The 57671-nt window shown below is 49.9% G+C and carries 46 protein-coding genes and 8 tRNA genes (1 of these 54 running past the window's edge); 14 read left to right on the forward strand and 40 right to left on the reverse strand.

The window, feature by feature from the left end; translation table 11 throughout:
- Position 1: 1 nt before the first annotated feature.
- From ACESOH_RS00005 to wecA, 5 genes are all read right to left on the reverse strand, one after another.
- A tRNA-Pro gene (locus ACESOH_RS00005) sits at positions 2-75 on the reverse strand.
- A gap of 19 nt (positions 76-94) precedes the next feature.
- Positions 95-170, reverse strand: a tRNA-His gene (locus ACESOH_RS00010).
- 25 nt (positions 171-195) lie between these two features.
- Positions 196-272: transfer RNA gene (locus ACESOH_RS00015), tRNA-Arg, on the reverse strand.
- A gap of 157 nt (positions 273-429) precedes the next feature.
- Positions 430-1239: a Wzz/FepE/Etk N-terminal domain-containing protein gene (locus tag ACESOH_RS00020; protein WP_373098855.1), complete on the reverse strand. Its 810-nt coding sequence runs from the start codon at positions 1237-1239 to the stop codon at positions 430-432.
- 16 nt (positions 1240-1255) lie between these two features.
- On the reverse strand, positions 1256-2326 hold the full coding sequence (wecA, locus tag ACESOH_RS00025) for a UDP-N-acetylglucosamine--undecaprenyl-phosphate N-acetylglucosaminephosphotransferase (RefSeq protein ID WP_032091922.1): 1071 nt from the start codon (positions 2324-2326) through the stop codon (positions 1256-1258).
- A gap of 135 nt (positions 2327-2461) precedes the next feature.
- On the opposite strand from wecA, the gene hemL reads away from it, so the two are divergent.
- Both hemL and ACESOH_RS00035 read left to right on the forward strand, forming a co-directional pair.
- On the forward strand, positions 2462-3745 hold the full coding sequence (hemL, locus tag ACESOH_RS00030; RefSeq protein WP_373098857.1) for a glutamate-1-semialdehyde 2,1-aminomutase: 1284 nt from the start codon (positions 2462-2464) through the stop codon (positions 3743-3745).
- 40 nt (positions 3746-3785) lie between these two features.
- Positions 3786-4640: a DMT family transporter gene (locus tag ACESOH_RS00035; protein ID WP_373098859.1), complete on the forward strand. Its 855-nt coding sequence runs from the start codon at positions 3786-3788 to the stop codon at positions 4638-4640.
- Positions 4641-4718: 78 nt separating this feature from the next.
- Here the strand turns inward: ACESOH_RS00035 and glnD are convergent, their stop codons facing one another.
- Positions 4719-7304: a bifunctional uridylyltransferase/uridylyl-removing protein GlnD gene (glnD, locus tag ACESOH_RS00040; protein ID WP_373098860.1), complete on the reverse strand. Its 2586-nt coding sequence runs from the start codon at positions 7302-7304 to the stop codon at positions 4719-4721.
- Between the two features lie 77 nt (positions 7305-7381).
- Positions 7382-8185 carry a type I methionyl aminopeptidase gene (gene map, locus ACESOH_RS00045; protein WP_373098862.1) on the reverse strand — a complete coding sequence of 268 codons (804 nt, stop codon included), beginning with the start codon at positions 8183-8185 and terminating at the stop codon, positions 7382-7384.
- A 144-nt stretch (positions 8186-8329) separates the two neighbouring features.
- Between map and erpA the strand changes: the two genes are divergently transcribed.
- The 3 genes from erpA to mrcB are packed head-to-tail and all read left to right on the forward strand — an operon-like array spanning position 8330 to position 11423.
- Positions 8330-8671: an iron-sulfur cluster insertion protein ErpA gene (erpA, locus tag ACESOH_RS00050; protein WP_032091918.1), complete on the forward strand. Its 342-nt coding sequence runs from the start codon at positions 8330-8332 to the stop codon at positions 8669-8671.
- A gap of 4 nt (positions 8672-8675) precedes the next feature.
- Entirely contained in the window at positions 8676-9050 is a 375-nt protein-coding gene (locus ACESOH_RS00055; RefSeq protein WP_373098865.1) for a YacL family protein, read from the forward strand.
- 3 nt (positions 9051-9053) lie between these two features.
- The gene (mrcB, locus tag ACESOH_RS00060) at positions 9054-11423 is read left to right on the forward strand and encodes a penicillin-binding protein 1B (RefSeq protein ID WP_444335127.1); all 2370 of its coding nucleotides are present in this window, start codon (positions 9054-9056) and stop codon (positions 11421-11423) included.
- 6 nt (positions 11424-11429) lie between these two features.
- Here mrcB and ACESOH_RS00065 read toward each other — a convergent pair whose 3' ends face one another.
- Positions 11430-12992 carry a peptide ABC transporter substrate-binding protein gene (locus ACESOH_RS00065; RefSeq protein ID WP_373098866.1) on the reverse strand — a complete coding sequence of 521 codons (1563 nt, stop codon included), beginning with the start codon at positions 12990-12992 and terminating at the stop codon, positions 11430-11432.
- Positions 12993-13054: 62 nt separating this feature from the next.
- Positions 13055-13417, reverse strand: a complete 363-nt coding sequence (locus ACESOH_RS00070; protein WP_373098868.1) for a YbaN family protein — start codon at positions 13415-13417, stop codon at positions 13055-13057.
- 151 nt (positions 13418-13568) lie between these two features.
- Between ACESOH_RS00070 and prlC the strand changes: the two genes are divergently transcribed.
- Positions 13569-15608, forward strand: a complete 2040-nt coding sequence (prlC, locus tag ACESOH_RS00075) for an oligopeptidase A (protein ID WP_373098870.1) — start codon at positions 13569-13571, stop codon at positions 15606-15608.
- A gap of 83 nt (positions 15609-15691) precedes the next feature.
- Here the strand turns inward: prlC and ACESOH_RS00080 are convergent, their stop codons facing one another.
- The 9 genes from ACESOH_RS00080 to nagB form a co-directional block, all read right to left on the reverse strand.
- Positions 15692-16960 (reverse strand): NRAMP family divalent metal transporter, encoded by a 1269-nt coding sequence (locus tag ACESOH_RS00080; protein WP_373099831.1) that lies wholly within the window; start codon positions 16958-16960, stop codon positions 15692-15694.
- Positions 16961-17293: 333 nt separating this feature from the next.
- Positions 17294-17368, reverse strand: a tRNA-Gln gene (locus tag ACESOH_RS00085).
- A 47-nt stretch (positions 17369-17415) separates the two neighbouring features.
- Positions 17416-17490, reverse strand: a tRNA-Gln gene (locus tag ACESOH_RS00090).
- A 41-nt stretch (positions 17491-17531) separates the two neighbouring features.
- Positions 17532-17606, reverse strand: a tRNA-Gln gene (locus ACESOH_RS00095).
- Positions 17607-17633: 27 nt separating this feature from the next.
- A tRNA-Leu gene (locus ACESOH_RS00100) sits at positions 17634-17718 on the reverse strand.
- 5 nt (positions 17719-17723) lie between these two features.
- A tRNA-Met gene (locus ACESOH_RS00105) sits at positions 17724-17800 on the reverse strand.
- A 147-nt stretch (positions 17801-17947) separates the two neighbouring features.
- Entirely contained in the window at positions 17948-19171 is a 1224-nt protein-coding gene (locus ACESOH_RS00110; RefSeq protein WP_373098872.1) for an ROK family protein, read from the reverse strand.
- Positions 19172-19291: 120 nt separating this feature from the next.
- Entirely contained in the window at positions 19292-20431 is a 1140-nt protein-coding gene (gene nagA / locus ACESOH_RS00115; RefSeq protein ID WP_373098874.1) for an N-acetylglucosamine-6-phosphate deacetylase, read from the reverse strand.
- A gap of 27 nt (positions 20432-20458) precedes the next feature.
- Positions 20459-21262, reverse strand: coding sequence for a glucosamine-6-phosphate deaminase (gene nagB / locus ACESOH_RS00120; protein ID WP_373098876.1), 804 nt, complete (start codon positions 21260-21262; stop codon positions 20459-20461).
- A gap of 271 nt (positions 21263-21533) precedes the next feature.
- Between nagB and nagE the strand changes: the two genes are divergently transcribed.
- Positions 21534-22991 (forward strand): N-acetylglucosamine-specific PTS transporter subunit IIBC, encoded by a 1458-nt coding sequence (gene nagE, locus ACESOH_RS00125; RefSeq protein ID WP_373098877.1) that lies wholly within the window; start codon positions 21534-21536, stop codon positions 22989-22991.
- Between the two features lie 60 nt (positions 22992-23051).
- Positions 23052-24140, forward strand: coding sequence for an ElyC/SanA/YdcF family protein (locus ACESOH_RS00130; protein WP_373098879.1), 1089 nt, complete (start codon positions 23052-23054; stop codon positions 24138-24140).
- A gap of 55 nt (positions 24141-24195) precedes the next feature.
- Here ACESOH_RS00130 and cysI read toward each other — a convergent pair whose 3' ends face one another.
- The 7 genes from cysI to ACESOH_RS00165 form a co-directional block, all read right to left on the reverse strand.
- Positions 24196-25965, reverse strand: a complete 1770-nt coding sequence (gene cysI / locus ACESOH_RS00135) for an assimilatory sulfite reductase (NADPH) hemoprotein subunit (protein WP_373098881.1) — start codon at positions 25963-25965, stop codon at positions 24196-24198.
- A 68-nt stretch (positions 25966-26033) separates the two neighbouring features.
- On the reverse strand, positions 26034-27833 hold the full coding sequence (locus ACESOH_RS00140) for an assimilatory sulfite reductase (NADPH) flavoprotein subunit (protein ID WP_373099833.1): 1800 nt from the start codon (positions 27831-27833) through the stop codon (positions 26034-26036).
- 125 nt (positions 27834-27958) lie between these two features.
- A complete protein-coding gene (locus ACESOH_RS00145) occupies positions 27959-29251 on the reverse strand; it encodes a sulfate adenylyltransferase subunit 1 (protein ID WP_373098883.1) in 1293 nt (430 codons plus the stop codon).
- A 116-nt stretch (positions 29252-29367) separates the two neighbouring features.
- Complete coding sequence (cysD, locus tag ACESOH_RS00150) at positions 29368-30294, reverse strand: sulfate adenylyltransferase subunit CysD (RefSeq protein ID WP_032091903.1); 927 nt, start codon at positions 30292-30294, stop codon at positions 29368-29370.
- 110 nt (positions 30295-30404) lie between these two features.
- Entirely contained in the window at positions 30405-31139 is a 735-nt protein-coding gene (locus ACESOH_RS00155) for a phosphoadenylyl-sulfate reductase (protein ID WP_373098884.1), read from the reverse strand.
- 21 nt (positions 31140-31160) lie between these two features.
- On the reverse strand, positions 31161-32594 hold the full coding sequence (gene cysG / locus ACESOH_RS00160; protein ID WP_373098886.1) for a siroheme synthase CysG: 1434 nt from the start codon (positions 32592-32594) through the stop codon (positions 31161-31163).
- A gap of 458 nt (positions 32595-33052) precedes the next feature.
- Positions 33053-34201: a 5-methyltetrahydropteroyltriglutamate--homocysteine S-methyltransferase gene (locus ACESOH_RS00165; protein WP_032091900.1), complete on the reverse strand. Its 1149-nt coding sequence runs from the start codon at positions 34199-34201 to the stop codon at positions 33053-33055.
- Positions 34202-34432: 231 nt separating this feature from the next.
- On the opposite strand from ACESOH_RS00165, the gene panD reads away from it, so the two are divergent.
- The 3 genes from panD to ACESOH_RS00180 are packed head-to-tail and all read left to right on the forward strand — an operon-like array spanning position 34433 to position 36738.
- Positions 34433-34837 (forward strand): aspartate 1-decarboxylase, encoded by a 405-nt coding sequence (panD, locus tag ACESOH_RS00170; protein ID WP_032091899.1) that lies wholly within the window; start codon positions 34433-34435, stop codon positions 34835-34837.
- Positions 34838-34890: 53 nt separating this feature from the next.
- On the forward strand, positions 34891-35751 hold the full coding sequence (gene panC / locus ACESOH_RS00175; protein WP_373098888.1) for a pantoate--beta-alanine ligase: 861 nt from the start codon (positions 34891-34893) through the stop codon (positions 35749-35751).
- A 6-nt stretch (positions 35752-35757) separates the two neighbouring features.
- Positions 35758-36738: a bile acid:sodium symporter family protein gene (locus ACESOH_RS00180; protein ID WP_373098889.1), complete on the forward strand. Its 981-nt coding sequence runs from the start codon at positions 35758-35760 to the stop codon at positions 36736-36738.
- A 66-nt stretch (positions 36739-36804) separates the two neighbouring features.
- On the opposite strand, the gene ACESOH_RS00185 is transcribed toward ACESOH_RS00180, so the two are convergent.
- Both ACESOH_RS00185 and codB read right to left on the reverse strand, forming a co-directional pair.
- The gene (locus tag ACESOH_RS00185; RefSeq protein WP_373098891.1) at positions 36805-38067 is read right to left on the reverse strand and encodes a cytosine deaminase; all 1263 of its coding nucleotides are present in this window, start codon (positions 38065-38067) and stop codon (positions 36805-36807) included.
- Positions 38068-38076: 9 nt separating this feature from the next.
- Entirely contained in the window at positions 38077-39294 is a 1218-nt protein-coding gene (codB, locus tag ACESOH_RS00190) for a cytosine permease (protein WP_373098893.1), read from the reverse strand.
- 238 nt (positions 39295-39532) lie between these two features.
- Here codB and ACESOH_RS00195 point away from each other — a divergent pair, with 238 nt between their 5' ends.
- Complete coding sequence (locus ACESOH_RS00195; RefSeq protein ID WP_373098894.1) at positions 39533-40351, forward strand: DNA ligase; 819 nt, start codon at positions 39533-39535, stop codon at positions 40349-40351.
- Positions 40352-40407: 56 nt separating this feature from the next.
- On the opposite strand, the gene adk is transcribed toward ACESOH_RS00195, so the two are convergent.
- From adk to galE, 4 genes are all read right to left on the reverse strand, one after another.
- Complete coding sequence (gene adk / locus ACESOH_RS00200; protein WP_373098896.1) at positions 40408-41052, reverse strand: adenylate kinase; 645 nt, start codon at positions 41050-41052, stop codon at positions 40408-40410.
- 167 nt (positions 41053-41219) lie between these two features.
- On the reverse strand, positions 41220-42209 hold the full coding sequence (locus ACESOH_RS00205) for a bile acid:sodium symporter family protein (RefSeq protein ID WP_373098897.1): 990 nt from the start codon (positions 42207-42209) through the stop codon (positions 41220-41222).
- Positions 42210-42384: 175 nt separating this feature from the next.
- A complete protein-coding gene (locus ACESOH_RS00210) occupies positions 42385-43653 on the reverse strand; it encodes an AmpG family muropeptide MFS transporter (protein WP_373098898.1) in 1269 nt (422 codons plus the stop codon).
- Positions 43654-43795: 142 nt separating this feature from the next.
- Positions 43796-44812, reverse strand: coding sequence for a UDP-glucose 4-epimerase GalE (galE, locus tag ACESOH_RS00215; RefSeq protein ID WP_373098900.1), 1017 nt, complete (start codon positions 44810-44812; stop codon positions 43796-43798).
- A gap of 205 nt (positions 44813-45017) precedes the next feature.
- On the opposite strand from galE, the gene ACESOH_RS00220 reads away from it, so the two are divergent.
- Together ACESOH_RS00220 and ACESOH_RS00225 are read left to right on the forward strand one after the other, a co-directional pair.
- On the forward strand, positions 45018-45218 hold the full coding sequence (locus tag ACESOH_RS00220; RefSeq protein WP_032091890.1) for a YMGG-like glycine zipper-containing protein: 201 nt from the start codon (positions 45018-45020) through the stop codon (positions 45216-45218).
- A gap of 135 nt (positions 45219-45353) precedes the next feature.
- Complete coding sequence (locus ACESOH_RS00225; protein ID WP_032091889.1) at positions 45354-46667, forward strand: NCS2 family permease; 1314 nt, start codon at positions 45354-45356, stop codon at positions 46665-46667.
- Positions 46668-46738: 71 nt separating this feature from the next.
- On the opposite strand, the gene ACESOH_RS00230 is transcribed toward ACESOH_RS00225, so the two are convergent.
- From ACESOH_RS00230 to murG, 9 genes are all read right to left on the reverse strand, one after another.
- A complete protein-coding gene (locus ACESOH_RS00230; protein ID WP_373098902.1) occupies positions 46739-47899 on the reverse strand; it encodes a chorismate mutase in 1161 nt (386 codons plus the stop codon).
- Between the two features lie 28 nt (positions 47900-47927).
- Positions 47928-49574, reverse strand: coding sequence for a bifunctional UDP-sugar hydrolase/5'-nucleotidase UshA (gene ushA, locus ACESOH_RS00235; protein ID WP_373098904.1), 1647 nt, complete (start codon positions 49572-49574; stop codon positions 47928-47930).
- Between the two features lie 218 nt (positions 49575-49792).
- Positions 49793-50710: a UDP-3-O-acyl-N-acetylglucosamine deacetylase gene (gene lpxC, locus ACESOH_RS00240; RefSeq protein ID WP_032091886.1), complete on the reverse strand. Its 918-nt coding sequence runs from the start codon at positions 50708-50710 to the stop codon at positions 49793-49795.
- Positions 50711-50755: 45 nt separating this feature from the next.
- Entirely contained in the window at positions 50756-52063 is a 1308-nt protein-coding gene (ftsZ, locus tag ACESOH_RS00245; RefSeq protein ID WP_032091885.1) for a cell division protein FtsZ, read from the reverse strand.
- Positions 52064-52148: 85 nt separating this feature from the next.
- Entirely contained in the window at positions 52149-53426 is a 1278-nt protein-coding gene (gene ftsA / locus ACESOH_RS00250) for a cell division protein FtsA (RefSeq protein ID WP_032091884.1), read from the reverse strand.
- A gap of 34 nt (positions 53427-53460) precedes the next feature.
- Positions 53461-54228, reverse strand: a complete 768-nt coding sequence (locus ACESOH_RS00255; RefSeq protein ID WP_373098906.1) for a cell division protein FtsQ/DivIB — start codon at positions 54226-54228, stop codon at positions 53461-53463.
- Entirely contained in the window at positions 54225-55154 is a 930-nt protein-coding gene (locus tag ACESOH_RS00260) for a D-alanine--D-alanine ligase (protein ID WP_373098908.1), read from the reverse strand. Before ACESOH_RS00260 ends, ACESOH_RS00255 begins: the two co-directional genes overlap by 4 nt.
- A 15-nt stretch (positions 55155-55169) precedes the next feature.
- Positions 55170-56606 (reverse strand): UDP-N-acetylmuramate--L-alanine ligase, encoded by a 1437-nt coding sequence (murC, locus tag ACESOH_RS00265; protein WP_373098909.1) that lies wholly within the window; start codon positions 56604-56606, stop codon positions 55170-55172.
- 21 nt (positions 56607-56627) lie between these two features.
- A protein-coding gene (murG, locus tag ACESOH_RS00270; RefSeq protein ID WP_373098911.1) for an undecaprenyldiphospho-muramoylpentapeptide beta-N-acetylglucosaminyltransferase crosses the window boundary here: on the reverse strand, positions 56628-57671 show its 3' portion. The gene runs 36 nt beyond the window's last position; only the last 1044 of its 1080 coding nucleotides appear in the window; its start codon lies beyond the right edge, outside the window; its stop codon occupies positions 56628-56630.

Below are 57671 nucleotides of genomic sequence, written 5' to 3' on the forward strand. Positions count from 1 at the left end.
GTCGGCGAGATAGGATTTGAACCTACGACCCACTGGTCCCAAACCAGTTGCGCTACCAAGCTGCGCTACTCGCCGACATGCTATACAGATAAATTGGGGTGGCTAATGGGACTTGAACCCACGACAACCGGAATCACAATCCGGGGCTCTACCAACTGAGCTATAGCCACCGTCGTCTGTTAGACTCGCATTGACTGGCGCGCTCGACAGGATTCGAACCTGCGACCTTTGGCTCCGGAGGCCAACGCTCTATCCAACTGAGCTACGAGCGCTCATCGCGTCGTTGCGGGGCGTATATTAAGAGTTTACAAATCACTTGTCTAGTCTTTTTTTCTATTTTTTTATTGCAAGATAGTTTTTTGCGCAATTTGTTTATTATTTAAGATAAAGCTGTGTGTTTTTTATAATTTTTCCGAAATTTGACCGCACTTAATCCTGTCGTTTAACCGGCGTCAACACCCAAATAATCAATAATCCGAACAGCAAACCAATGCCACCGCCGGCAGCCGCCCATAAGAGACGGTTCGGATAATCATAATCCAGCGGCTGAGACGGTTTTTTCAGATAGCGATATGCCACTAAGGTATCATCCAGAGCAGTTACCGATTTCATCATATTCAGTTTGCCCTGCCAATCCTGCGCGTCGCTGCGCTGTCCGGCCTGCCCCAAATTCAATTGGGTTGCCGTATTAATTTGGTTGAACAGGATTTTCCATTGTAAAATCAATTCATTATAAACGACACTGCGCGTAACATCATTCGTGTGTTGAATAAATGCGGCTAACAGTTCGGCCGCCTGTTTGGGATTTTCCAGCGCAATACTGACGCCAACGGGGGTTTGTGCCGTTTGCGGCGTAATATGAACCTGATGGATCAATTGCTGCAACAATTTATTATCCGCCTGACTATTGCCCGTCATCTGCTGCTTGTAATATTCGCTGCGCTGCCAGAAAGCGCTGATATTGTCATATGCGGATAATTGTTGCGTGAATTCCCGGTAAACGGTATCCGTCGCCTTAGACGCACTCTGGCGCTCTCCGCTAATCAGCTGATACATGGAAAATAAAGAAGAATAATTTCCCAGCTCATTGGTCGTCGGCGGAGCAATGATTGCCGATGCCGTCCATAACGGTTTCACGAAATAACTACCGGCATAACCGCAAAACGCCAAAAGTGCGGTCAAAAATAACACAATAATGCTATTTTTTCGTTTACGTCCACATCCCTGCTTATCTGTCATATTTCCCCCGATAGCGTTAAGACGATTTTAAACGCCGCGCACGGCGTTTCATACGACGCAGCCAGCGTGTGATCCGCCATGCTCTTGCGATTGAAAAAGAATACACGAAAAACAACAGGATAAATGCCAGAAACATCACCCATTCGTTAATATAAAAAATCTCGCCCAAAATACCGAAACCGGCGCAAAGTGCGGCGACAAAGGTAATCAATAAAAATGCTTGTCGGGAGCTGAGCCCTGCCCGTACCATTAAATGATGCACATGCAGCCGATCAGGACGAAACGGGCTTTTGCCCTTGCGCAAACGGCGATAAATAATCGCGATCATATCCACCACAGGAATGGCGATAATCCATAACGCGGTAATCGGATTCATCGGATGTCCCTTGCCCTGCGTACTCAGCAGTAAAATCCAGATAATCGTAAATCCGATTAACGTACTGCCCGCATCACCCATAAACACTTTATATTTCGCCCCGAACGGAATGCCCAGGTTCAGCATAAAATAAGGCAGAATGGCGATAATCAGGGCAAAACTCCAGTACGCCAAATCCATTTGGTTATCCAGCACCAGCAAAATACCGATAGCCGCAAACGCCACGCTGGACAGCCCGCCGAGCAAACCGTCTATTCCGTCGATCATATTAAACGCGTTGATCACCGCAATGGTGGCAAATACCGTAATCATCAAGCCGATCGAGCCTAACGTCAGCTGAAACGGCCCGATAATCTGACCTAAATGATCGAGATAAATATTGCCCATATCAATCATTAAAATCGCCAGAAACGCCTGAATGCCTGCCCGGATAAACGGGCTGATATCAAAACGGTCGTCCCAGATACCGATAACCAGCAACACGAAAATACTGAACAGATACAGCCCCGGCAGGCGCATTTGATCCCATTCCAGTAAATAAAAACACAGATTGCCGGCAAACAGAGAAATGCCGCCGATCAACGGTATCGCGCCCTGATGGCGCTTGCGGTAATTAGGTTTATCCACTAAACCGACTTTCTGCGCAAGCGGGCGCATCACAAATAATGTGGCTAACGCGCCTAAAAAGGTAAGTAACAAACTAACTAACATTGCGATATGTAAAGATGACGAAATTCAATGCGGCAAGCATATCATAAAGCAAAATCCGAACATAAATATTTTTATAAATTTATCACGTTTTCAAGTACAATAACCGGCATTCTGCAACAAAAAAGGACAATCATCATGACGACTTCAGAAACCTTATTTTCCCGCGCCCAGCAAGTGATTCCGGGCGGAGTAAACTCACCGGTGCGGGCGTTCAAAGGGGTGGGCGGCACACCGGTTTTCATTGAAAAAGCACAGGGCGCTTATATTTTCGATACCGACGGCAAGCCTTATATCGATTATGTCGGCTCCTGGGGGCCGATGATTCTGGGGCATAATCATCCCGCGATTTTAAGTGCGGTGCTGAAAACCGCAGAAAAAGGGCTGAGTTTCGGCGCGCCGACGCCGTCGGAAATCGATTTGGCCGAGCTGGTGTGCGAATTGGTGCCTTCCATTGAAATGGTGCGCATGGTCAGCTCCGGTACCGAAGCCACCATGTCGGCCATTCGGCTGGCACGCGGCTATACCAAACGGGACAAAATCCTGAAATTCGAAGGCTGTTATCACGGGCATTCCGACAGCTTATTGGTTAAAGCAGGTTCCGGTGCACTGACGCTGGGACAGCCGAGTTCGCCCGGCGTGCCGGAAGATTTCGCCAAACACACGCTGACCTGCGAATACAATAATCTGCAATCGGTTAAAGACGCTTTCGCCCAATATCCCGATGAAATCGCCTGTTTAATTATTGAACCGGTCGCCGGTAACATGAACTGTATTCCGCCGAAGCCGGGTTTCTTACAGGGATTGCGTGAGCTGTGTGATCAATATGGCACGTTGTTTATTATCGATGAAGTGATGACCGGCTTTCGGGTCGCCCTCGGCGGCGCTCAACATTATTACGGCGTGACGCCCGATCTCACCACTTTAGGCAAAGTGATCGGCGGCGGTATGCCGGTGGGCGCGTTCGGCGGTAAAAAAGAAATTATGCAATATATCGCACCGACCGGCCCGGTTTATCAGGCTGGCACCTTATCCGGCAACCCGATTGCCATGGCGGCGGGGCTTGCCTGTTTAACCGAGCTGAAAAAAGCGGGCAACGAGCAGCATCTCGCCCGCCTGACGGAAAAACTGGCGCACGGTTTAAAAGCCGCGGCGGACAAACACGGCGTACCGTTTCTGGTCAATTATGTGGGCGGCATGTTCGGATTATTCTTTACCGCGCAGCCGGAAGTGTCCTCTTATCAGCATGCGGTGCAATGCGATGTGGAAAAATTCAGACGGTTTTTCCACCACATGCTGCAGCAAGGTGTCTACCTCGCGCCTTCCGCCTTTGAAGCGGGATTTATGTCCCTCGCCCATACGGAGCAGGACATTGAGCGTACAATCCAAGCCGCGGACATTGCCTTTGCCGCATTAAAATAACAACGCCCTGGGCATAACGGACAAGCATTTCGGAGCAGTGATGGATAAGGCAAAATATCATCTGGCTATACTGAAAGTGCATTTTACCGCACTGCTGTTCGGTGCGACCGGGCTGTTCGGCGTATTGATTAAAAGTGATGCCGGCGTGCTGGTGCTGGGACGCGTTCTGATTGCCCTGCTGGCGCTCTCGGTCTTTTTCCTGCTGAAAAAGATCCCGCTCGTCCGGCTCAGCGCAAAGGAGATACTGGCGCAGTGCCTGCTCAGCTTTTTGCTGACCATGCACTGGGTCACCTTTTATATCGCGGTCAAAGTCGGCGGCGTTGCGCTGGGCACGCTGGGATTCGCCAGTTTTCCCGCATTCGTCGGATTATTTGAAGTGCTGGCCTTCAAAGAGCGGTTAACCTGGCGCGAATTTCTGCTGCTACTCAGCATTTCCATCGGGTTGGTGCTGGTAACGCCGCAATTTGAATTCGGCAATCAGGCGACACAGGGATTATTGTGGGGAATTTTTTCCGGCGCCATCTATGCCTTGCTAGCTATTTTTAACCGTAAAAACGCCTCGAAAATATCGGGTTCTCAGGCAAGCTGGTGGCAGTATCTGGTCGGTATCGTCATTTTATTGCCGGTCAGCGGCGCCCAGCTGCCGGCGGTATCCGCCGCAGACTGGCTGTGGATCGCCTGTATCGGTTTGCTGTGCACCAGTCTGGCTTATACCCTGTTTATTTCCAGTCTGGATACGGTCAACGCCCGCACGGCGGCGATGATTATTTCTCTTGAGCCGGTATATGCCATCGTGATGGCGTGGGCATGGCTCGGTGAAGTGCCGACACCGAAAATGCTGCTCGGCGGGGCGATCATCATTTTGTCCGTCGCACTGGTGAATTGGCGCAAATAATGCGCTGAAATCCACCGCACTTTGCGCAACCGCCGCCATAGCACATATAAAAAGTGCGGTGATTTTTGGCGCCGTTTTTTACAGCGCCGCCACAATCCGTTGTTTCAGCGCTTCCCGCTCGTCCTCGCTTAATGCACGATTCCGTTTATTGGTCAGAATAAAAAAGTCCTCCGCTTTTTCACCAATCGTCGTAATTTTAGCGTTCAGCAAATTCAGTTCCAGCTCGGTGAAAATCTGACTGACCTCCGCCAGCAATCCCGCTTTGTCCAGCGCAAACAGCTCCATTTCCGTCTGCTCGGTTTTTTCCGTCGGCAAAAAACGGACTTCCGTATTGACGCGAAAATGCTGCAACCGGCGGTTTTTATTCCGATTCGGCGCCGCTACCCAATCGCAGCGCAGCGCGCGGGTCAGCGCCTGTTCCAGCTCACGGCGGCGGTCAAATTTCGCCAGCTCGCCGTTTAATTCGGTAACGATAAAGCTGTCGAAAACATAGCCGTCCGCGCTGGTGATAATCTGCGAGTCATGAATACTGAACCGCTTCGCGCCGATTGCCGAAACCAGTCGGTGAAACAGGTTCGGCCGATCCTGGCAATAAATAAAGATCTCGGTGCCGCCGGCGGAAAAACGGTTACTGATTTTCACCACAAAATCCTCCTGCGCCTCAAGCAGCAACTGCGTGTGCCAAGCGATTTGTTTCGGACTGTTGCGTAAAAAATAGTCGTCCGGACAGCGCCGCCAGACCGGCATGACGTCTTGTTCGCTTAACTGCGGATTTTCGCCTAACAGTAACGCCAGCGCCTCTTGACGATGAGCGGCGATTTTTTCCTGATTATCCGCCAAACGGCTCATTCCGCGCTGAAACTGCTGGTTAGTGTACTGATACAATGTTGCCAGCAATGAGCGTTTCCAGCTGTTCCACAGGGTTTCGTTAGTGGCGCAGATATCGGCGACGGTCAGGCAGATTAAATAATCCAGCCGCACCGGATTCTGCACCGCTGCGGCAAACGCCATCACCACTTCCGGATCATGAATATCCCGCCGCTGTGCGGTCACCGACATCAGCAGATGTTGTCTCACCAGCCATGCCATCGTCGCCGTTTCGCGCGCATCGAAACCATGCAGACGGGCAAATTCAATCATATCCTGCGCGCCCAGTTCGGCATGATCGCCGCCGCGGCCTTTGGCAATATCATGAAATAAGGCGGCCAGATAAATTAATGTGCGATCCGATAAAGCGGGAAACACCACACTGCAAACCGGATGTGCGGCGGCATTTTCCGGCGCCAGAAAACTTTCCAGTTTCAGCATAACGCGCAGCGTGTGTTCGTCCACGGTGTAATTGTGGAACAAATCGAACTGCATCAGCCCTTCAATATTTTTCCATTGCGGCAAATAAATGTTCAGCAGGCCGTAGCGGCGCATCGGCAGCAGCGCCCGTTCAATGGCTTTCGGCTGCACAAACAGGCGCAGGAATTTTTCCCGTGCCGCCGGCATAGCGCTTAAATAGCCGTCAAACCTGTCCAGCGCCAGATTCAGCTGACGCAGCGTCGCCGAGTGAATATCCGCCGCAGGTTGTTGAGTCAGATGATAGAACAGATCCAAAATACTGTCCGGGCGGGTTTGGAAACAAGCGGGATTACGCAGGCAGATTTCGTTGTTTTTCAGACAGAAATGTTCGTCTAACGGCACGGCGGGCGCATCCGTCACGGCGGTCAGAAAATGTTCGCGATAATGCTTGGTTAAAATATCGCTCAGCAGCGAGATGGACTGCAGCGCCTGAAAAAACGCCTTCATCATTTTCTCCACCGCCTGATTCCCTTCTCCCCGATAGCCCAGTAATTCGCTGACTTTCAGTTGGCGGTCAAACAGCAAACGGTTATCGTAACGTTTTAACATCAGATGCAACGCAAACCGCACTTTAAATAAAAATTGCTGGCTTTGCTGTAGCAGCGCATATTCCTGCGGATAAATAAACCCGGATTGCAGAATATCATCCAGCGTCTTCGCCCCGGTATGCCGCAGCGCCAGCCAGTACAGCAGATGCAGATCGCGCAGCCCGCCGGGGCTGTATTTAATATCCGGTTCAAGATTATAGCTGGTGTTGTTATAACGTTGATAACGCTCGCTTTTTTCCTGCATTTTAGCGGTGAAGAACGCGTCGATCGGCCAGAAATCCGCCTGTTGCAAAAGTGCGGTCAGTTTTACGAACAAATTTCGGTTACCGCACAAATAGCGGCTTTCCAGTAAATTGGTGGCGATACTGATGTCCTGCCGGCCTTCCTGCTCGCATTGCGCCAGAGTGCGAACCGCATGCCCCACCTCAAAGCCGCAATCCCATAAAAACTGAATCAATCCGCGGATGCCTTCTTCCGTTGCGGCGTCGATATGCCCTTCGGTCAGAATCAGCACATCCAGATCCGACAACGGAAACATTTCTTCCCGCCCGTAACCGCCGACGGCGATCAACGCCAGCGGCGGCAGCGATGCCGGCTGAAAATGTCGCCAAAGATGAGCCAGCAGCTGATCACAAAAGCGCGTGCGGTTGGCGATCAGCTCATTTACCGCCATGCGCTCAAACTGCGCCAGCTCAAAGGCTTTCAGCGCCTCTTTCTGTGCTTTGATCGCCTCCACGGTCAGCGCGGTGGGCGGAATATAGTTAAACATGAAAGATCCTTGCAAACATTTCAGAGCGGGATAATCCCGATATAAAACGGGGCGCTCAAAGCACCCCGCTACGTCGGTTAAACATTCACCATAATACGGCTAATCCGTCCCGCCTGTTCTTCTTCCGGACGAATCGTCATCACTTCACAGCCCGTCGCGGTAACCACCAGCTGATGTTCGTACTGCGCCGAATGACTGCGGTCTTTGGTTTTCACCGTCCAGCCGTCGCCCATCAGGCGCACTTCTTTCTTACCCGCATTGATCATCGGCTCAATGGTAAATACCATGCCTTCTTTCAAAATCACGCCGCCGTCGTCGGCATAATAATGCAGCACCTGCGGTTCGCAATGAAATTCGGTACCGATACCATGACCGCAATATTCGCGCACCACGCTAAATCCCTGACTTTCCGTATAATGCTGCACGGCTTTGCCGATTTCCCGTAAACGAATGCCCGGTTTTACCGTGCGCAGCCCGACATAAAGCGCTTCCTGCGCCGCTTCAACCAGCTTTTGGCTGCGGATATTGGTTTGCCCGACGATATACATTTTGGAGTTATCGCCGAAATAGCCGTCTTTAATGACCGTCACGTCGATATTTAAAATATCGCCGTTTTTTAACGTTTTTCCTTCGCTCGGAATGCCATGACAAACCACTTCATTAAGCGAAATGCAGGTCGCTTTCGGGAAACCGTGATAGCCCAGACAGGCCGGGATCACCTTTTGTTCGTTAACCATATAGTCATGACAGAGACGATCCAGCTCGCCGGTGGTCACGCCTGCCTTCACATAGGGTTCGATCATTATCAGCACATCGGCCGCCAGCTTGCAGGCCTCGCGCAGTTTTATAATTTCGTCTTCCGTTCTCAATGGAATAGCCATAATTATCTCTCTGTTAAATAAAAAATTTGCCGCATTGTAGCATTATTCAATAGAAAAATCCTTGATAAATTCTTGAACGGATTGGTGGGTTATTGGATAATACGCCCATTCAATGCAACAACGAAGTAACAGACGAGATAAATTATGACAGAGATGACAGTTCCGCTAACCTTTACCGATGCGGCGGCAAATAAAGTCAAAGCGCTGATTAGCGAAGAAGAAAACAGCGCGCTGAAACTGCGCGTGTATATTACCGGCGGCGGCTGTAGCGGTTTCCAGTACGGTTTTACCTTCGATGAAAAAGTCAACGAAGGCGATCTGACCGTGGAAAATGCCGGCGTTCAGCTGGTGATCGATCCCATGAGTCTGCAATATCTTATCGGCGGCACCGTCGATTATACCGAGGGGCTGGAAGGTTCGCGCTTTATCGTCAACAACCCGAACGCCACCACCACCTGCGGTTGCGGTTCCTCTTTCAGCATCTGACGGCATGGATTTCCAGTTCACCTATGATGCCGGCGAGATTATGGCAACCTGCTCTATGGGGCATGAAGCGCTGGCAAACTGGCTGAATATTGAAGTGCGGTCAAATCCGTCGTTAATTTCAACCGCACTTTTACAGCTGCAAAATGCTAAAATACGCTCCTTTCCCGATGATATTGTGCTGCTCGGGTGCGAATACAGCCTGTTTATCAATGCCGACGAAGTCATGATTAAGGCCAATAATCTGGAAATTGCCGGTCAGGACGAACCGGAAGACGGTTTTCATTATTACGATGAGGAAAGCATCGCCTTTTGCGGCACAGAAGATTTCGAGCGTTTTTTACGGTCTTATCTGGCCTTTAACGCCCAACCCAACGGATAACCTATGGCAGACGAACGGCACCACGACAACACGCAGACAGATTCCCGCGCCGCAAAGCGCAACGCACCGCTGCGCGCCTTACTGATCAAAATCGCCTTTGTGGCGCTCTGCTATATCGCCTTTTACGGCATTTATCTGGACGGTAAAATCCGTGCCAAAATGGACGGGCAGGTCTGGCAGCTGCCGGCCGAAGTGTACAGCCGCATCGACAGCATTCGTTTAAGCGATCGCCTGAGTCCGGAACAAATCAAACAACAGCTGCTCGAACACGGCTATCGCCAGACCACTATGGTCGCCGCACCGGGCGATTTCAAAATTGAAAACGACAGCATCGTTTTACTGCGCGGCGCCTTTCCGTTCCCCACGCAACCGGAAGCCCAACGGTTATTCCGTTTACGTTTCAGCGACAACAAACTCAGCGTCATTGAAGATCTGATCAACGTAAAAGCCATCGACGAATTCCGGCTGGCGCCGAAACTTATCGCCATGCTGCAATCGGATAAAGAAGAACGGCTGGCCATTTCGCTGCAAAATTATCCGCGTCTGCTGATCGATGCGTTATTGCTCACCGAAGACCGCCGTTTCTACGAACATGACGGCATCAGCCCCATCGGCATCATCCGCGCGCTGATCGCCAATATTCAGGCCGGACACCGCGTACAGGGCGGCAGTACGCTGACTCAGCAACTGGTAAAAAACCTGTTTCTCAGCAACGAACGTTCCTTCAGCCGTAAAATCAATGAAGCGCTGATGGCACTGATTCTGGACTCCCGCTATGATAAAAACCGCATTCTGGAAACCTATTTAAACGAAATCTATCTGGGACAAAACGGCGATACCCAAATTCACGGCTTTGAATTGGCCAGTCATTTCTACTTCGGGCGTTCCATTCGGGAAATCAGTCTCGACCAGATCGCCTTATTGGTGGGAATGGTCAAAGGCCCGTCGTTGTATAACCCTTGGCGCAATCCGAACAATGCGCTGGAGCGCCGTAATGTGGTGCTGCATCTGCTGCTGGAACATAAAGTCATCAGCGACGAACTGTATGATATGCTGAGCAAGCGCCCCTTAGGCGTGCAGGCACGCGGTAAAATCAACCGTAAATATCCGGCGTTTCTGCAAACGTTGCAGACGGAATTACGTCATCAGCTGGGCGAGAGCAAGGCCGCCGCCTTATCCGGTGCGCGCATTTTCTCCACGCTGGACGGCAAACAGCAGCAATATGCGGAAAACGCAGTGATCAATACCGTTTCCGAATTACAGCTGAAATATAAAAATCCGCATCTGGAATCCGCACTGGTGGTGGCCGATTACCGCAGCGGCGAGGTCAGAGCCATTGTCGGCGGGCTGCAAACCGACTATGCCGGCTTTAACCGCGCCGTCAGCGCGCGCCGCCAAATCGGCTCGCTGGTTAAACCGTCGGTTTATTTGACCGCCCTTTCCCATCCGCAGCAGTTCCGCCTGAATACGCCGATTCAAAATCAGCCGATTACCATTCATGTCAAAGGCAGCCCGCCATGGCAGCCGCGCAACTATGACCGCAAATACAGCGGTTCAGTCATGTTAATGGACGCCTTGGTTCGCTCGCTGAATATTCCGACAGTCAATATCGGCATGAAAGTGGGCTTGACTCAGGTTATCGAAACGCAAAAAGCCATGGGCTGGGATAACGTCAGCATTCCGAAACTGCCGTCCACTCTGCTGGGGGCCTATTCGATTTCGCCTTATGAAGTCACCAAACTGTACCAAACCATCGCCAACGAGGGCGCCAGTATCAGGCTTGCGACTATCGACAGCGTCACCGATCACCAAGGCAATCTTCTTTATCAACGGGCGATGGAACCGGAGCAGGTTGTGCCGCGCGAAGCCGCATTCCAAACCCTGTTTGCCATGCAGCAGGCAGTGGAACGCGGCACCGGACGCAGCCTGCAAAATCATTTCGCCCATTTGCATCTGGCGGGCAAAACCGGCACCACCAACGATGCGCGCGATACTTGGTTTGTCGGCATTGACGGCGAGCATGTGGTTACGGTATGGCTGGGACGCGATGATAACGGCGATACCAATCTGACCGGCGCCAGCGGCGCGCTTCAGGTCTATCGGGACTATTTACAGCGCTTCGAGGCAACGCCGTTGAAACGGCCTACGCCGCCGGATATCAAATGGGTCGGCATTAATGCTTATGGCAGCTGGGATTGCGACAGCGCGCGCAAAATTCCGGTCTGGAGCGATCGCAATCAATCGTTCTGTGCGCCGCAACGCGCCGTCTCGGCGGAGGACGGCGGCAAACAACGGGAAAGCCTGTGGGATGTGTTAAAACCGGCCGCGCCCGCCAACAGCGCGCCGGTGGAAGACGCCCTGCCGGCGAATTAACGCGCTTTATTGATGATGTTCAAGCCGGCGACGAAATAAATCTTTACTGTAAATCACCTGTGTCGGATTCAGCCGGTCAATTCCGCCCAGACTCGGATCCACATACAGGGCGGCCGTATATTGAAAAACCGGCAGCACCACATTGTCCTGCTGCAAAATATCGATAATCTGTCCGTACAGCGCGCTGCGTTCCTGCTCGGAAATCGGCTGCAAGGTTTTTTCCAACAGCTGATCCACTTTTTTATTATGATAACCGCTTTTATTATCCGGGTCTGCGGAATAAAAATTCATCAGAAATGCGGAAGGTTCATTATAATCCGCACACCAGCCGGAGCGGATAATCTGAAAATCGCCTGTCGCCCGTTTTTCCAACAATTGCTGCCAAGACACCGGCTCGGCGCTGATCCGAATCATATCCGACTGCGACAGCATTTGTACCAGTCTTTGCGCGATGCGCGGATGCACCCCGTCCTGATCAAAGGTCAGCCGCAGCTGCAACGGCGTTTTCTCATTAATTCCGTTTTGCTGCAACAATTGCTCCACCAGTACCGGTTCCCAGCGGCTTTCCTGCTCCGTGCGCATGGATTGCGGCAGGAAATGGCTGCTTGCCAGCATATCCGGCTGTTCGTGCTGCACCAGATTGCGTGCCGACATCATCGAAACTAACGCTTTTCTGACCGCACTTTTCGCCAGAACCGGATCGTTGAAATTAAATTCATAATAATAGCTGCATAATTTCGGCAAGTGGATAACCGCGCTATGGTGCTGCTGCGGATTTTGCACGACATCCAGCTCGGTCAGCAGTTGGTCCGGCGTCATCTTACGATAATCAACCTGCTTGAAAAAATGCTGATCCGCCGCCCGATAATAAGGATTTTCCGTCAGGTGAATCATATCGCCCTGCTGACCGGCGACAGTATAAGCGCCGTTCGTCACAAAACCGCTGTGCGCCTGTAAATACTGCGGCAATAACGCCGGATGTGCCAGCATGGCGGGCAGATAAGGTTTCGCCTTATCCAGACGGATTTGCAGCACCCGTTCGCTCACGGCGTTGACACCGAGACTGTCCGCCGGCAGTTGGCCGGCAATCACGGCCGCCGCATGTTGCAGGCCCAGAAAGGTTAAATAGGATTTTAGCGGATTCTCCGAACGCGCCAGCCGCTGCCAGCTGCGCACGAAATCCTCGGCGCGAACCGGCTCGCCGTTTGACCATTTGGCATTTTCGCGCAATACAAACGTCCAGTTTTTATTATCTTCCGTTTGCCAGCTTTCCGCCACTGCTGGCATAATCCGCCCCTGCGCATCATAAATCACCAGCCCTTCCAGAATATCGCGCAGAAAAATACTTTGCTCTTCGTTGCGCAGCTCGGAGGGGCTTATCACCAAATCACCGTAAACCCCGCGCGTCAGCACATCAAACTTCACTGCCGGCGATACGGCAGGCAAACTCGCGGCGGATTTCGGCGGCGGTAGGGGCTGATCACAGGCGCAGAGGCCGAAAACAGCACAAAAAAACACCGCACTTTTAACGGAAAATAAAGAACGGAAATCTGACTTGAAATTGAACATGACGCATAAATCGTTGCCGGAAAGATAGCGGCATTATACAAAAATGCGTGGTGAATACCAATTTATTCTTTGACGGTCTTAATCCAGAAGAAAAAGAACCAGTATTTGATCAACAGCACCGCGATAATAAGACTTTTCGCCAGCACGCCGGGCGAAAAATAAAAGCCGATGGCCAGCATCACCGTGGCGAACGCCAGAATCCAGCATTTCGATTTCTGACTTAACGCCCGCTGCTCTTTAAACGATTTAAGATGCTTCTGGTATAATTCCGTCTGCAAAAACCACTGATGCAGCCGATCGGAACCTTTGGCAAAGAAAAACAGGGTTAACAACAAAAACGGCGTTGCCGGCAACATCGGCAAAACCACGCCTAATACGCCCAACGCCAGAAAAAAACAGCCTAACAGAATATAAATCGCTTTCATTATCGCCCTTATCAAATAAAAATAATTCTCAATTATCCGCAATTTTTTAGATTTTTCAAGGTGGATATTATAAAATTTGCCCCTATTTATTAGATTATGCTTTTATCGACAGCCTGAAACCAGGCACTTCATTTTATTAAGGATCACAGTTATGTCTAATCCATTATTGAGCGCAACGGCATTACCGCAATTTTCACGCATCCGCCCCGAACACATCCGCCCGGCCATTGAGCAACTGATTCAGGACTGCCGGCAGGAAGTCGAACGTCTGTTAAAACAACCGCACTTCAGCTGGGAAAATCTGATTCAGCCGCTGACCGAAAGCGGTGAGCGGTTAAGCCGCGCCTGGTCGCCGGTCAGTCATTTAAATGCGGTAAAAAACAGCCCGGAATTGCGCGAGGCTTATCAGGCCTGTCTGCCGTTATTATCCGAATACAGCACCTGGCTCGGACAGCACGAAGGGTTATATCAGGCTTACCGGCAACTGAAAAACAGCCCTGAATTCGAACATTACAGCACGGCGCAGAAAAAATCCGTCGACAATGCCCTGCGCGATTTCAAACTGTCCGGGATTTCCTTAGCGCCGGAAAAACAAAAGCGCTACGGCGAAATCGTCTCGCGCCTGTCGGAATTAAGCTCACAGTTCAGCAATAATGTGCTGGACGCCACCATGGGCTGGGAAAAAGTCATTGACGATGAAGCCCTGCTGCGCGGTCTGCCGGAAAGCGCATTGCAGGCAGCAAAACAATCGGCGCAACACAAAGGTCTCAGCGGTTATCGCTTCACCCTTGAATTTCCGAGCTATTTACCGGTGATGACCTATTGCGAAAACCGTGAACTGCGCGAGGAAATGTACCGCGCGTTTGTTACCCGCGCATCGGAGCAAGGCCCGAATGCAGGCAAATGGGATAATTCGGCCATTATGGAAGAGATTCTGAACCTGCGTCTGGAGCTGGCAAAATTGCTGGATTTCCATACTTATACCGAGCTGTCGCTGGCCACCAAAATGGCGGAAAGCCCGCAGCAAGTGCTGGATTTTCTGACCAATCTTGCCGAACGAGCCAAACCGCAGGGCGAACGCGAACTGGCGGAATTGCAGGCGTTTTGTCAAACGCAGTTTAATCTGACCGCACTCGAACCTTGGGATATCGCCTTTTACAGTGAAAAACAGAAACAAAGTCTGTATGCCATTAACGATGAAGCGCTGCGCCCGTATTTCCCGGAAGATCGGGTTCTTGCCGGTTTGTTTGAAGTGATCAAGCGCATTTTCAATATCCGCGCGGTCGAACGCTTTAATGTGGACAGCTGGCATAAAGATGTGCGTTTCTTTGATTTGATCGACGCCAATGATCAGCTTCGCGGCAGTTTTTATCTCGATCTGTACGCGCGGGAAAATAAACGCGGCGGCGCCTGGATGGACGATTGTATCGGGCGCAGACGCAAAGCGGACGGCTCGATCCAAACGCCGGTCGCCTATCTGACCTGTAATTTCAATGCGCCGATCGGCGATAAACCGGCATTATTCACCCACGATGAAGTCACGACGCTGTTCCATGAATTCGGACACGGGATCCACCATATGCTGACGCAAATCGACATCGCCGATGTGGCCGGGATTAACGGCGTGCCTTGGGACGCGGTGGAATTGCCGAGCCAGTTTTTAGAAAACTGGTGCTGGGAAGAAGAGGCGCTGGCGTTTATTTCCGGTCATTATGAAAGCGGCGAACCGCTGCCGAAAGAAAAACTGCACCAGCTGCTGAAAGCCAAAAATTTCCAGGCCGCCATGTTCGTGCTGCGTCAGCTGGAATTCGGTTTGTTCGATTTCCGTCTGCATCATTATTTCCAGCCGGGCAAACCTGATCAGATCTTAAATACGCTGCGCCAGGTTAAAGCGCAGGTGGCGGTGATCAAAGGGGTGGATTGGGCAAGACCGGCACACAGTTTCAGCCATATTTTCGCCGGAGGCTATGCCGCCGGCTATTACAGCTATTTATGGGCGGAAGTGTTGTCTGCCGACGCCTTTTCCCGCTTTGAAGAAGAAGGCATTTTCAACCCGGTGACCGGTCAATCCTATCTGGACGAAATTCTGACCCGCGGCGGGTCGGAAGAACCGATGACGCTGTTCAAACGTTTCCGGGGCCGCGCACCGCAGTTAGACGCCTTACTCAGACATAAAGGCATTGCCGGTTAAGGCAAAACCGCCCAAAAAAACACCGCACTTTTTACGCCCGGAACAAGGCTGAAAAGTGCGGTTGTTTTTTCCGTATTTTCGGCTTAATTCAGCCAGCCTGCCTGTTGTACGATAAACAGCAGCGTAAAGGCGCTTAAGTAAATCAAGCCGATAAAAGACAGCCATAACAAGCCGCCTTTCACCCGATGAGCGCCTTTCAGCACCAAAGATAAATTCAACCAAGCGAACACCGGTGTCGAAACAAAGGAGGCAATCATGGCAAATTTCAGCATCGGCCCTACGGCGTTATTAAAATAGAAAATAATCGCCAGACCGGACAGGGCGGCAAACACAATGGCCGAATTTAAAATACTCGGGCGGCTTTCTTTTTTACCTAAAATCAGGCGCAGACTTTCCACATTAGTGCGGGAATAACCGTCGATCACCGTAATGGTGGTGCCGAACATGCACATAAAAGCGATAAAGGCGATCAGACCGCGCGCCCAGTCGCCGATCGTCGAAGCGTACATATTGATCAGCTGAACAATATATTTTCCGCCCACCATTTCCACCGTATTGCCGGAGCCGTATTGCACCAATGCGCCCAACGCCAGAAAAACAATCGCCAGAATCGCCGTGCCGATAAAGCCGACGTTAAAATCAAAAATCCCGTCTTTATAAGAAACCTTGGTCAGCCGCCGTTTTGCCACCACCCACATGGAATTGATGGCCGAAATTTCAATCGGTGCCGGCATCCAGCCCATCAGCGCTACAATGAAAGCCAGCGCGCCGAGATTCCACGGCGATGGGGCGATATAATCCGCCGGCGCCACACCCTGAACGCCTGTGCGCATTAAGGCAATCACCACCGCTGCAACCGTCGTCACCGTTAAGGCAATCATAATCAGCTTGGATAAGCCATCCAGAATACGGTATTTTCCCAACAGTAAAATCGCCGTACTAAGCGCAATAACAATCAGGCTTAAGGTCGGCACCGGCACAGGAACCGGCAGCACGAAAGTTAAAATCGCCGCGCACAACAAACCAACGGCGGCGGTATTAATGATCGTCGCGAAGATATTTAACAAAAAGAAAATCCACAGATACAGTTTGCCTTTCTGGCGATAGCCTTCAAGCAGCGTATTGCCACTGTCTAAGGTATATTGCACGCCGAAGCGGAAAAAGGGATATTTAAATACATTGGCCAGAATAATAATAATCGCCAATTGCCAGCCATAAATCGCGCCCGCCTGCGTTGAGGCGATAATATGCGAACCGCCCACTGCGGCGGAAGCCATTAAGATTCCGGGCCCTAACGCACTGAATTTCGATGCCCAAGTGGATTTTTCCGTTTGTTTTTGTTCTTCACTCATCATATTTGCTTTCTGTAAAATCGATAAAAGGGAGTTGATTGTAATATATTTGTGCCGGATTATGAACAGCAAAATAATGAGAAAATAATGCAAAATGCCGTTTTTGCAGCATATTAAGCTAAAAATGAAATTTGAAAACCCTGTAAACAGCGATTATTACAGCATTAAATATTGTTTTGAGATAAATATAAAGTGAAACGCTCTGCCTATCGCATTACGCGAAGCAGTTAATCGTTTTTTTACTATTTTTGTCCGTGCAGTAAACAAGAAACATATCTCGGAGAGAAGAAAAGTAAATGTAGGTGAAAGAAATTGTTGATAAATGAAGTGAAATGGCTGGGGTACTAGGATTCGAACCTAGGAATGCCGGAATCAGAATCCGGTGCCTTACCGCTTGGCGATACCCCAACTGAAGTTTCTTAAGTTCGAAACCGTTCAGGAAGTACCCGAGAATATGGCTGGGGTACTAGGATTCGAACCTAGGAATGCCGAGATCAAAACCCGGTGCCTTACCACTTGGCGATACCCCAATCGAAATATCTTAATCTCGGAACTCTTAAATAAGGTAGCGTGGCTGGGGTACTAGGATTCGAACCTAGGGATGCCGAGATCAAAACCCGGTGCCTTACCGCTTGGCGATACCCCACCTACTCAATGACTGCAAGCTAATGAATGGTGCGGGACGAGGGACTTGAACCCACACACCTCGCGGCGCCAGAACCTAAATCTGGTGCGTCTACCAATTTCGCCAGTCCCGCAAATATGGTGGCTATGACGGGATTCGAACCTGTGACCCCAACATTATGAGTGTTGTGCTCTAACCGACTGAGCTACATAGCCATAAATATCTGCGTTCACCTCATCGGCTTTGCGGGGCTAATTATGCGGATATCTGCTGCGGTCGTCAACTCTTTTTTTACAGAATTATTTCATTTCCCGCTTATTCGGATAGAGATTATACAAATCGATCTAAAAGTAACCGCACTTTTATTCCGCCAGTAAACGCTGTAATAAACTGCCGTCCAGCAGCGCCTGTTTAATCAACGCAAAGGCGCCGATAACATCTTCATTTTCCAGCTCGGAAGCCACCAGCGGCGTGGTTTCCACAAACGACGGCAGCGCATGGCTTTCCAGTGTTTTGCGAATGGCGGCGAACAACACGTTTTTAGCCTGCGTAATCTCACCTGAAATCACAATTTTTTCAGGATTAAACATATTGACCGTCATCGCCAATACCCGCCCGATTTGCACGCCGACATGTTCGATCAGCTCCGTCGCGACAACGTCTTGTTTATTACTTGCCTTGCAAATGGCGTCAATATCGTGGCTTTCCAGCGACAGCCATTTGCTGGTGTAACCGTCTTCCAGCAGTTTCTGCATTTTATCTTCAATGGCCGAGTTGCTGACCACGGTTTCCAGACAGCCCACGTTGCCGCAAAAACAGCGTTTGCCGAGCGGATCCACCTGAATATGCCCGAGTTCGCCGGCATTATTTTTATAGCCTAAAAAAACTTCATGGTTAATCACAATGCCCGCGCTGACGCCGCGATGAATGCGCAGCAGTAACGAATCATAGCAGTCTTTGGTCACGCCGAAATAATGTTCCGCCAGTGCCAGACTGCGCACTTCATGCTCGACAAAGGTCATCAGACCGAAACGCCGCTCAATATTCTGCGCCAGCGCCCAAGGTTCGTCGAGCGTCAGATGCGGGATATGCAAAATGGTATTGGTTTTCACCTCCACAAAGCCGGGCACGGTGATACCGATTGCGATAAATTCGCGCTGCCGTTTGCGGTTGGCCTGAATAAACGCTTCCAGCTCTCGGCACAAAAAGGCTTCAATATCCTGCACATTGCTATATTCGGGCAAGTCAACAATGTCTTTTTTCAGCAATTTGGTGGATAAATCCATAATCGCAAATGTAATGCGTTTGCACTCCAAACGAACCAAAATCGCCCGAAACGCTTTATATTCCGCCACAATGGATGTGGCGCGTCTGCCACCGGTGGATTCCTGCTGCTCGACCTCTTTAATTAATCCGCGCCCGAGCAGGCTGCGGGTGATTTTGGTGACGCTTGCCGGCGCAAGCTGGCTAAGCTCGGAGATTTGAATACGAGAAATCGGTCCCTGTTGATCAATCAGTTTATAGACGACCGCACTATTCATCTGTTTTACGAAGTCAACATTGGCTATCTGATGATTTTCCTGCATTTCAGTTTCTCCCACAGCTAAAAACAATAAACCCGATTATTTTAGAATGAATTTTACAGAATTCCTAGCACTAAAAAAGGCAACCGAAGCTGCCTTGTATCAATAAAAGTGCGGTGAATTTTAATTCAGTTTCCACTCGCCGTTTACCGCCGTACCTATCACTTTGAAATCATGGGTAAATACGGTCAGATTTGCAACCTTGCCCACTTCAATTGAACCCAAACGGTCATCCACACCGATGGCTTTTGCCGGATAATAATTACACATGCGTAATGTTTCGTCTAACGGAATGCCGACGTATTTCACCGCATTTTCCACCGATTCAATCATGGTCACCGCCGAACCGCCCAACGTGCCGTTTGCGTCATAACATTTGCCGTCCCGCACATAAACCGTTTTGCCGACGAACACAAAAGAGTCAATATTCGCGCCGGCAGCCGCGGTGGCATCGGTGACGATACACAATTTATCGCCTTTCAGTTTCTTAGCCAGCCGGATATTGGCAAAATTCACATGCAGACCGTCAACAATGATGCCGCTGTAAATATCGCTGTCCAGTACCGCACCGACAACTCCCATGGCACGCCCTGAGCTGATCGGCGACATCGCATTATGCAGGTGAGTGGCAAAACGCGCGCCGGCATGAATCGCATTGCGCGTTTCATCATAACCGGCATTGGAATGTCCCACCGAGACCACAATGCCGTGCTGTACAAAATCCTTGATATAGCGCGCCGTCGGGTTTTCCGGCGCTAAGGTCAGTTTGGTAATCACATCGGCATTGGCCAGCAAAAAGGCTTTCATTTCCGGGCTTATCGCGCGCACATATTCGGCCTGATGCACGCCTTTTTTCTCCACACTGATATACGGGCCTTCCAAGTGCAGACCTAAAGCCTGATTACGGTATTTCGCCAGATATTCGCGCATCACCTGCACCGCGGTTTTCATTCCTTCATCCGGTGAAGTGATAAAGGTCGGCAGATAACTCGTGGTGCCGGATTTCAGGTTGGTTGCCTGCATAATTTCCAGCGTGTTCACCGAAACCTGTTCGTTAAACATCACTCCGCCGCAGCCATTTAGCTGTAAATCGATAAACCCGGCCGTCAGATTGTGGCCGTGCAAATCGATCTTTTGCATCGCCTCCGGCAAATCCTGCTGCGCCACAATCGTCGCGATTTTATCATTTTCCACCACGACCGCATGTCCGTAGAGCACCTCTTTTGCAGTATAAATAACCGCATTGGTAAACGCATATTTCATCTTTTCTCTCCGTATAATTCAGACCGGTTACAATACGCTGTGAATCGCCTTCGCCTCCAGTTCACTAAAATATTTCACCGTTTTCACTTTTAATTCCTGCGTGGCCGGCTCGTCGCAGACAAAAATCGCATGACGATGCAGTTGCAGCGCACTGATTGTCCAGAAATGATTTACACTGCCTTCCACCCCCGCCTGCAGCGCCAACGCTTTATTATAACCGGTGACCAGCAGCATAACCTCTTCGGCATCAAGCAGCGTCGCTACCCCGATCGTCAGCGCGTATTTCGGCACTTTATTCACATCATTGTCAAAGAAACGGGAATTGGCAATCAGCGTATCCTGAGTTAAGGTTTTGATTCGGGTACGCGATGCCAGAGAAGATGCCGGTTCGTTAAAGGCGATATGCCCGTCAACCCCGACGCCGCCCATAAACAGATTAATTTTACCATAAGATTTGATCTTATCTTCATAACGGCGGCATTCCGCATCATGATCCTCGGTATTACCATCCAGAATATTGATATTTTTCTCCTGAATGTCCACATGATTAAAAAAGTTGTTATACATAAAGGAATGGTAGCTTTCGGGATGAGCTTTCGGCAGCCCCACATATTCATCCATATTAAAAGTCACCACATGCTTAAAACTGACCTCGCCCGCCTGATAAAGTTTGATCAGCTCTTTATAGGTCTGCAACGGTGTGCCGCCGGTTGGTAATCCCAATACGAAAGGACGGGTTTCTGTCGGCGCAAACGCATTAATCCGGTCAGCAATATGACGAGCCGCCCATTTACTGACATGTTCCGATGTTTTAAGAGGAATCAAGCGCATAACAAATCTCCTGTGTTAAACATAAATTACCCAATAATGAAGAAAAATTTCATAAAACAAATTATAAATTAATATTACCTCCAAAGCCAAGTTCAATTCCCTCCTTTCGATAAAATAGTGACGGCAATCACAAAACCGATGCGCCAAGTTGCAAACTCAGATGATCCTCTTATAATGGTTATTAATGAAGCAATTCTTCATTAATCCGATAAATTTACGAGAATTACCAACCTTTTCACTCCAACCTACTAACTCAGAATAAGGATCTGCGATGAGCGTATTAAATTATCTACAAAAAATAGGGCGCGCATTAATGGTACCCGTTGCCGCCCTGCCGGCAGCTGCCGTACTAATGGGGATCGGTTATTGGATCGATCCCGACGGCTGGGGCGCCAACAGCCAGTTAGCGGCATTATTAATTAAATCCGGCGCCGCCATCATCGATAATATGGCGATTCTGTTCGCAGTCGGAGTGGCTTTCGGCATGTCGAACGATAAACACGGCTCCGCCGCACTGTCCGGTTTAGTCGGTTATTTAGTGCTGACTACCTTATTGTCTCCGGGCAGTGTTGCGCAATTGGAAGGCATTGCGGCAGACGAAGTGCCCGCCGCATTCGGTAAAATCAATAATCAGTTTATCGGCATTTTAGTCGGCGTGATCTCGGCGGAACTGTACAACCGCTTCTATCAGGTCGAACTGCCGAAAGCGCTGGCCTTTTTCAGCGGAAAACGGTTAGTGCCGATTATCGTCTCGCTGGTTATGATTGTCGTCGCCTTTATTCTGCTTTATCTCTGGCCGGCCATTTTCAACGGATTGGTCAGTTTCGGCGAATATATCAAAGATCTGGGCGCAGTCGGCGCCGGCATTTACGGATTCTTGAACCGCCTGCTGATTCCGGTCGGCTTGCACCACGCCTTAAATTCCGTATTCTGGTTTGATGTGGCCGGTATTAATGATATTCCGAATTTCCTCGGCGGCGCACAATCGCTGGCGGAAGGCAAAGCGGTATTGGGCGTCACCGGCATGTATCAGGCCGGATTCTTCCCGGTTATGATGTTCGGTTTACCGGCTGCCGCCCTGGCGATTTACCACAGCGCAAAACCGGCGAAAAAGGTACAGGTCGCCTCAATTATGCTGGCCGCCGCACTGGCTTCATTTTTTACCGGCATCACCGAACCGCTGGAATTCTCGTTTATGTTTGTCGCACCGCTGCTTTATGTGGTGCATGCGTTGCTGACCGGGATTTCCGTGTTTATCGCCGCCACCATGCACTGGATTGCCGGTTTCGGTTTCAGCGCCGGACTGGTGGATATGGTACTTTCCTCGCGTAACCCGCTGGCAACCCAATGGTATATGCTGATTGTGCAAGGCTTGATCTTTGCCGTGGTTTACTATGTCCTCTTCCGCGCCATCATCAATGCCCTGAATTTAAAAACCCCGGGACGCGAAGAAGAACAGAGCGCACAACCGGCCGCCCGTACCGATGGCTCTTATAAAGAACGCGCCGCCGGTTTTATTCAGGCCTTAGGCGGCGCGGACAACCTCAGCCATATCGACGCCTGTATCACCCGCCTGCGCCTGACGCTGGTTGATCCGGGCAAAATTGATGACGCACAGTTGCGCGCCTTAGGCTCCAAAGGCAACGTCAAACTGGGCGAACACGGCTTGCAAGTGATTTTAGGCCCGGAAGCCGAACTGATCGCCGACGCCATGAAACAGCAACATTAAACCTCAAACCGGCGCAGGTTACTTGGCCTGCGCCTTTGTTATTTTAAGGAAACCTGTGTTATGCGTGATTTCAAATTACCTCTAATCGTTGCATTGTCTTGTTTAATATTAAATACGTCAGTAACCGCAACGGAAATTCAAACCCTACAGCCTCAACGCGATTATCAGACATTGCTGACCCAGCGCCAAGTTGTGGATGAGCTGTTGGAGCAAGCCGCAATCATTCAGAAATCGCCTGCTCGAGTATCCAATGCGGGATTTACCGCCAAATTGCCAAGCAATATGGAACGAATAGCCGAATTGTTGTTACAGGCCTATGAACTTGAGCCTTATCGCGTTGACTTTCTGTTCGGTGCGGCCAATGCCAATATTTATAACGGTAATGTAGATAAAGCGATTCCGCTGTATGAGAAAGTGCTTTCTATCGCGCCTGATGATATAAAAGCACATATCTATCTGACCACATGGCATCGTTTTAAACAAAACCGTGCTGAAAATGAAAAATATTTTAAGCGGCTGCAAACCTTATCACCGGAAAAAGCCTCAACACTAAGCAAAGTTTTTGAAACCATCGATCGCATTACCCATCAACCGATCACCGATAAACTGGAACAACCGCTCGGAGCAAATGCCGCCATCATTACCTTAGGTTATGCATTGAATCCGGACGGTTCGATGCATGAGATATTAATTCAGCGGTTAGAAAAAACGCTTGAACTGGCAAAACAAAATCCCGATAGCTTAATCATCGTTACAGGCGGCGTACCACAGAATAATAAAACGGAAGGAACATTAATGAAACAATGGTTAATCGATAAAGGCATTCCGACCGAACGCATTTATTCTGATGATTATGCCAGATCAACCGTAGAAAACGCTTTATTCGCCCGTTATGCTGTTGCGAAGCATAAAATTAAACATGCGGTGTTAATCAGTTCCGGTAGCCATGTTCGACGCGGTCAGGCCTTATTTGAAATCGCCACATGGGAAAGCGGCCCGCAAGATCTGAATATCCGAACCGTTGCGGCATTAGACAAACCGCTGGACGAACTACAAACCGTCAGTCAGAAAGATTTGTTGGGGATTTATCGTGACAGTCTAAAAGTACTTGGTCTGCCTACTTTTAACAGCGGTGTTTTACAAGATTAATATAAGAAACCGCACTTTTATCCACAAAAGTGCGGTTATTTTTTGCGCGGTTTTATTACGCGGTTTGAGTAGGGATTAATCCGGCATCCCAGAAATCCGTCGGGGCATTGACTACCGGTTTGATGATACCGCTGCGGATCACGAAATCGCCGAAGGCTTCGTTTTCTTCCCGCTCGGTTGCCCAGCGGCCGATTAAGCCGTCCAGTTCATCGATGATCTCCGGCAGGGTGATATTTTCGCGATACAGCCGCGGAATCCGCACGCCTTCACGGTCACCGCCGATATGCAGATTATAGCGGCCGATGGCTTTGCCGACCAATCCCACTTCGGACAACATCGCCCGACCGCAGCCGTTCGGACAGCCGGTGATACGGGTGATAATGTAATCGTCGGACAGGTTGTGTTTCGCCATTAATTTATCCAGCTCGGTGACGAAATCCGGCAGCACCCGCTCAGCTTCCGCCATCGCCAGCGGACAGGTCGGGAAGGATACGCAGGACATGGAATATTCGCGCTGTTTGGTGACATCCGGGCGAATCAGACCGTATTGTCGGGCGATGGCTTCAATTTGCGCTTTATCCTCTTCCGCCACATTGGCAATAATAATATTCTGATTGGCGGTAATGCGGAAATCGCCTTTATGCACTTTCGCCAGTTCCAGCATACCGGTCATCAGCGGTTTGCCCGGTTTATCGGTAATACGCCCGCTTTCGATAAAACAGGTCAGGTGCCATTTTTTATCGATACCGTGAACCCAGCCGATACGATCACCGCGCTCGGTAAATTTAAACGGCCGAATCGGTTCGAATTTTACTCCCATACGTTTTTCCACTTCGGCGCGGAAACCATCCAGCGTCATCGTCTGAATGGTGTAACGGGTACGCGCGTTTTTCCGATCGCTGCGGTTACCGAAATCACGCTGGGTGGTCACCACGGCTTCCGCGGCCGCCAAGGTTTTATCCAACGGCACATAACCCAGCTCAAGGGAAATGTTCGGATAAGTTTTGGTGTTACCGTGTTCAAAGGAAAGTCCGCCGCCGACCAGTACATTAAAGCCGCACAATTGCCCGTTTTCGTCCTGAATCGCGATAAAATTCATATCATTGCCGTACACGTCCACATCGTTTAACGGCGGAATCGCCACCGCGGTTTTAAACTTGCGCGGTAAAAAGGTTTTACCTAAAATCGGCTCTTCTTCCTGTTTGAACAAATCGTCGGAACTTTCAATTTTTTTGCCGTCGATCCACACATCCAGATAACCGCGCGAACGCGGCAGTAAGTGTTCGGAGATTTTCTTAGCAAATTCATAGGCCTGTTGGTGCAATTCCGATTCGATAGGGTTGGAAGTACACAATACGTTGCGGTTCATATCCGCCGCGGTGGCGATACTGTCCAGCCCGATACTGTGCAGCAAGCGGTGCATCGGCTGCAACTGCCCTTTCGGTACGCCGTGATACTGGAAAGTCTGGCGGTTGGTCAGACGAATGGATTGGTAATAAGTATGCTCGCGGGCAAACTTGTCGATTTCAATCCATTGATACGGCTGAATAATCCCGCCGGGCAAACGGCAGCGCAGCAACATAAATTTCAGCGGCTCCAGTTTTTCTTCCAGCCGTTCCGCCCGAATATCGCGATCATCCTGTTCATACATGCCGTGAAAACGGATCAACTGGAAATTATCGCCTCTAAATCCGCCGGTTAACGGATCCTGCAAATCGTCTAAAATCGTACCGCGCAGGAAATTACTCTGCGATTTGAGGCGTTCATTGTCGGACAGCGGCTTATTCTGCCAATCCGGTTTTGGGGTTTGGTTGTCTTTGCTCATGGGTTATTCACTCCGATTGTTATACTGGTAGAGGACGAAGTGCCGCCTTCGCCCGAAAAATAAGGGTTTTAATACACATCCCGCTGATAGCGCCGGTTTTCGCGCAGCTCGGTCAAATAGTCTTCCGCCTCATCGCGGCTGAATCCGCCCTGTTGTTCAATCACATCCAGCAAGGCGGTTTCCACATCTTTCGCCATGCGGGCGGCATCACCGCACACATAGAGATACGCGCCGTCCTGTAACCATTGCCAAAGTGCGGTGGATTTTTCGCGGATTTTATCCTGTACATAGATTTTTTCCGCCTGATCTCTCGACCAAGCAAAATCATAACGATGTAAGAAACCGTCTTTGGCAAACTGCTGCCATTCCGTTTGATACAGGAAATCCTGAGTAAAATGCTGATTGCCGAAAATCAGCCAGTTTTTCCCTTCGGCCTCCTGCGCCGCGCGCTGCTGCACAAAGGCACGGAACGGCGCAATGCCGGTGCCGGAACCGATCATAATAATCGGCTTACCACCGTCTTCCGGTAAACGGAAATTCTCGTTACGTTCAATAAAGATCCGCACTTGTCCGTCTTCCGGCACCCGTTCGGCAAGGTAGCTTGATGCTGCGCCCGCGCGGGGTTTACCGGCATGCTCAAAACGCACGACGCCCACGCTCAAATGCACTTCTTCGCCCACTTCCGCCGCGGCGGATGCAATGGAATACAAACGCGGCGCCAGCGGACGCAGCAATGAAATAAACTGTTCGGCGCTCAGTTTAGCCGGAAAATCATGCAACACATCCACCGGCGGCGTGCTTTGCACATACGCGGTTAATTTGTCCGTCTGCGTCACCAATTCGTTCAGCGCCTGATTGCCGGCCAGCCCGGCATAGGCTTTCATAAACACCGGCGTGTTCTGCGTCAGTTCGAAATGCGATAAAAGTGCGGTGCGAATCGGCAACGTTTTGCCTTCCGCCTGCACGCTTTCATCGCCGCTTAACTCCAGCGCGGTCAGTATTTCCTGTACCAGCGCCGGATCATTATCGAACCATACGCCCAGCGCATCACCGGGCTGATAAGTCAGTCCGGAGTCGGCCAGATCAAATTCAAGGTGACGCACGTCTTTTTCCGCCTGACGCGCGGTGATTTTCTGATTGGTCAATAATGTGGCGGGATAAGGATTGTCTTTATGATATTGGCTCTCCGTCGCCATTTCCGGCACCGAACCGACCGCACTTTTCACCGCTGCGGGCGCCGCGGCTTTTTGTTTGACCGCGCTCACCACTTGTTCAATCCATTGTGCCGCGGTGTCGGCAAAATCCAGATCCGCATCGACGCGATCCAATAAACGTGTCGCCCCTAATTCCGCCAAACGCCGGTCAAAATCTTTGCCCGCCTGACAGAAATTCGGATAGGAGGTATCGCCCAGACCCAACACCGCAAACTCAAGTTTGTCCAGCTTCGGCGCTTTTTTACCGTGCAAGAGTTTATATAACACCACGCCCTCTTCCGGCGGTTCGCCCTCGCCCTGCGTGGAGCTGATTAGCAATAACAGCTGCTCATCGGCAATTTTTTTCGCTTTATAGTCTTTGGCAGCCACCAGATTAACCGTAATATTTGCCTGCCGTAAGCGCTCCGCCAATTGTGCGGCAACGCCTTTGGCATTACCGGTTTGCGACACCGAAAGCACGGTTACGGCCAGCGGGGCGGCCGCGGTAGCAACAGTCGTCGCAAGCGCAGGCACGCCTTCCGCCGGCAAACCGACGCCTTTCGCTTTCGCCCAGCAATAGCCGGAAAGCCAGGCTAATTGCAGACTGTCCAGCCCGTCCAGTAATGCGCCGGTTTCGGCATTCAGAGGGAAATGATGTGTTGTGTTTGTCATGATTTGTCCCACAGTTAAGATTAATTGTAATTATCGGCAAGCGCATTTCACTTATCGAATAGGGTTTTGCGACCGTCTGTTATGCGGCCTGTTATACGCCGGAAAGTGCGGTGCATTTTTACGCCGTTTTATTCCAGCCCTAAAATCATCCCCGCCGCCACGGTGTGATAAGTCGCCTCGTCAATCAGAATAAAGGCGCCGCCGGCGGCATTGACGCTGTAAGTGGTCGCCACAATCGGTTTTTGCAGGCTTAAACGCACTTGCGCAATATCATTCATGTTAATCTGTTCCGCGCCGCTGGCATTGGACAGCGTTTGAATATCCAGCACCTGTTCCACTTCGCTGACCCGGGCGAACACGGTTTGCGTGCCGTGTTTCAGCAGATATTTACGCGCCGGATTCAGCGCCCGCTCATCAAACCAGCACAATGTGGCATGCAGCCGTTTGCTCGGTCTTAACGCCGAATGTTCCGCCACAAACACATCGCCGCGGGAAATATCAATATCCTTATCCAGCCGCAATGTAATCACCTCGCCGCGTTTGGCACTTTTTACCTCGCCCTTCGGCGCAATAATTTCCACCACGGTGGCTTTTAAGGCGGAGGGTTCAATACGGATGGTCTGCCCCACATGCACGTCACCGGCTTCAATCCGCCCCTGATAACCGCGGAAATCATCCTGTTTATCCGCATCCTGACGAACCACCAGTTGCACCGGAAAATAAAAATCGTCGCTTTGAATATCGCTATCGTCCGCCGCCGGCAGATTCTCCAAAATAGTCAGTAACGGCTCGCCCTGATACCAAGGCGTATGTTCGCTGTGATACACCAGATTATCCCCCAGCAGGGCGGAAACCGGCACAAAGTACACATGTTGCAGCCCCAGCTGCTGCGCCAGATGGGTGTAGCTCTGTTTAATCGCATTGAATTTCTGTTCGCTGTAATCCAGCAAATCCATTTTATTGACCGCCACAATAATGTGCGGACAATTTAAATGACGTAATACCGCGGAATGCCGTTTGGTCTGTGCCAGCAGTTCCACCGGCTGACGGGAAAAATCCAGCTGGGAGGCATCCACCAAAACAATCGCCGCCGACGCCGTTGATGCGCCGGTCACCATATTGCGGGTGTATTGTTCATGTCCCGGCGTGTCGGCAATAATAAATTTGCGTTTTGCGGTGGAAAAATAGCGGTACGCCACATCAATGGTAATGCCCTGTTCGCGCTCCGCTTCCAATCCGTCGGTCAATAAGGAAAAATCAATCGCTTCATTAGCGCCTTTGTTTTTCGCCTGATTCAGCACATTAAGCTGGTCGCTCAGCAAGGCTTTACTGTCATACAGCAGGCGGCCGATTAAGGTGCTTTTGCCGTCATCCACACTACCGGCAGTGATAAAGCGTAAGGGAGTAAGCTGTTGTGTCATTATTCTGTCCTTTTATTGTTTTCATCTCGTTTCAGTGCTGAAATCCTACCCTCGCGTTGAAAATCGCGGGGCGGAAAACGCCGGCCGCACAAAAGTGCGGTCATTTTCGGCGAAGTTTAGAAATAGCCTTCTTTTTTGCGTTTTTCCATCGCCGCTTCGCTGGCCTGATCATCCAGACGGGTGGCGCTGCGTTCGGAAATGTCGGCCACCGCCGTTTCCTGAATAATGTCCAGCGCCGTTTTTGCCGTACTGGCCACCGGGCAGGTACAACTGATATCGCCGACCGTGCGGAAGCGCACATCCAGAATCTCGCTGTGTTCATGCGCCCCTTTCGGCGTCAACGCGGTGACCGGCACCAATAAACCTTTGCGCCGCACCACTTCGCGCTTGTGGCTGTAATAAATCGGCGGTAACGCCAGATTTTCGCGGGCGATATACTGCCAGATATCCAGTTCCGTCCAGTTGGAAATCGGGAATACCCGCATATTTTCGCCTTTATGCAGTTTGGCGTTGTATAAAGACCACAGCTCCGGACGCTGGGCTTTCGGATCCCACTGACCGAATTCGTCGCGGAAGGAAAAAATCCGCTCTTTGGCGCGGGCTTTCTCTTCATCACGCCGCGCACCGCCCATTAAGGCATCAAAACCGTTTTCGGCAATGGTTTCCAGTAACGTGACCGCCTGCGCCGCATTACGGCTGTCGGTTGCTTTACGCAGCACCACCGTACCGCGCGCGATGGAATCCTCCACATGGCCGACCACCAAACGGGCGTTCAGTCGCGCCACCTGTTCATCACGAAAGCGAATCACTTCCGGATAGTTGTGTCCGGTGTCAATATGCACCAAAGGAAACGGTAATTGCACCGCCCGGTTGCCCAATTGAAAGGCTTTGCGCGCTAACGCCAGCAGCACGACGGAATCCTTGCCGCCGGAAAACAGCAGCGCCGGATTCTCACATTCCGCCACTACTTCGCGGATAATATGAATGGATTCGGCTTCAAGCCAGTCTAAATGACCGTTCTGAATTTGAGTTTGGGTTGTCATTGTGATTGCATCCTTTTCATTCTAAACATTGTTCTGATTCGGTTTGATAACATTGATATTTGCGGTCATGGCGCGGAATGCCGCATAACTATGCCGCTCAACTCGTGCGCTTATTTATGCAGCCCGCATTCCTTGCTGTCTTTATTTTCCCACCACCAGCGCCCGGCCCGGATATCTTCGTCTTGTTTTATCGGGCGGGTGCAAGGCTCACAGCCGATACTCGGATAGCCCTGCTCATACAGCGCGTTATACGGGATTCGGTGAGAGAGAATATAAGCCCAGACCTCCGCCTCGCTCCAATCGAAAATCGGATTATATTTATCGATGCCGCGCGCGCTGTCCTGTTCGTGAAACGGCAATTCGCTGCGCGTCACCGACTGCTCGCGGCGCTGACCAGTCAACCAAGCATCCGCGCCCTGTAATGCGCGGTTAAGCGGTTCAATTTTACGGATAAAGCAGCATTCGCGGCGCAGCGCTACGCTGTCATAAAAGGCATTACGACCTTTTTCCTGCTCATATTGGCGTACCTTTTCCGGATTCGGTCGGAACAGACTGAAATCCAGGCTCGGATAACGCGCGCTCACCGCCTCCGCCAGCGCCAGCGTTTCCGGATTCAAACGGCCGGTTTCCAGCGTAAACACGCTAAGCGGCACCGCCGCGTTGACAATGGCATCGGTAATCACCATATCTTCAACCGCCAGACTGCTGGCAAAACGGGCATCCCGGTGCCGTTCGGCAATCAATTGCAGGCGTTCGATCAAAATTCGGGCTTTTTCTTCGGTCTGAGCAAAAACCGCTGCGCTCGGCTGCGGAATCTGCCATAAATTCGGTTTAATAATCATCATTCACTCCGGACAACATTCATTTCAGGCGACACGTTCAACGGCTAAACTGTCTAAGGTAAAGTGCGGTGGTTTTTCAGCCGGTTTCGCCTCGCCGAACCAAGCCAGTTTATGTTGTAGCGCCACCACTTCACCGACCACAATTAACGCCGGTGTCGGCGCCTGTGCGGCCAGTTCGGCAAGCTGCGTCAGTTTGCCGGTGAACGTTTTCTGGCTTGGCTGCGTGCCCTGTGAAATCACCGCCACCGGGGTATCGGCACGCCGCCCGAAACGGATCAGATTGGCGGCAATCTCCGCCGCTTTCATGCCGCCCATATAAATCACTAAGGTCTGCCGACTGCGGGCGAGACTTTGCCACTCGGCGCTATCGTCCGCCTGTGCCTTACGATGGCCGGTAACGAAAACCGCACTTTGCGCGTAATCGCGATGGGTCAGCGGAATGCCCGCATAAGCTGTCGCGCCGATGGCTGATGTAATGCCCGGCACCACGGAAAACGGAATCTGTTTATCCGCCAGAATTTCCAGCTCTTCCCCGCCGCGGCCGAACACGAACGGATCGCCGCCTTTCAGGCGTACTACCCGTTTGCCCCGCTGGGCATATTCCACCAGCAGGCGATTGGTTTCATCCTGCGCAACCGAATGACCGCCGGCGCGTTTGCCGACAAAAATCCGTTGCGCATCGCGGCGCACTAAATCCAGAATCTCATCCGACACCAGCGCGTCATATAACACAATGTCCGCCTGTTGAATTTCCTGCAAGCCTTTTAAGGTCAGTAATCCCGCATCGCCGGGCCCGGCGCCGACCAGTGCGACCGAACCGCCGCGATAATCCTGTGTCAGCTGGCGTTGCAATTCCTGTTCTGCGGCAGCATGCTGATGATTTTTCAATAACCGGGCAAAACGTCCGTTAAACAAGCGCTCCCAGAAACGGCGGCGTTCGGTAACCGTCGCCAGCTTCTGTTTTACCGCGCCGCGCCAGCGGCCGGAAATGGCCGCCATTGCACCTAAATGCTGCGGCAGCAGACTTTCCAGCTTTTCCCGCAGCAACCGCGCCAGCACCGGCGCACAGCCACCGCTGGAAACCGCCACCTGAATCGGGCTGCGATCAATAATGGAGGGGAAAATAAAACTGCAATGCGCCTGATCGTCCACTACATTGACCAGTTTCTGTTGCTGCTCGGCGACTAAAAATACACGCCGGTTAAGCTGTTCGTCGTCGGTTGCGGCAATCACCAGAAAAACCGACCGCACTTGTTCGGCATGAAATTCCTGCGCCAGCCAGATAATCCGGTTGCGTGCATAAAGTTCGGCGATCTCCGGGTTTAACTGTTGCGCCACCACCCGCACTTGGGCGTTAGCTTTTAATAACAGTTTGATCTTACGCGCGGCAATTTCGCCGCCCCCGATCACCAGTACCGGCCGCTCAGTTAAATCCGCAAATACGGGAAAATAATGCATAATCACTCCTCTTAGCAGCCTGATGCGGCGATTAAAAAACGTTGCGGCAATGCGTTATGCCGAACGCAGATAATGATAAATCGATTGAAAAATGAGGCGTTTACGGATGGAGAGAGTCGAACAACCGGTTCAAGGTTATCACGCCGCCACACGGAAAAACGCTGAAATACGATGCAATGTTTTAACTTCTTCCCCGTGCAATCTCACTCCACCACAGGCGCAATGCGCTTGTCTCAAGTGGTGTAAGTTATAAATCAAATCCACAGGGAGGAAAAATAACAAAAAAGCATTTTATATAACAAAGTGAAATAACCGGCCGCGAAACGGACGGGCGACCATAACCAAAAAGAATAACCAATCCGTGCGGTCGGGTTGGAAAAGTGCGGTGCTTTTTGCAGGAGTTTTTATTCGGGCATAAAAAAGGCGGACACCCGTCCGCCCCATCAATCGGTTTCGGTTTATCCCCGTCCCCACACTTCTTCTGCGATTTCGCGAATGAAATTCAGTTTGTTCCACTGCTGTTCTTCGGTCAGAATATTGCCTTCTTCCGTCGAGGCGAAACCGCACTGCGGGCTTAAGCACAGCTGATTGATATCCACATATTGCGCGGCTTCGCGAATACGTTCAATGATGCTGTCTTTGTCTTCCAGTTCGCCGTCTTTTGAAGTCACCAATCCCAGCACCACTTGCTGATCGCGAATGAAACGCAGCGGTTTAAAATCGCCGGCGCGATCGCTGTCGTATTCGAGGAAAAAGCCGTCCACCTTGCAGTTGCCGAACAATTCCTGCGCCACCGGTTCATAACCGCCGGAGGAGAACCAAGTGGAGCGGAAATTACCGCGGCAGATGTGCATGGTGACGGTCATATCCGCCGGGCGATCGGCAATGGCGCGATTGACCATATACACATAATCTTTCGCCAATTGCGCCAAATCAAACCCGCGCGCCGCATAAGCCGCCCGTTTTTCTTGCGAACATAATTCTCCCCAGCTGGTATCGTCCAGTTGCAGATTGCGGCAGCCTAAGGCGTAAAATTTTTGCACCGCACTTTTATACGCATCGGCAATATCGTCCAGCAATAATTGATTATTGCCCGCATAACGGGCGATCGGCTGGTAATCGGTTTCGCGCACGGTACAGATTAAATGCAGCATTGACGGCGACGGCACGGTAAATTTCACCGGATAATCGCCGGCAATCGCCTGCAACGAACGGTAATGCTGTAAAAACGGATGATTATCCGAAAAGCCGATTTTATCCACGATTTTTAAGGTTTTCGGACGTACGCTGTGATGTTTGAACTGCACGGAAAATTTCTCCGCTTCCACTTCCTGCACACCGTCCAGCGCGGCTAAGAAATCCAGATGCCAGAAAGTGCGGCGAAACTCGCCGTCGGTCACCGCGTGCAGCCCGACCGCTTTTTGACGGGCAACCAGTTTTTCAATTTCCTGATCTTCCAGCGCGCTTAAATCCGCGCAGGAAATATCGCCGCAGCTGCATTGCTGACGCGCCTGTTTCAGCGCCTGCGGACGTAAAAAACTGCCCACGATATCGAAACGGTACGGGGCTTTGCTGCGTTGATGTGCGTTAGGGAATAATTTGCTCATTTTACTTTCCTGTTGTGTGTTTTGATAAAAAAGTGCGGTTCATTTTAGCAGAGTTTTCGCATAAAGACAGTGCGGCGACATGTCCTTTGCCGATTTTTAACGCACCGCTTCCCCCGTCCGCCCGGCGTCGCGACAGGGTGGCGAAGCGCATTTTATTTGTGCTACACTCCTTCGGCCGCAATGGCAAATACAACATATTACATTTAATTAACAGAAAAAAGGAATTTCGACATGATGATCACCATGTTAAAAGGAAAAATTCATCGCGCGACGGTCACCCAAGCCGAACTGAATTATGTCGGCAGCATTACCGTGGATGCGCAATTACTGGCGGCCGCCGGCATCTTGGAATACGAAAAAGTGTATATCGCCGATGTGGATAACGGCCAGCGTTTTGAAACCTATACCATCGCCGGAGAGCCGGGCAGCGGCGTAATTTGCCTGAACGGTGCGGCGGCGCGCTGTGTCAGTTGCGGCGATAAAATCATTATCATGAGTTATGCCCAGTACGACGCCGCAGAGCTGAACGCCCATCGGCCGCGGGTGGTATTTGTCGATGACAACAATCAAATCAGTCAGATCAGCAATTATGAAAAACACGGCTTACTTGCCGCACCCCATGAGCAAACCGCATAAAAGTGCGGTGATTTTACAGAGCAAATCATTAATCAGCCAATAAAGAGAGCAACATGAACATCGCACACACGATACAGGAAGTACGCGCCCAAGTGAAAGCCTGGCAACAGGCGGGGTTAAGCATCGGTTTTGTACCGACCATGGGCTTTTTGCATGAAGGACACGCCGCCTTGATTCGGCAGGCGCGTGACCATAACGACAAAGTGGTGGTATCCGTTTTTGTCAATCCGACCCAATTCGGGCCGACGGAAGATTTGGCCGCCTATCCGCGCGATCTGGAACGGGATACGGCATTATGCCGCGAACAAGGGGTTGACCTGATTTTTCATCCGAGCGCAGAGGAAATGTATTGCCAACCCAAAGCCTATGTGGATATCACGGAGTTATCACAAACCTTGTGCGGACAAACCAGACCGATTCATTTTAAAGGCGTTTGTACGGTGGTCACCAAACTGTTTAATATCGTCACGCCCGATCGCGCCTATTTCGGCGAAAAAGACGCGCAGCAACTGGCGATTATCCGCAAAATGGTCAACGATTTAAACATCCCCGTTGCAATTTGCGGCGTGCCGATTGTACGCGAAGCCGACGGATTGGCAAAATCTTCGCGCAATACCTATTTATCCGCCGCCGAGCGACAAGCGGCGACGGTATTATACCGCGCCATTGAAGGCGCCCGGCATGTGCTGGAGCAGGCGGCGGGAAAGGTTGACTGCGCCGAAGTGCTGGCGGTGATGAAACGGATACTGGACAGCGAAGTGCGGGCTAAAATCGACTATGTTTCCGCCGTGGACGCCGACACCATGCAGCCGGTGGACAGCTTTGACAAACCGGTGCTGATCGCAATGGCGGTTTATATCGGCAAGACTCGGTTAATTGATAATTTCACCTATCGCCCGGCACAAAAAGGATAAAACATAATGAAATATTTACAATTTATCAATGAGTTATTATCCAAATACATTACGCTGATCATTTTAGCCTTATCCGCCGTCGCCTTTATGCTGCCGGATTATTTTGCCTGGGGCGTGCAATACACAGCGATTTTTCTCGGCGTGGCGATGTTCGGTATGGGACTGAATATCCGTCCGCAGGATTTTGCCGTGGTGCTTGCCCGTCCCAAAGACATTCTGCTCGGCACGCTGGCACAATATACGATTATGCCGTTCGCCGCCTGGGCAATCTGTTCTCTGTTCCGGCTGCCGCCGGATATTGCCGTCGGGGTGATTCTGGTCGGCTGCTGCCCGGGCGGCACCGCCAGTAATGTGATTGCTTATATCGCGAAAGGCGATGTCGCCTTATCCGTCGGCATGACCACCGTATCCACCTTACTCGCTCCCTTTGTCACCCCGCTGCTGATTTATGGCTTAATGGGCACCTGGATCGAAGTGGATATTTCGGCAATGATGATATCCGTCACCAAAATCGTACTGCTGCCGGTTTTATTGGGGATCGCCGTGCAATATCTGTTCCGTCATCAAGTGGAACGGATTCGCCCGGTCAGCCCGTTAATTTCAATGATCGCCATCGTGATGATTATCGCCGCTATCATCGCCGTTAACCGCGATAAACTGATCAGCAGCGGATTACTGACCTTGGCAGTGGTCTGTCTGCATAATCTCGTCGGCCTCGGCCTAGGGCTTGTAGTCGGAAAATGGTTAGGTTTGAATTACGCCAAAACCACTTCGCTGGCAATAGAAGTCGGTATGCAAAACAGCGGATTAGCCGTGGCTTTAGCCGCCATTAACTTCGCCGCCAACCCGCTAGCCACCCTGCCCGGCGCCGTTTTCAGCGTCTGGCACAATATGTCCGGCGCGGTTTTCGCCGGCATCCGCCGTTATTATATGGCGGAAGCGCCGGAAAATATTACATCGCATTACAAACAAGCTGCTGCCGATTAAAACTTATGCCCTCCAAAACGGAGGGCATAAATGATATCCCGTCACTGCTTTCCAGTATAAAACAGTCTAACGATAACTGACCATTTCCATTTCATTCAGATAAATGTGAGTTGTCGCCGGTTCGGTTTGTGCAATGATTTTACCCTGACGGATGGAATAGCGTGTTGCCGCCTGGCGTCTTACTGCATCAAACCCGCTCTCCGCGGCCAAAATAATCAAATTGGCGCTGTTTCCTTCAACAATACCATAATCCGTTAGTCCTAAGGCTTTAGCACCGTTTTCAGTGACTAACTTTAAACCATCGTTAATCTGTCCATATCCCATTAACTGACAAACATGCAATCCCATATGCAGCACTTGTAGCATATTCGCAGTTCCCAATGGGTACCAGGGATCAAACACATCATCATGACCGAAACATACATTAATCTGATTATTCAGCATTTCTTTCACTCGTGTAATACCACGCCGTTTAGGATAGGTATCGAAACGCCCTTGTAAATGAATATTCACCAAAGGATTCGCTACAAAATGAATGCCGGACATTTTCAGCAACCGAAATAAACGAGAGGCATAAGCGCCGTTATAAGAATGCATTGCCGTCGTATGACTGGCAGTCACTTTATCTCCCATTTCATATTTCAATGCCAATGCAGCGACAGTTTCCACAAAACGGGACTGCTCATCATCAATTTCATCACAATGAATATCAAGTTTCTTATCATATTTACGGGCAATATCAAAAGCAATATGCAGAGATTGTACGCCATATTCCCGAGTAAATTCAAAATGCGGGATACCACCGACTACATCCGCACCCATCGCGATCGCTTGTTCTAATAACCGTTCGCCATTCGGATAAGATAAAATACCTTCTTGTGGAAAAGCAACGAGTTGTAATTCCACCCAAGGCGCGACTTCTTTTTTAACTTCCAACATCGCTTTCAGTGCGGTTAAATTCGGATCAGAAACGTCCACATGCGTGCGTACATATTGAATACCGTTGGCTATCTGCCATTTTAACGTCTTCCAGGCACGCGCTTTCACATCTTCATGACTCAACATTGATTTGCGTTCCGCCCAACGTTCAATACCTTCAAATAACGTCCCTGACTGATTCCAATTCGGCTGTCCTGCAGTTTGTGTCGCATCCAAATGAATATGCGGTTCAACAAAAGGCGGATAGGCCATTCCTCCCTGTCCGTCAATACATTCACCGGAAAATAACGATTGAGGCTGATACTTATCAATTGCAGCAAATTTGCCGTCTTTGATTAAAATTTGCCAGAGCCCTTCTCGGTTCGGCAAACGAATATTATTGATTAACATAAATGCACCTTACTTCAATTTACCAATTAACGGATTCAGTACGACATAAGATAATGCGCCGCCAAGCACAGCATTAAACGGAATAATGCCCGGCAAGAATTTACCACAAACGATACCAATCGCAACAGCAAGTAACGCCGCCCAATTAATCGTAACGAACTTCGCCTGCTCAAAATTCGCATAAGCGTTGCGGCGTAATAAATAATCCGCAATGATTACCCCGCCCACTGGTGGGATCGCAGAAGACAGAAAAGTCAACCAGTCAACAAAATGATTGTACAGCCATAGTGCACATAATGTTCCAATAATACCGTTCGCCACCGACCAAATTCGGCTGCTCAACCCGGTAATATTGGCAAAGCCTAAACCAGAGGCATATAAGGCGTTATCGTTGGTCGTCCAAATATTTAAACCTAATACCAAAATTGCCGGTAAAATTAACCCTTGCGCCATCATCACATCAGAAATATCCGATAAACCTTTTACCGCTGCACCGGCTGCACCGAACAAAAACATCAATGTATTCCCCAGAAAGAAAGCAATCATACTGATAGCTATCGCTTGCTTCGCCACACGTCCGAAACGCACAAAATCCGCAGTTAACGAACCGGCACTGATAAACGATCCAACAACTAATGTAATTGCCATAGACAAGGAAATCTGCTGTTCAGGAATCAGATTACGCAGTACGTCCAACCCACCGACCTCCGTCACGGCCAGATAGACAGAATAAGATCCTAACAGAGCAATGGACGGAACTGCCACAGCAGAAAGTGCTGCCAGAGCGGAAATACCAAAAAATACTGTAACGGTCATCAATGCGCCCGAACCTAAAATTAGCCAGTTGACATCAATGCCCGTTACTTTATTGACCGGAATGGCGAACATAGCCACACCGACGCCAAACCATCCCACCTGTGTACCGCCTAATAGTAATGATGGCAACCAAGAACCTTTCACTCCGAAAGAATAGCGTGCCAGAATATGCGTCGTAAGCCCAGTCTTAGCACCGATATATCCCAAACAGGAAGTATAAATCCCTAACATCAGATTACCGATAATTACCGCTGTCCAAAAATCATTATAGGTTAGGGACGATCCCAAAGTTCCTCCCGTCCACATGCTGGCGGAAAAAAACGTTAATCCCAGCATTACGAAAGTCAACGCGACAATGCCTTTACGCTGTTCCTGAGGAACCGGTTTCAGACTAAAATTATCTAAGCTCATTATTATTCCTTAAAAAAACAAAAAAATCGCTGCATTATAATAATCCAGAGGCAGAAAGCAAACGATTGCGCATAAAAATAAAAAAATGACCGCACTTTTCAGAACACTCATTGATGGCATAACGTCCTATCGTTTTTCCAAATTCTCGATCCGGATCGCAAAAACAAGGGAAATCACTTCACCTTATTTCGTACCGGTTATAGCTTATAACATAACATGTATGAAATAAGGAAAGATTATGCTGCGCATTATTGTCTCTGTGTTTTTCGCGTTGTTAACCGCTTATCCCTTAAAGGCCGAACCGCCTGATTTAATGTTATTGGGGACTTATACCAATCAGAACGTGCAAGGTTGGGTGATGAGCGAGAAGCTGGACGGCGTAAGGGGATATTGGGATGGGCGCAGGCTGTTTACCCGGCAGAATAAAATACTGACCCCGCCGAGTTATTTTATTAAAGATTTTCCGCCCTTCGCCATTGACGGCGAGCTGTTTACGCAACGGGATCAGTTTGAGCGGATTTCGTCTATCGTACGTTCGCAAAAAGACAAGGGCTGGGAGACGATGAAATTGTATGTCTTTGATGTACCCGACGCAGAAGGGGATTTATTTCAGCGTTTAGCGGTATTAGAAGACTATTTAGCCCGTCATCCCACGCCCTATATCCGGATTATCGAACAAATTCCGGTGCAAAATACGCAACAAGTACAGGATTTTCTGCGCCGAATTGAGGAACTAAAGGGCGAAGGCATTGTTCTACGTAATCCTCAGGCGCCCTATGAAAATAAGCGCAGTACCCAAATTCTGAAATTAAAGACCGCACTTGACGAGGAATGCGAAGTGACGGCGCATCACCAAGGCAAGGGGCAATTCGCCGGTATGCTGGGGGCGCTGAGCTGTAAAAATCAACGTGGCGAATTCCGCATCGGATCAGGCTTCAGCCTACAGGAACGGGCTGATCCGCCGCCTATCGGTGCGATCATTACTTACAAATATCGGGGCCTGACTAAAAACGGATTGCCGAAATTTGCCTCCTACTGGCGAAAAAAAGAGGGGTAAAAAAATAACACCGCAAAGTGAAGGCTCTGCGGTGTCAGTATAAAAAGTGCGGTGAATTATGCCAGAATTTTATTCAACTCGGCACTGACCTGTTCGACATTCTGCGTGCCGTCCAAACGGAAATACTGCGTATTGCCCGCTTTAGCTTCCGCCTGATAATAATCCACTAACGGCTGAGTGGTGTTGTGGTAAACCTGCAACCGATCCAACACGGTTTCCGGTTTATCATCGGCGCGAATAATTAAATCCTCACCGGTAATATCATCTTTGCCTGCCACTTTCGGCGGATTATACACAATATGATAAGAGCGGCCGGAAGCCTGGTGCACGCGGCGTCCGCTCATACGTTCTACAATCACTTCATCCGGCACATCGAATTCCAGTACATAATCAATGGCGATACCGGCGTTTTTCAGAGCATCGGCTTGTGGAATCGTGCGCGGAAAACCGTCTAATAAAAAGCCGTTGGCACAATCCGGCTGAGCCACGCGATCTTTAACCAATGCGATAATCAAATCGTCCGGCACCAATTTTCCCGCATCCATTAAGGTTTTTGCTTGTTTGCCCAATTCGGAACCGGCTTTAATCGCGGCGCGCAGCATATCGCCGGTGGAGATTTGCGGAATGCCGAATTTGTTCATAATAAACTGCGCCTGAGTGCCTTTTCCCGCTCCCGGCGCGCCTAACAGAATAATTTTCATTATAAAATTGACCTCGTTAAACAAAAAAACGGTTATACGATACCCTGCTTAAGTCACAAACTCAAGCCTGAAATACGATTTTACCGTTCTTTTAACCCGATCGCCGCGTTGCAGCGGCAAAATATGCTTCGTTACCGGTAAAAACCGATTATTTACCGTAGTTTAGGCTACTTAGCTAACTCAGTAGCGGCCGGGGACTCCGCCGTTTTCTTTCTGAATTTATCCAGCCATAATAAAAAGTTGGCATAAACCGTGCCGGCAACGGAATGCCAGACACAAGCCACCGCACACACCACCGCGGATTCGGGAACCGCCGGGAAAAATTTCATGCTTAAGCCAGTGGCCAGACCGGCATTCTGCACGCCGACTTCAATCGAAATGGTTTTCTTTTTCGCCAGACTCATGCCGAAAACTTTACCGGCTAAATAGCCCAATCCATAACCGATAAGATTGTGAAATGCGATACACAATAAAATGATTATCCCGGATTGCAGAAAATAATCGCCGTACAACGCTACCACGCCGCCGACAATAAAGGCGAAATTAATCACCGCAACGCCGGGCATCAGCTCGCGGATATTCCGGAACCATGTTTTCCGGTGCAGCGTCATATTCAAAACGGAACCCACCACCACCGGCAGCACCGTTACCTGCAGCATAAAGGTAAACATTGCCCAGCCGTTCATTTCCACATGCTGGCCCAGCAAATAATTCAGTAACAACGGCGTCATTACCGGCGCTAAGATGGTCGAAACCGTGGTCATCCCGACGGAAAACGCCACATCACCCTTGCATAAAAAAGTCATAATATTGGAGGCGACGCCGCCCGGACAGGAACCGACTAACACCAGCCCTAAGGTCAGTGCGGGAGAAAGATCAAAACTGTCGGCAATAAAAATCGCCAGAAAAGGCATCACCGTATATTGCGCGACGGTACCGATAAAAATATCGAACGGACGCTGCGCCAGAATTTTGTAATCCTGTTTGCCTAAGGTCATACCCATAGACAGCATAATAAGGCTTAACACCACAATTTGCGCATCGCCTTTTACCCAAGTGAATAATTCCGGCTGATAAAAGGTGATGGCCGCCAACAGAATAATAAACAGCGCGGTAAATCTTGCCAGTAAACGGCTTAATTGGATCATAAACGACATCATTGCTTCCCTGTGTAGTATAAAAATCAGTAAATAACACGCTCAATTACCGCCGACAAGCTGACAACTGACGGTGAATTTATCACTAATACTTACTGAAAGCAGGGGTAAAGTCAATATCAGTTTAACGATTGCGCCGCTTAAATTATGCGGCTTGCCCTAAAAACGCCAGGCTTTATTCGGCATGCCAGGGCGCGACCCAAATTAAGCACAACATGCCGGGCACCGCCAACCAGAAACAGAGCCAGAAATAGTCGTAATAGCCTAAATAATCGATCAACACGCCGGCCTGCGTATTCAGCGTGGCGCGCGGCAGAGCGGATAAGCTGGTAAACAGCGCCAATTGGGTGGCGGTATAGAGCGGGTTGGTTTCCCGCGCCATAAAGGCCACGAATGCCGAAGTTCCCAGACCGATACCGATATATTCCGCCGCCACCACCAGCGTCAATGCCAATAGCGCAAAACGATCCACATTGTCGAAAGGCCCCAGTTTCGCCAGCCAGGCAAAACCGAGAATGGTGATAATCTGCACCAGGCCGAACAGCCATAAAGCGCGGTTAATGCCGATTTTCAGCATAATGATTCCGCCTGCGATACCGGCGATAATCATGGGCCACAAAGACGCATTTTTCACCACCAGCCCGATTTGCGTCATACTGAATCCCATATCCAGATAAAACGGCGAAATCAGCGCGGTCGCCATACTGTCGCCCAGTTTATACAGAAAAATAAACGCCAGAATGCCCACGGCGGAGGCGATGCCTTTACGACCGAAAAATTCTCTAAACGGCTCAACCACATTGTCTTTTAAAGTGCGGTCGGTTTTGAGCGCAATTTTCGGTTCCCGGCTTAAGAACAGCGTCATAAAAATGCCGGGCAGCATAAACAGCGCGGTGATCATAAACACCGTTTGCCAGTTAAAATGATCGGCCAGAATCAGTGACAGCGATCCCGGCACTAAGCCTGCGACCCGATAAGCGTTGACGTGAATGGAATTGCCTAATCCCAGTTCATTATCGGGCAGAATTTCCCGCCGATACGCATCCAGTACGATATCCTGACTGGCGGAAAAAAACGCACACAGCACCGCGACCGCCGCAATCAGGGTCAGACCGAAGCGGCTGTGCGGATCAAGAAAGCCGAACAGCGCCAGAAAAAGAATTAACAATAACTGTGAAATCAGCATCCAGCCGCGGCGGCGACCTAAAAACGGCGGAATATAACGGTCGAGCAGCGGCGCCCAGAGAAATTTCCACGAAAACGGCAAGGTAACCAACGTAAAATAACCGAGCGTCGCCAGATCAATGCGCTCGGCACGCAGCCAAATCGGCAATAGGGAAATAATAATATATAACGGCAGGCCGGAACTGAAACCGGTAAAAATACAGATCAGCATGTTACGGCTGAAAATCTGGGAAAGTAAGCCCGGTGTTGTCGATGTCATATTAAAAAGTGCGGTGTTTTTTAAATTTTTTTCCGATATCGTTAAACGGTAAAAGCGAACTGAAAATACGCCTAAATAGTGCAACGGTGGCTTTTCAAATACCGTCAGCGCCAAGCAAGGCCGGCGCTAACGGCGATGATGTTTAATCACGATACCCTTGCGGATTGTTTTTCTGCCAGTTCCAGGTGTCTTTCATCATTTGCATTAAACCGCGTTCAGCGCGCCAGTTCAATGCTTTTGCCGCCCGTGTCGGATCGGAATAACAGGTGGCGATATCGCCCGGACGGCGGTCAGTCAGTTTATACGGAATCTGAATGTCATTTGCCTGTTCAAAGGCTTTCACCATATCCAGCACGGAATAACCGACGCCGGTGCCCAGATTATAAATATGCAGCCCGGCGTCATCTTCATGGCGATTCAGCGCTTTCAAATGGCCGACCGCTAAATCCACCACATGAATATAATCGCGCACGCCGGTACCGTCATGGGTGTCGTAATCACTGCCGAATACGGATAACTGCGGCAGTTTGCCGATAGCCACCTGACTGATATAAGGCAGCAGATTATTCGGAATGCCGTTCGGATCCTCACCGATTAAGCCGCTTTCGTGTGCGCCCACCGGATTAAAATAGCGCAGAATGGTAAAGCTGAATCGCGGCTCGGCTTTGGCGATGTCGGTCAGAATCTGCTCCACCATTAATTTAGAGGTGCCGTAAGGGTTGGTCGTTCCGCCCACTTTGCAGGTTTCCGTAATCGGAATAATTTCCGGATCACCGTAAACGGTGGCAGACGAACTGAACACGAAATTCCATACTCCGGCTTTTTTCATTTCCTGCACTAACACCAGCGAACCGGTCACATTATTCATATAGTATTCCGCCGGTTTCTGTACACTTTCACCCACCGCTTTCAGACCGGCGAAATGAATCACCGATTTGATGGCATTTTCGGCAAAGATTTTCTGCAAAAGCGCCGCATCCAGCACATCACCCTGATAAAATTTAACGTCTTTGCCGGTAATTTGGCTGACGCGTTCAAGGGATTTCGGCGATGAATTACATAAATTATCCAATACAACAACATCTTTCCCTGAATTTAATAATTCGACCACGGTGTGCGAACCGATATAACCTGCGCCGCCTGTCACTAAAATCGTCATTATATTCTCCTAATTTGTTTACTGATCTCCGAACGGACGTAGTATAGAACATTTTGCTGCAATGGGAAAATTATTCATTCGGTTCAAGCGATTTTATACATAGATATTATTTATTGAACTTTTCATCAAACCTGATAGTCTTATGCTGTAGTAAATGACATGCAGAGTTCATTTACATTTTCGGAAATCCTATGGAGTTTATTTTATGAAAACTATTGTAAAAATTGCATCGCTGGTATTAATCGTCACCGCTGTCGCCGCCTGTAACGGCATGTCCAGAACGCAGAAAAACACGGCTATCGGTGCTGCGGTAGGTGGTGTGGCCGGTAACGTTATCGGTAATTCGACCGGCGCAACCTTAGGCGGTGCGGCACTCGGCGGCTTAATCGGCAGCCAGGTTAAATAATTTAAATTTCCCGACTTTAATGAAAGATCTGTTAAGCAGATCTTTTTTATTGCCCGTTTTTCATCGCAAACGTTTACTCTTCAAGACTTTCAGGTAAAATACCCGCGATTTTAGATTATTTACACAGGGTATTTTATGTCTTTGGAAAAGCATTTTGAGCTTGCGCAACGCGGTTCAACCGTCCGTCAGGAAATCATTGCGGGTCTGACCACCTTTTTAGCCATGGTCTATTCCGTTATCGTGGTACCGAATATGCTGAGCGCCGCCGGTTTTCCGGCAGAAAGCGTATTTATCGCAACCTGTCTGGTGTCCGGTCTCGGTTCTGTTTTAATCGGCTTATGGGCCAACGCCCCGATGGCGATTGGCTGCGCCATTTCTCTCACGGCATTTACCGCCTTCAGTCTGGTGCTGGGACAGCATGTCAGCGTGCCTGTCGCCTTAGGTGCGGTCTTTTTTATGGGCGTAATCTTTACGCTGATTTCCGCCACCGGTATACGCGCCTGGATTTTACGCAATCTGCCGGCAAGCATTGCTCACGGCGCGGGAATCGGAATCGGGCTGTTTCTGTTATTAATTGCCGCCAACGGCGTCGGCATCGTTGTGGGCAATCAAGCCGGTTTACCGGTAAAACTCGGCGATTTTTCTTCATTTCCGGTATTAATGTCGTTAATCGGTCTTGCCGCCATTATCGGTTTGGAGAAAATGCAAATCAAAGGCGCGATTTTATGGGTGATTATTGCCATTACCCTGATCGGCTTAATTTTTGATCCTCAGGTCACATTCGGCGGTGAGATCTTCAGAATGCCAACCTTCGGCGAACAATCGCTGTTTTTAGAACTGGATTTAATGGGCGCCTTACAACCGGCTATTTTACCGGCCGTTTTCGCCTTGGTGATGACCGCAGTATTTGATGCCACCGGCACGATTCGCGCGGTAGCCGGTCAGGCGAACCTGCTGGATAAAGACGGGCAAATCATTAACGGCGGCAAAGCCCTGACCTCCGATTCGGTCAGCAGTCTGTTTTCCGGTATTTTCGGTACCGCTCCCGCCGCGGTGTATATCGAATCTGCCGCCGGTACTGCCGCAGGCGGTAAAACCGGGATCACCGCCATTGTCGTCGGGGTCTTGTTTTTACTTATGCTGTTTTTTCAGCCGTTAGCCGGTTTAGTCCCCGGTTATGCCACCGCACCGGCGTTAATGTATGTCGGTTTATTAATGTTAAGCAACGTGAGCAAACTGGATTTTTCTGATTTTGTGGGCGCAATGAGCGGTCTGGTTTGCGCCGTATTTATCGTATTAACCGCCAACATCGTGACCGGCATAATGTTAGGTTTTGCCATGCTGGTTATCGGTCGTTTGGTGAGCGGTGAAGTGAAAAAACTCAATCTGGGTACCGTTATTATTGCCGTTGCCTTAGTGCTGTTCTATGTCGGCGGCTGGGCAATTTAACCTTGCGAGAACATCAAAAAGGGCTGAACAACATATTCAGCCCTTTTTCGTCTCAATCTTCAATCTGTTAATCAGTCAACCTCTACCGGTTTGACAATCTCGCTCGGATAGCATCCCAATAATTTTAAATAACTGCTGTACTGCTTTAATTCTTCGAATGCGGTCTGGGTTGCGGGATCATTGATATTGGCTTCAATTTCCAGATAAAACATTTCTTCCCACGGTTTACCGTAAATCGGGCGGGATTCCAGTTTAGTCATACTGATATTATGGCGCTTAAACACCAATAACGCTTCCACCAACGACCCGGCCTGCTGCGGCGTACTCATCAGCAACAGCGTTTTAGCCCGAATCTGTGGCGACACGGCGACCGGCTCTTTAGCAAGTACGATAAAGCGGGTAATATTATTTTCCTGATTGGCGATATCGCTTTGCAATACCCGCAAACCGTATAATTTACCGCCGTCTTCGTTGCCTAACGCGGCAATATTCGGTTTATTCAGACTTGCCACCAATTCCATCGCATGCGAACTGCTTTCGCAATATTCGATATGAACCCGCTCAAGGCTGCGGATAAACCGGCTGCATTGCTGTATCACCTGCGGGTGGCTGTATAGCACATCAATTTTCGTTAAATCGTCCTGCTCGTTCACCAACACGCAATGTTTAATCGGATAAGCTAGTTCGCCGACCAGCGATAATTCCGTATGCTGCAACAGATCATACACTTCATTAATTGAGCCGGAGGTGGTGTTTTCCAGCGGCAGCACGCCATAATCCGCCTCGCCGTTTTGCACTTTGTCAAAAATCTGTTCGAATGAACTACAGCTGAGCTCAATGAATTCTTCCTGATAACGCGTAGCATAACTGCGTGCGGCAAGGTGCGAATAGGAACCGCGTTTACCCAGAAAGGCAATATGAATCCGCTGTTCGCGCTGGGCATTCAGCTTTTTCTGCAAGTAAACCTGCTGGGTTAATACCGAATCTTCAATAATTTTCTGAAAAACCTTCGTAATATACTGCGGTTCCAGCTGATAATTTTCGTTTTCCGCAAACTGCACCAATTCCTGTAACAGCTGCTGTTCGCGCTCGACATCGCGCAGCGCTTTTTGGGTCGCTTCTTTACTGCGAACCACATCAAACGCCAAACGATGCCGTTCGGATAACAATTTCAGCAAGCTGCGGTCGATCTGCGTAATCTGCCGGCGAATTTCACTTAACTCAAGAGCCATATTTTTGTCCTAATAACAATCTCGGAGATTAAGGATAAACAACATCATCTTTCGGATCAAATGTCGCGGCATCAATCGGCGAATTTTTAATAAAAAACGCTTTCAGCACGTCCGCATCCACAAAGCCGGTATTCACATAGCTCGGCTTATTTGTGACCACCGGATAACCGTCGCCGCCCGCCGCACAATAGCTCGGCAACGAAATACGATAGGTTTTGTGCAAATCAATCGGCTGCCCCTGAATTTTCACCTGTTCGACTTTTTTCTCGGCACGGTTCACTCGCATCGAAATGCCGGCAAATTGCGCATAAGCGCCGGAATCCACCTCTTTTAACGCCACCACGTTCAGATAATCCAGTAATTCGGCTCCGTTCAATTCCACATAGCTGATGATATTGCCGAAAGGCTGAACTTTCAAAATATCTTTATAAGTGACATCGCCTTCCTGAATCGAATCGCGAATTCCGCCGGAATTCATAATGCCGACATCAGCCTTAACGCGTTCACGCTGCGCTTCCGCCACTAATCGCCCCAAATTGGTCTGACGAAAACGCACCGCATCGCGATCGCCGAGCAACAGCCCTTTGCTCTCGCCGACTTTCACCCCCAGCAATTTATCGCCCTGATCCTGATAGGTTTTCAGCAACGCAAGCAACTGCGCATCTTGCGGGATTTCTTCAGCGTACAAAATATAATCGGTTTTACCGTCCGCGGTCTTCACTTTTTGTTTCAGGTTTACCGGAATCAGCTGATAATTCACCAGTTTCAAGTCACCGTTTTTAAACTCAAAATCCGCTCTGCCGACATATTTCCCCCATTCGCCGGCCTGCATAATCCAACTGCCGTTCTGGAAATCCGGCATGCAGGGCGCGGTCGGCTGATATTTTTCAATAAATACCCCGTTCGCATCCACACATACCGTATCATGGGTGTGACCGCCGATAATCATATCGAAAGATTTCGGCGGCAGGTTGCGAGCCAGACTGACATCGCCCGGCGCATTCGAACCGTGTTTGGCGTTGTAATAATAGCCCATATGAGTCAACGCGATTTTGACATCGGGTTGTATTTTTTCATCTAATTCCGCCAACACTTGCTCAGCGGTTTTAGTCGGGTCGGCAAATTTGACCGCCCCCATATATTCAGGATTACCCAGTTTGGCGGTGTCCTCCGTCGTGAGCCCCACTACCGCGATTTTTAATCCCTGTTTATTCAGCACGGTATAAGGTTTCACCCATCGCTGAGAACTGTCGGCATGATAAACATTGGCGGCCAGCAGCGGAAATTTCGCCCATTTTTCCTGCATATCCAACAGCTGCAACGGATTGTCGAACTCGTGGTTGCCTAAGGTCATGGCTTCATAACCGATGATATTCATCCCTTCAATATCCGGCTTGGCATTTTGCAGATCCGATTCGGGTACGCCGGTGTTGATGTCCCCTGCATTCAGCAACACCACCGCACCGCCTTTTTGCTCAACCTCGCGCTTAATCCAGTCAATTAAGGTTTTCTGTGCCGCCAAACCGTATTCGCCTTTATCATTCGCCCAGAAATGGCCGTGTAAATCGTTGGTGTGCAGCACAGTGAAACGATAGATCTGATCCGGTTGGTAAGCCATCACCGCGGAGGCATACAAACCAACAATCAATGCACTGAATTTCACTAACTTTTTCATATTAATCACCTTTCAAAAACAGCAGTATTATGGCATCACGCACAATGTTGTTATTCTGCCGCGACAGGTCGATGCCGGCCTTCCGGACATATAAATGAATTATGCAACGACGATATCATACCGAAAAACAGAGAAAAAACCGACCGCACTTTTTTAGCGGGCGGACAATAAAAAAGCTATATTCCGTCGAAATATAGCTTTTCCCGCATCACAATCAATCAGATTAACACTTGAATCGGCGCCACATAACCCTGAGGCACTTGCGCTTTGTCGTCAAAGGTGACGAACTCCCACGCAGTCTGATTGGCCAACAGCGCTCTCAGCAATTTATTATTTAAACCGTGCCCCGATTTATAGGCTTTGAAATCGCCGATAATATTGTAACCCGCCATATAAAGATCACCGATAGCATCCAGCATTTTATGCCGCACCAGCTCATCTTTAAAACGTAAACCGTCTTCATTTAAAATACGGTAGTCATCCAACACGATCGCATTATCCAAGCTACCGCCCAGCGCCAATCCCTGTGATTGCAGATACTCAATATCTTTCATAAAGCCAAATGTTCTGGCGCGGCTGATTTGCTGAACAAACGCCTGCGCGGAGAACTCCAGCACATAATTACGCACGTTTTTGCTGATCGCAGGATGTTCAAAGTCAATGGTAAAGTCCAGACGGAAACCGTTATAAGGTTTCAATTCCGCCCATTTATCACCGTCTTCAACCCGAACCGGCTGTTTTACGCGAATAAATTTCTTCGCCGCATTCTGTTCTTCAATACCGGCATCCAGCAGAAGATAAATAAACGGACTTGCACTGCCGTCCATCACCGGAATTTCCGGCGCATCGACTTCAATAATAATATTATCGATGCCCAATCCCGCCAATGCGGCATTCAGATGTTCAACCGTAGAAATCCGCACGCCTTCTTCATTAACCAGACAAGTACAAAGCATGGTATCACGCACCGCATTGGCATTCGCCGGGAATGTGACCGGCGGATTTAAATCGGTACGGCAATAAACCACTCCGGTATTTGCCATGGCCGGGCGTAATGTCAAGGTGACCTTATTACCGCTATGCAGCCCGACACCGGTGACTTTAATGCTTTGTTTTAATGTTCTTTGTTTAATCATAATTTTTTTAACCTATTGTTAAACAACAAGATTAATATATAAATTCTATTTTTCAGGGTGACGTATAAAATTTGCCGCGTTAAACAGGTTCTCGTCTTTTTTCAGCGAGTTCAGTCTGTCCGTAATCGGCGTATCCAAAATATTGCGATCGGCAAGATTAGCCGGCCGATTCGGCACTTGTTCCTGCCCATGGGTTGATGCGTTTTGACCGTACTGCCCGAAACCGCCCTGATTCGGTTTTGCATTCGCCTGTCCCATCGGTTGCGACACGCCTTGGGTACGCGGCATAATCTGAATATCCGGCCCTTCAATATCACCGATACCGGTGGCTACAATCGTCACCCGAATTTCATCAACCATTTCCGGTACTAATGTGGTACCCACCACGACCGTCGCTTCATCAGAAGCAAAAGCCCGGATAGTATCACCGACAGTATAGAATTCGTCCAGACCGAGATCCATCCCGGCAGTAATATTCACAAGTACGCCGCGCGCACCGGATAAATCCACATCTTCCAGTAACGGACTGGCCACCGCATCCTGCGCCGCTTTTTCCGCTCGGCCGTCAGTCGCCGCACCTTGCGCCACACCGGATCCCATCATCGCACGGCCCATTTCCGACATAACGGTACGCACATCGGCAAAGTCCACATTAATTAAGCCCGGCGAAGTAATCATATCGGAAATACCGGTTACCGCATTGCGTAAAATATCGTTCGCTGCCGCAAACGCATTTAGTAAACTGATATTTTTACCCAGTACTTTTAATAATTTTTCATTAGGAATGATAATCAGGGAATCCACATGCTTGGATAATTCCTTAATTCCCATTTCGGCAAACTGCATGCGTTTTTTCCCTTCGAAAGAGAACGGTTTGGTCACCACCGCAACAGTCAGAATACCTAATTCTTTGGCAATTTGCGCAACAATCGGCGCCGCACCGGTTCCGGTACCGCCGCCCATACCGGCAGCGATAAACACCATGTCGGCACCTTCCAGCATTGCACGGATAGCTTCCTGATCGTCTTCCGCCGCTTTGCGGCCGACATTCGGATTCGCACCGGCACCTAATCCTTTGGTGGTTTCGCCACCGATTTGCACCGTTTGCTGTACATTACTTTTACGCAATGCCTGCGCATCCGTATTGACCGCGTAGAAAATAATTCTGCCGTGTTCATCTTCCGGTGTCGGATAAACAAGTTCGTCGCTATCGATGACCGTACCGCCAATATTATTTTTAATCATATTAGCGACCATATGATTCACCGCGTTACCGCCGCCGCCGCCGACACCAACAACTTTGATAAGCGCACCGTTCATATCGCCAAGATCGTAATCAACCGGTTCAAACATATTTATTCTCCGTCAATGCCAATTCTCGGATTGGCGCAAAATTAAAACTTAAATTGCTCTTATTGTAGATGAAAAATCGAAATTCTCAAAATTCTGAGCGCACTTTATTCATAATTTTTTTCAGCCCTGACCAGGTCGAACCCCAAAAACTATCTTCCGAACCATAATGATCATTAATCGGACTTTCGTCTTCGTTATTATGGTTATACTGCAATAAGCCGACAACCGTGGAATACTGCGGTTTATTCACATAATCGGTCAGACCGGTGATATTCATCGGGCTGCCGATGCGAACCTGCGTGCCGAACACTTTGCCGGCACAGAGTTTCAGATCTTCAATTTGCGCACCGCCGCCGGTAATCACAATACCGGCAATCAATTCGAATTTCATCTGCTTACTTTCAAGTTCATACTGCAATTGGTTTAATTCATTGCGCACCAATCCCAGTAATTCTTCATAACGTGCGGACGTTGCCACCGATAACTGTTCTTTGGTCAACACCCGCGGCGTACGGCCGCCGATACCAGCGACTTCAATTTTTTTCTCCGCATGTGTGGTCGGCGGGTTCCACGCACTGCTGTAATTGACTTTAATCCGTTCCGCCTCCATTCTTGAGGTTTCGCAGGCATAGGCGATATCATCAGTAACGCGGTTGCCGGCGTAAGGTATCACCTTACTGAATCGCAGTGCGCCGTTGGTATAAACCACAATATCCATGGTACCGGCTCCGAAATCGATCAGACAAACACCTAAATCCTTTTCGTCTTCGGTCAAGACGGAATAACCGGATGCAACGCCGGAATAAACGATTTTATCCACCTTTAATTTACAACGTTCGACCGCTTTTTTCAGATTATTCAGCCAATCCTGATGACAGGCGATTAAATGCGCCTGCGCTTTTAAGCGAACCCCTTGCAGACCGAGCGGATCTTTAATATTAACCTGTTTATCCACGGCATATTCCTGCGGAATAATGTGCAGTAAAGACAACCCTTCGCCCATTTTGACCGAACTTGCCGTATGCATGGCGGAATCGATCTCATCCTGGGTCACCTCACCTTCCGCAATCGGAACGAAACCGCTTTCATTCAGGCTTTGAATATGTTCCCCGGTAATCGCCAGCGTCACGCTCATAATCTGGCAATCGGCAACCGATTCGGCCGCTTCAATCGCACGCTGAATGGAATTTACGACCGCACTTAAATCGGTAATGCTGCCCTTATCAATGCCTTTGGACGGACAACTGCCCACCCCAAGCACATTCACCACACCGTCGGGTAAAACTTCACCGACAACCGCCACGACTTTAGAAGTACCGACTTCTAATCCTACAATAGTTTTTGATTCCACAATTTTAGCCATGTTATAACTTCGCACTATTCACTGTAATTATGCCCTAATCCGCATCAACCATTCCCACCGCGGCACCGACGCCGTATCGCAAATCCACATAAGACAATTTTTTATGTTCCGGCACCTCGATCTGCGGGTAAATCGTCGCAAAGCGATCCAGTTTTGTTTTCCACTCGCCGCGCCCTAACTTTAGGGTGACGTCATTATCCAACACAACCTGCCACGAACCTCTGGCGTCAATCGCCACGGCTTTGACAACCAGCCCTTTGGATTTAAAGTCATTATAAATTTTATTCCAGGCACCGAGCACAACCGCACTTTGGTAATCCGGGCCGGACAAGCGGGGTAAATTCGTCTGTTTTACTTTTTCTATCGGCAATTTAAACACCACGCCGTCAGCGGATAAAAACTCCGTTTCATTCCAAACCGCCACCGGAGTATATTCACTGACCAGAATGCTTAAGCGATCGGGCCAGATTTTACGCACCACCACATCTTTAATCCAAGGCATGGTCTGAATTTGATCCCGCACCACATCCATATTCTGCCCGAAAAAACCTTTTAATCCGCCCATTTTCAGCAAGGTTTCCCGCACATCCGTATCGGTGGTGAAGTTCGGCGCACCGACCAAAGCAAAGGCGCTTATCGGTCGGTCATCCAACGCTTCCAGCCAATCCTGCCGGTTAGAATAAGCATAAAACAACAGCCCCAAGCATAATAGCACAACTAAGGGTTTTATCTGCACAAAAAACCGCGATTTCGGTGTACCCGTTCTGATTCCCTGCGAGGTTTTATGCCGTAATACATTCATTCAACACTGAGCTCCAGCACTCTGACGACCAGCTGTTCAAAGGAATATCCCGCCGCCGCCGCCGATTTGGGAAACAAACTGTGACTGGTCATCCCCGGGTTGGTATTCACTTCAACCAGACGGAAACGTCCCTGCCCATCGGTCATTACGTCAATTCGGCTCCAGCCGCGGCAACCTACCGCATCATAAGCTTTTTTCACTAATTGACGCAATTCCTGCTCGCGTTCGTCGCTTAAGCCTGCCGGACAAAAATACTGCGTATTATCCGAAAGGTATTTGGCTTCATAGTCATAAAATTCGCCTTCCGGCACAATTTTAATCGACGGCAGCACTTCGTTATCCAGCACCGGCACGGTAAATTCATCCCCCGCCAGCCATTCCTCAATCAATACCGTATCGTCATATTTTAACGCAAATTCCACCGCACTTTTCAGCGTTTCCAGCGTTTTGACCTTCGTCATCCCTACACTGGAACCTTCCAGCGACGGTTTCACCATCAGCGGCAATCCTAATTTTTCGACAATCGCCGCCGGATTTAGTTCTGACAGACCGGCTCTCGTCACGATTTCCATCTCCGCCACCGGCAAGCCAAAGGCTTTCCACAGCATTTTGGTGCGCAGTTTATCCATGGTCAGCGCCGACGCCATCACCCCGCAGCCGGTATAAGGTAGGCCGATTTGTTCCAGCAAGCCCTGCATGGTGCCGTCTTCGCCGCCGCGGCCGTGTAAGATATTAAATACCCGCTCAAACCCCTGTTGTTTTAGCGTAGCGACCGGAAAGGTTTTCGGGTCGATCGGGTGGGCGTCGAATCCCTGATTCTTCAATGCCGTTAACACCGCATTGCCCGAACTGAGCGACACCTCGCGTTCCGCCGACGTGCCACCCAGCAATACTGCGATTTTTTGTTGTTTTAATGCTTTTTTCATTGCTTATTCCACTTATTACAATTGTTCCGCCGTCCATTTTGTCACTAAGCGACGGGATAATTTACTCACATCCCCCGCACCCTGCGCAAGAATCAGGTCGCCCTCCTGTATCACCTGATCAAGAATCGCCGCCAGCTGCGCATGATCCGCCACAAAAATCGGATCCACCTTGCCCAGATTACGAATCGAACGGCATAAGGAACGGCTGTCCGCCCCAGCAATCGGCTGTTCTCCCGCCGCATAAACATCCAGCATAATCAGCACATCCACCTGCGACAGCACACGGACAAAATCGTCGAATAAATCTCTGGTGCGCGAATAGCGGTGCGGTTGAAAAATCATCACAATACGCTTATTACCCCAGCCCTGACGTGCAGCTTCGATGGTAACTTCCACTTCCGTCGGGTGATGACCGTAATCGTCCACCAGCATCACGTTACCGTTCGGACGGCTAAATTTACCCAGCTGATCGAAACGACGCCCCGCGCCCTGAAAATCCGCCAGCGCAATCAGAATCGCATCATCGCCGATGCCTTCTTCTTTCGCCACCGCCAGCGCGGCCGTCGCATTCAAGGCATTGTGTCGCCCCGGCACATTGAGCAATACCTCAATGGATTTTCCCGCCGGCGTCACCACCGTATAATAGCCGCGAAAACCGCTCTGACGATAATTTTCAATGCGGTAATCCGCCTTTTCGCTGAAACCGTAGGTGACCACCTGACGGCCGACCTGCGGGATCAATTCATGTAAAACCGGATCATCGGCGCACAGCACCGCCAAACCGTAAAATGGCAAATTATGCAGAAAATTCACATAGGTTTGCTTCATTTCCTCAAAATCACCGTGATAGGTATCCATATGATCCGGCTCAATATTCGTTACTACCGAGACCATCGGCTGTAAGTGCAGGAACGACGCATCGCTTTCATCCGCTTCCGCGATCAAATAACGGCTACAGCCTAAATGCGCATTCGCCCCGGCAGATTTTACCAAACCGCCGTTGACAAAGGTCGGATCCAGACCGGCCTGCGCATAAATCATGGAAATCATCGCCGTTGTCGTGGTTTTGCCGTGGGTTCCCGCAATGGCGATACCGTGACGGAAACGCATAATTTCCGCCAGCATCTGCGCGCGCTGAATAACCGGAATCCGTTTTTCGTGCGCCGCGATGACTTCCAGATTATCCGCTTTAATCGCGCTGGACACCACCACCACGCTGGCGCCTTCCACATTGCTTGCCGCATGGGAAAAATACACTTTCGCCCCTAAAGAAACTAACCGATTTGTGACCGCACTTTCCGCAATATCCGAACCGGTTACCAGATAACCTTCATTTAATAATACTTCCGCAATTCCGCCCATACCGGCGCCGCCGATACCGACAAAATGAATTTGGCGTACCCGACGCATTCCCGGCACGGTTTGTCTCACCCGTTGTTGAAAATCTTTCATTGATTTATTCCTGATTCCTGCTTAATTTGTCACTTCAATAACCGCCTGTGCGACATACTCCGCCGCACGCGGTGCCGACATGGCTTTTGCGTTGATCGCCATAGCCAGTAATTGTTCGCGATCAAGACGGGTTAATAGCTGCACTACTCTGTCGGCATTCAAATCGCTTTGCTGAATAATTTCCGCCGCTCCCGCATCGGCCAGATATTTCGCATTGAGATACTGCTGCTGATCCTTATGCTGAAACGGCACGAAAATCGCCGCCGCCCCGACTGCCGCCAGTTCACACACAGTCAACGCGCCGGAACGGCAGATGACGATATCCGCCCAAGCATATGCCTGCGCCATATCATCAATAAACTCGCTGATTTCAACCGGCGCATCAGACGGATAAAGGGCGCGGATCTGTTGCGCCGCCCCGGCGCCCACCTGATGACGCACCTCAAGTTTGTCCGCCAGATGCGAAACCACCGCCGGCATCGTAAGGTTCAGCACTCTTGCGCCCTGACTGCCACCGACCACCAGTACCCGCAATTTACCGCTGCGCCCGGCAAAACGCTGCTGTGGTGACGGCTGTGCGAAGAAATCCTGTCGTACCGGATTCCCCACCGTCTGTGCCTGTGCAAACGCCGTAGGAAATGCCTGCAATACACGCTTCGCGATTTTAGCCAGCCAATGATTGGTCAGCCCGGCCACCGCATTTTGTTCGTGCAGTACAATAGGTACGCCGCAAAGTTTCGCCGCAATCCCGCCCGGCCCGGATACATAACCGCCCATGCCCAATACCGCATCGGGGCGATAGTCACGAATAATGCTGCGCGCCTGCAATACCGCTCTGCAAATGGCAAACGGCGCGGCCAGCAAGGCTTTGATTCCTTTTCCGCGCAACCCTGAAATCTGAATAAACCGAATCGGAATGCCGTATTTCGGCACCAACTGCGCCTCCATACGATCTTGCGTACCCAGCCAGCAAATCTCCCAGCCTTGCCGCTGTAAATATTGCGCCACGGCAATCGCGGGAAAAACATGTCCGCCGGTACCGCCGGCCATGATGAGTAATTTTTT

Origin of the sequence: Necropsobacter rosorum (genome assembly GCF_964241405.1) — a bacterium.
Classification (GTDB): Bacteria; Pseudomonadota; Gammaproteobacteria; order Enterobacterales; family Pasteurellaceae; genus Necropsobacter; species Necropsobacter rosorum.

Bases quoted from the DNA above. Each gene is read 5' to 3' on its own strand.
- ACESOH_RS00020 (WP_373098855.1), bottom strand. From the start codon at position 1,239: ATGACAGATAAGCAGGGATGTGGACGTAAACGAAAAAATAGCATTATT.
- wecA (WP_032091922.1), bottom strand. From the start codon at position 2,326: ATGTTAGTTAGTTTGTTACTTACCTTTTTAGGCGCGTTAGCCACATTA.
- hemL (WP_373098857.1), top strand. From the start codon at position 2,462: ATGACGACTTCAGAAACCTTATTTTCCCGCGCCCAGCAAGTGATTCCG.
- ACESOH_RS00035 (WP_373098859.1), top strand. From the start codon at position 3,786: ATGGATAAGGCAAAATATCATCTGGCTATACTGAAAGTGCATTTTACC.
- glnD (WP_373098860.1), bottom strand. From the start codon at position 7,304: ATGTTTAACTATATTCCGCCCACCGCGCTGACCGTGGAGGCGATCAAA.
- map (WP_373098862.1), bottom strand. From the start codon at position 8,185: ATGGCTATTCCATTGAGAACGGAAGACGAAATTATAAAACTGCGCGAG.
- erpA (WP_032091918.1), top strand. From the start codon at position 8,330: ATGACAGAGATGACAGTTCCGCTAACCTTTACCGATGCGGCGGCAAAT.
- ACESOH_RS00055 (WP_373098865.1), top strand. From the start codon at position 8,676: ATGGATTTCCAGTTCACCTATGATGCCGGCGAGATTATGGCAACCTGC.
- mrcB (WP_444335127.1), top strand. From the start codon at position 9,054: ATGGCAGACGAACGGCACCACGACAACACGCAGACAGATTCCCGCGCC.
- ACESOH_RS00065 (WP_373098866.1), bottom strand. From the start codon at position 12,992: ATGTTCAATTTCAAGTCAGATTTCCGTTCTTTATTTTCCGTTAAAAGT.
- ACESOH_RS00070 (WP_373098868.1), bottom strand. From the start codon at position 13,417: ATGAAAGCGATTTATATTCTGTTAGGCTGTTTTTTTCTGGCGTTGGGC.
- prlC (WP_373098870.1), top strand. From the start codon at position 13,569: ATGTCTAATCCATTATTGAGCGCAACGGCATTACCGCAATTTTCACGC.
- ACESOH_RS00080 (WP_373099831.1), bottom strand. From the start codon at position 16,960: ATGAGTGAAGAACAAAAACAAACGGAAAAATCCACTTGGGCATCGAAA.
- ACESOH_RS00110 (WP_373098872.1), bottom strand. From the start codon at position 19,171: ATGCAGGAAAATCATCAGATAGCCAATGTTGACTTCGTAAAACAGATG.
- nagA (WP_373098874.1), bottom strand. From the start codon at position 20,431: ATGAAATATGCGTTTACCAATGCGGTTATTTATACTGCAAAAGAGGTG.
- nagB (WP_373098876.1), bottom strand. From the start codon at position 21,262: ATGCGCTTGATTCCTCTTAAAACATCGGAACATGTCAGTAAATGGGCG.
- nagE (WP_373098877.1), top strand. From the start codon at position 21,534: ATGAGCGTATTAAATTATCTACAAAAAATAGGGCGCGCATTAATGGTA.
- ACESOH_RS00130 (WP_373098879.1), top strand. From the start codon at position 23,052: ATGCGTGATTTCAAATTACCTCTAATCGTTGCATTGTCTTGTTTAATA.
- cysI (WP_373098881.1), bottom strand. From the start codon at position 25,965: ATGAGCAAAGACAACCAAACCCCAAAACCGGATTGGCAGAATAAGCCG.
- ACESOH_RS00145 (WP_373098883.1), bottom strand. From the start codon at position 29,251: ATGACACAACAGCTTACTCCCTTACGCTTTATCACTGCCGGTAGTGTG.
- cysD (WP_032091903.1), bottom strand. From the start codon at position 30,294: ATGACAACCCAAACTCAAATTCAGAACGGTCATTTAGACTGGCTTGAA.
- ACESOH_RS00155 (WP_373098884.1), bottom strand. From the start codon at position 31,139: ATGATGATTATTAAACCGAATTTATGGCAGATTCCGCAGCCGAGCGCA.
- cysG (WP_373098886.1), bottom strand. From the start codon at position 32,594: ATGCATTATTTTCCCGTATTTGCGGATTTAACTGAGCGGCCGGTACTG.
- ACESOH_RS00165 (WP_032091900.1), bottom strand. From the start codon at position 34,201: ATGAGCAAATTATTCCCTAACGCACATCAACGCAGCAAAGCCCCGTAC.
- panD (WP_032091899.1), top strand. From the start codon at position 34,433: ATGATGATCACCATGTTAAAAGGAAAAATTCATCGCGCGACGGTCACC.
- panC (WP_373098888.1), top strand. From the start codon at position 34,891: ATGAACATCGCACACACGATACAGGAAGTACGCGCCCAAGTGAAAGCC.
- ACESOH_RS00180 (WP_373098889.1), top strand. From the start codon at position 35,758: ATGAAATATTTACAATTTATCAATGAGTTATTATCCAAATACATTACG.
- ACESOH_RS00185 (WP_373098891.1), bottom strand. From the start codon at position 38,067: ATGTTAATCAATAATATTCGTTTGCCGAACCGAGAAGGGCTCTGGCAA.
- codB (WP_373098893.1), bottom strand. From the start codon at position 39,294: ATGAGCTTAGATAATTTTAGTCTGAAACCGGTTCCTCAGGAACAGCGT.
- ACESOH_RS00195 (WP_373098894.1), top strand. From the start codon at position 39,533: ATGCTGCGCATTATTGTCTCTGTGTTTTTCGCGTTGTTAACCGCTTAT.
- adk (WP_373098896.1), bottom strand. From the start codon at position 41,052: ATGAAAATTATTCTGTTAGGCGCGCCGGGAGCGGGAAAAGGCACTCAG.
- ACESOH_RS00205 (WP_373098897.1), bottom strand. From the start codon at position 42,209: ATGTCGTTTATGATCCAATTAAGCCGTTTACTGGCAAGATTTACCGCG.
- ACESOH_RS00210 (WP_373098898.1), bottom strand. From the start codon at position 43,653: ATGACATCGACAACACCGGGCTTACTTTCCCAGATTTTCAGCCGTAAC.
- galE (WP_373098900.1), bottom strand. From the start codon at position 44,812: ATGACGATTTTAGTGACAGGCGGCGCAGGTTATATCGGTTCGCACACC.
- ACESOH_RS00220 (WP_032091890.1), top strand. From the start codon at position 45,018: ATGAAAACTATTGTAAAAATTGCATCGCTGGTATTAATCGTCACCGCT.
- ACESOH_RS00225 (WP_032091889.1), top strand. From the start codon at position 45,354: ATGTCTTTGGAAAAGCATTTTGAGCTTGCGCAACGCGGTTCAACCGTC.
- ACESOH_RS00230 (WP_373098902.1), bottom strand. From the start codon at position 47,899: ATGGCTCTTGAGTTAAGTGAAATTCGCCGGCAGATTACGCAGATCGAC.
- ushA (WP_373098904.1), bottom strand. From the start codon at position 49,574: ATGAAAAAGTTAGTGAAATTCAGTGCATTGATTGTTGGTTTGTATGCC.
- lpxC (WP_032091886.1), bottom strand. From the start codon at position 50,710: ATGATTAAACAAAGAACATTAAAACAAAGCATTAAAGTCACCGGTGTC.
- ftsZ (WP_032091885.1), bottom strand. From the start codon at position 52,063: ATGTTTGAACCGGTTGATTACGATCTTGGCGATATGAACGGTGCGCTT.
- ftsA (WP_032091884.1), bottom strand. From the start codon at position 53,426: ATGGCTAAAATTGTGGAATCAAAAACTATTGTAGGATTAGAAGTCGGT.
- ACESOH_RS00255 (WP_373098906.1), bottom strand. From the start codon at position 54,228: ATGAATGTATTACGGCATAAAACCTCGCAGGGAATCAGAACGGGTACA.
- ACESOH_RS00260 (WP_373098908.1), bottom strand. From the start codon at position 55,154: ATGAAAAAAGCATTAAAACAACAAAAAATCGCAGTATTGCTGGGTGGC.
- murC (WP_373098909.1), bottom strand. From the start codon at position 56,606: ATGAAAGATTTTCAACAACGGGTGAGACAAACCGTGCCGGGAATGCGT.